58 protein-coding genes (2 of these 58 running past the window's edge) are annotated in these 54,863 nt (G+C 64.5%); 26 read left to right on the forward strand and 32 right to left on the reverse strand.

Going from position 1 to position 54,863, the window contains the following annotated elements:
* The 3 genes from PD284_RS13480 to rplM all read right to left on the reverse strand — a co-directional run.
* A protein-coding gene (locus tag PD284_RS13480) for an ABC-F family ATP-binding cassette domain-containing protein (protein WP_274628701.1) crosses the window boundary here: on the reverse strand, positions 1–1,198 show its 5' portion. 320 nt of this gene lie to the left of the window's left edge; the window shows 1,198 of its 1,518 coding nt (coding positions 1–1,198); the start codon lies at positions 1,196–1,198; its stop codon lies beyond the left edge, outside the window.
* Between the two features lie 367 nt (positions 1,199–1,565).
* Positions 1,566–2,048 (reverse strand): 30S ribosomal protein S9, encoded by a 483-nt coding sequence (gene rpsI, locus PD284_RS13485; protein WP_274628702.1) that lies wholly within the window; start codon positions 2,046–2,048, stop codon positions 1,566–1,568.
* Between the two features lie 4 nt (positions 2,049–2,052).
* Positions 2,053–2,514, reverse strand: coding sequence for a 50S ribosomal protein L13 (gene rplM / locus PD284_RS13490; RefSeq protein ID WP_274628703.1), 462 nt, complete (start codon positions 2,512–2,514; stop codon positions 2,053–2,055).
* A 238-nt stretch (positions 2,515–2,752) separates the two neighbouring features.
* On the opposite strand from rplM, the gene PD284_RS13495 reads away from it, so the two are divergent.
* The gene (locus PD284_RS13495; RefSeq protein ID WP_274628704.1) at positions 2,753–3,196 is read left to right on the forward strand and encodes a peptidoglycan-binding domain-containing protein; all 444 of its coding nucleotides are present in this window, start codon (positions 2,753–2,755) and stop codon (positions 3,194–3,196) included.
* A 26-nt stretch (positions 3,197–3,222) separates the two neighbouring features.
* On the opposite strand, the gene PD284_RS13500 is transcribed toward PD284_RS13495, so the two are convergent.
* Positions 3,223–3,669, reverse strand: a complete 447-nt coding sequence (locus tag PD284_RS13500) for a PaaI family thioesterase (protein ID WP_274628705.1) — start codon at positions 3,667–3,669, stop codon at positions 3,223–3,225.
* A 120-nt stretch (positions 3,670–3,789) separates the two neighbouring features.
* Here PD284_RS13500 and PD284_RS13505 point away from each other — a divergent pair, with 120 nt between their 5' ends.
* From PD284_RS13505 to PD284_RS13530, 6 genes are all read left to right on the forward strand, one after another.
* A complete protein-coding gene (locus tag PD284_RS13505; protein ID WP_274628706.1) occupies positions 3,790–4,614 on the forward strand; it encodes an enoyl-CoA hydratase in 825 nt (274 codons plus the stop codon).
* Entirely contained in the window at positions 4,614–5,033 is a 420-nt protein-coding gene (locus PD284_RS13510) for a VOC family protein (RefSeq protein ID WP_274628707.1), read from the forward strand. Before PD284_RS13505 ends, PD284_RS13510 begins: the two co-directional genes overlap by 1 nt.
* Positions 5,030–5,551 carry a CoA-binding protein gene (locus PD284_RS13515; protein ID WP_274628708.1) on the forward strand — a complete coding sequence of 174 codons (522 nt, stop codon included), beginning with the start codon at positions 5,030–5,032 and terminating at the stop codon, positions 5,549–5,551. The genes PD284_RS13510 and PD284_RS13515 overlap by 4 nt, the downstream gene beginning before the upstream one ends.
* Before the next feature lie 193 nt (positions 5,552–5,744).
* Entirely contained in the window at positions 5,745–7,028 is a 1,284-nt protein-coding gene (locus tag PD284_RS13520; protein ID WP_274628709.1) for an O-acetylhomoserine aminocarboxypropyltransferase, read from the forward strand.
* Between the two features lie 41 nt (positions 7,029–7,069).
* Positions 7,070–7,420 carry a cupin domain-containing protein gene (locus PD284_RS13525; protein ID WP_274628710.1) on the forward strand — a complete coding sequence of 117 codons (351 nt, stop codon included), beginning with the start codon at positions 7,070–7,072 and terminating at the stop codon, positions 7,418–7,420.
* A 170-nt stretch (positions 7,421–7,590) separates the two neighbouring features.
* Complete coding sequence (locus PD284_RS13530) at positions 7,591–8,520, forward strand: metallophosphoesterase (RefSeq protein WP_274628711.1); 930 nt, start codon at positions 7,591–7,593, stop codon at positions 8,518–8,520.
* A 59-nt stretch (positions 8,521–8,579) separates the two neighbouring features.
* Here PD284_RS13530 and PD284_RS13535 read toward each other — a convergent pair whose 3' ends face one another.
* Positions 8,580–9,827 carry a cytochrome P450 gene (locus PD284_RS13535; protein WP_274628712.1) on the reverse strand — a complete coding sequence of 416 codons (1,248 nt, stop codon included), beginning with the start codon at positions 9,825–9,827 and terminating at the stop codon, positions 8,580–8,582.
* Between the two features lie 93 nt (positions 9,828–9,920).
* Here PD284_RS13535 and PD284_RS13540 point away from each other — a divergent pair, with 93 nt between their 5' ends.
* From PD284_RS13540 to hupB, 6 genes are all read left to right on the forward strand, one after another.
* Positions 9,921–11,036, forward strand: a complete 1,116-nt coding sequence (locus PD284_RS13540) for an NAD(P)/FAD-dependent oxidoreductase (protein WP_274628713.1) — start codon at positions 9,921–9,923, stop codon at positions 11,034–11,036.
* 57 nt (positions 11,037–11,093) lie between these two features.
* Entirely contained in the window at positions 11,094–11,219 is a 126-nt protein-coding gene (locus PD284_RS13545; RefSeq protein WP_274628714.1) for a hypothetical protein, read from the forward strand.
* A 135-nt stretch (positions 11,220–11,354) separates the two neighbouring features.
* Positions 11,355–11,987 carry an ATP-dependent Clp protease proteolytic subunit gene (locus PD284_RS13550; protein WP_274628715.1) on the forward strand — a complete coding sequence of 211 codons (633 nt, stop codon included), beginning with the start codon at positions 11,355–11,357 and terminating at the stop codon, positions 11,985–11,987.
* 310 nt (positions 11,988–12,297) lie between these two features.
* Complete coding sequence (gene clpX, locus PD284_RS13555; protein WP_274628716.1) at positions 12,298–13,572, forward strand: ATP-dependent Clp protease ATP-binding subunit ClpX; 1,275 nt, start codon at positions 12,298–12,300, stop codon at positions 13,570–13,572.
* A 299-nt stretch (positions 13,573–13,871) separates the two neighbouring features.
* Positions 13,872–16,286: an endopeptidase La gene (gene lon / locus PD284_RS13560; RefSeq protein WP_274628717.1), complete on the forward strand. Its 2,415-nt coding sequence runs from the start codon at positions 13,872–13,874 to the stop codon at positions 16,284–16,286.
* Between the two features lie 195 nt (positions 16,287–16,481).
* On the forward strand, positions 16,482–16,754 hold the full coding sequence (gene hupB / locus PD284_RS13565) for a DNA-binding protein HupB (RefSeq protein WP_274628718.1): 273 nt from the start codon (positions 16,482–16,484) through the stop codon (positions 16,752–16,754).
* A gap of 53 nt (positions 16,755–16,807) precedes the next feature.
* Here the strand turns inward: hupB and PD284_RS13570 are convergent, their stop codons facing one another.
* Positions 16,808–17,632 carry an AraC family transcriptional regulator gene (locus PD284_RS13570; RefSeq protein ID WP_411956268.1) on the reverse strand — a complete coding sequence of 275 codons (825 nt, stop codon included), beginning with the start codon at positions 17,630–17,632 and terminating at the stop codon, positions 16,808–16,810.
* Positions 17,633–17,705: 73 nt separating this feature from the next.
* Here PD284_RS13570 and PD284_RS13575 point away from each other — a divergent pair, with 73 nt between their 5' ends.
* Positions 17,706–18,947: an MFS transporter gene (locus PD284_RS13575; protein ID WP_411956205.1), complete on the forward strand. Its 1,242-nt coding sequence runs from the start codon at positions 17,706–17,708 to the stop codon at positions 18,945–18,947.
* Positions 18,948–18,983: 36 nt separating this feature from the next.
* Here PD284_RS13575 and PD284_RS13580 read toward each other — a convergent pair whose 3' ends face one another.
* The 4 genes from PD284_RS13580 to PD284_RS13595 all read right to left on the reverse strand — a co-directional run bounded on the left by PD284_RS13580 (position 18,984) and on the right by PD284_RS13595 (position 23,299).
* The gene (locus PD284_RS13580) at positions 18,984–19,250 is read right to left on the reverse strand and encodes a hypothetical protein (protein ID WP_274628720.1); all 267 of its coding nucleotides are present in this window, start codon (positions 19,248–19,250) and stop codon (positions 18,984–18,986) included.
* 62 nt (positions 19,251–19,312) lie between these two features.
* Positions 19,313–20,683 (reverse strand): cell envelope integrity TolA family protein, encoded by a 1,371-nt coding sequence (locus PD284_RS13585; RefSeq protein WP_274628721.1) that lies wholly within the window; start codon positions 20,681–20,683, stop codon positions 19,313–19,315.
* Between the two features lie 12 nt (positions 20,684–20,695).
* On the reverse strand, positions 20,696–21,115 hold the full coding sequence (locus PD284_RS13590; RefSeq protein WP_274628722.1) for a hypothetical protein: 420 nt from the start codon (positions 21,113–21,115) through the stop codon (positions 20,696–20,698).
* A gap of 9 nt (positions 21,116–21,124) precedes the next feature.
* A complete protein-coding gene (locus tag PD284_RS13595) occupies positions 21,125–23,299 on the reverse strand; it encodes a TonB-dependent receptor domain-containing protein (protein WP_274628723.1) in 2,175 nt (724 codons plus the stop codon).
* A gap of 163 nt (positions 23,300–23,462) precedes the next feature.
* Between PD284_RS13595 and hemP the strand changes: the two genes are divergently transcribed.
* Genes hemP through PD284_RS13620 form a run of 5 tightly spaced genes read left to right on the forward strand, consistent with a single transcriptional unit; the run spans position 23,463 to position 27,570 of the window.
* Positions 23,463–23,675 carry a hemin uptake protein HemP gene (hemP, locus tag PD284_RS13600; RefSeq protein WP_274628724.1) on the forward strand — a complete coding sequence of 71 codons (213 nt, stop codon included), beginning with the start codon at positions 23,463–23,465 and terminating at the stop codon, positions 23,673–23,675.
* Between the two features lie 11 nt (positions 23,676–23,686).
* Positions 23,687–24,742, forward strand: a complete 1,056-nt coding sequence (locus PD284_RS13605) for a hemin-degrading factor (RefSeq protein WP_274628725.1) — start codon at positions 23,687–23,689, stop codon at positions 24,740–24,742.
* A gap of 10 nt (positions 24,743–24,752) precedes the next feature.
* A complete protein-coding gene (locus tag PD284_RS13610) occupies positions 24,753–25,649 on the forward strand; it encodes a heme/hemin ABC transporter substrate-binding protein (protein ID WP_274628726.1) in 897 nt (298 codons plus the stop codon).
* Positions 25,650–25,662: 13 nt separating this feature from the next.
* On the forward strand, positions 25,663–26,766 hold the full coding sequence (locus PD284_RS13615) for a FecCD family ABC transporter permease (protein ID WP_274628727.1): 1,104 nt from the start codon (positions 25,663–25,665) through the stop codon (positions 26,764–26,766).
* Positions 26,767–26,778: 12 nt separating this feature from the next.
* Positions 26,779–27,570: a heme ABC transporter ATP-binding protein gene (locus tag PD284_RS13620; protein ID WP_274628728.1), complete on the forward strand. Its 792-nt coding sequence runs from the start codon at positions 26,779–26,781 to the stop codon at positions 27,568–27,570.
* A 34-nt stretch (positions 27,571–27,604) separates the two neighbouring features.
* On the opposite strand, the gene PD284_RS13625 is transcribed toward PD284_RS13620, so the two are convergent.
* From PD284_RS13625 to folE, 12 genes are all read right to left on the reverse strand, one after another.
* The gene (locus PD284_RS13625; protein WP_274628729.1) at positions 27,605–27,943 is read right to left on the reverse strand and encodes a cupin domain-containing protein; all 339 of its coding nucleotides are present in this window, start codon (positions 27,941–27,943) and stop codon (positions 27,605–27,607) included.
* A 10-nt stretch (positions 27,944–27,953) separates the two neighbouring features.
* Entirely contained in the window at positions 27,954–28,718 is a 765-nt protein-coding gene (gene kduD, locus PD284_RS13630) for a 2-dehydro-3-deoxy-D-gluconate 5-dehydrogenase KduD (RefSeq protein ID WP_274628730.1), read from the reverse strand.
* A complete protein-coding gene (kduI, locus tag PD284_RS13635; RefSeq protein ID WP_274628731.1) occupies positions 28,715–29,563 on the reverse strand; it encodes a 5-dehydro-4-deoxy-D-glucuronate isomerase in 849 nt (282 codons plus the stop codon). The genes kduD and kduI overlap by 4 nt, the downstream gene beginning before the upstream one ends.
* A 20-nt stretch (positions 29,564–29,583) precedes the next feature.
* Entirely contained in the window at positions 29,584–30,363 is a 780-nt protein-coding gene (locus PD284_RS13640) for a FadR/GntR family transcriptional regulator (RefSeq protein ID WP_274628732.1), read from the reverse strand.
* Between the two features lie 11 nt (positions 30,364–30,374).
* Positions 30,375–31,655: a TRAP transporter large permease gene (locus PD284_RS13645; protein ID WP_274628733.1), complete on the reverse strand. Its 1,281-nt coding sequence runs from the start codon at positions 31,653–31,655 to the stop codon at positions 30,375–30,377.
* 4 nt (positions 31,656–31,659) lie between these two features.
* The gene (locus PD284_RS13650; RefSeq protein WP_274628734.1) at positions 31,660–32,220 is read right to left on the reverse strand and encodes a TRAP transporter small permease; all 561 of its coding nucleotides are present in this window, start codon (positions 32,218–32,220) and stop codon (positions 31,660–31,662) included.
* 122 nt (positions 32,221–32,342) lie between these two features.
* Positions 32,343–33,320 (reverse strand): TRAP transporter substrate-binding protein, encoded by a 978-nt coding sequence (locus PD284_RS13655; protein WP_274628735.1) that lies wholly within the window; start codon positions 33,318–33,320, stop codon positions 32,343–32,345.
* Between the two features lie 33 nt (positions 33,321–33,353).
* Positions 33,354–34,763 (reverse strand): glucuronate isomerase, encoded by a 1,410-nt coding sequence (uxaC, locus tag PD284_RS13660; RefSeq protein WP_274628736.1) that lies wholly within the window; start codon positions 34,761–34,763, stop codon positions 33,354–33,356.
* Positions 34,764–35,035: 272 nt separating this feature from the next.
* A complete protein-coding gene (locus PD284_RS13665; protein WP_411956206.1) occupies positions 35,036–37,717 on the reverse strand; it encodes a DNA translocase FtsK in 2,682 nt (893 codons plus the stop codon).
* Between the two features lie 179 nt (positions 37,718–37,896).
* The gene (locus PD284_RS13670) at positions 37,897–38,871 is read right to left on the reverse strand and encodes a patatin family protein (protein ID WP_274628737.1); all 975 of its coding nucleotides are present in this window, start codon (positions 38,869–38,871) and stop codon (positions 37,897–37,899) included.
* Positions 38,872–38,963: 92 nt separating this feature from the next.
* Positions 38,964–39,416: a phosphoribosyl-AMP cyclohydrolase gene (gene hisI, locus PD284_RS13675; protein ID WP_274628738.1), complete on the reverse strand. Its 453-nt coding sequence runs from the start codon at positions 39,414–39,416 to the stop codon at positions 38,964–38,966.
* Positions 39,417–39,450: 34 nt separating this feature from the next.
* Entirely contained in the window at positions 39,451–40,092 is a 642-nt protein-coding gene (folE, locus tag PD284_RS13680) for a GTP cyclohydrolase I FolE (protein ID WP_274628739.1), read from the reverse strand.
* 222 nt (positions 40,093–40,314) lie between these two features.
* Between folE and PD284_RS13685 the strand changes: the two genes are divergently transcribed.
* The gene (locus PD284_RS13685) at positions 40,315–40,767 is read left to right on the forward strand and encodes an iron-sulfur cluster assembly scaffold protein (protein ID WP_274628740.1); all 453 of its coding nucleotides are present in this window, start codon (positions 40,315–40,317) and stop codon (positions 40,765–40,767) included.
* On the opposite strand, the gene PD284_RS13690 is transcribed toward PD284_RS13685, so the two are convergent.
* A complete protein-coding gene (locus PD284_RS13690; RefSeq protein ID WP_274628741.1) occupies positions 40,764–41,663 on the reverse strand; it encodes a LysR substrate-binding domain-containing protein in 900 nt (299 codons plus the stop codon). The two genes, PD284_RS13685 and PD284_RS13690, sit on opposite strands and share 4 nt — an antisense overlap.
* Before the next feature lie 94 nt (positions 41,664–41,757).
* Between PD284_RS13690 and PD284_RS13695 the strand changes: the two genes are divergently transcribed.
* The 4 genes from PD284_RS13695 (at position 41,758) to thrS (ending at position 45,485) form a co-directional block, all read left to right on the forward strand.
* Positions 41,758–41,916, forward strand: a complete 159-nt coding sequence (locus PD284_RS13695) for a hypothetical protein (RefSeq protein ID WP_274628742.1) — start codon at positions 41,758–41,760, stop codon at positions 41,914–41,916.
* A gap of 91 nt (positions 41,917–42,007) precedes the next feature.
* Positions 42,008–42,343 (forward strand): membrane protein insertion efficiency factor YidD, encoded by a 336-nt coding sequence (gene yidD / locus PD284_RS13700; protein ID WP_338036654.1) that lies wholly within the window; start codon positions 42,008–42,010, stop codon positions 42,341–42,343.
* Between the two features lie 124 nt (positions 42,344–42,467).
* Positions 42,468–43,298: a class D beta-lactamase gene (gene blaOXA, locus PD284_RS13705; protein ID WP_274628744.1), complete on the forward strand. Its 831-nt coding sequence runs from the start codon at positions 42,468–42,470 to the stop codon at positions 43,296–43,298.
* A 180-nt stretch (positions 43,299–43,478) separates the two neighbouring features.
* On the forward strand, positions 43,479–45,485 hold the full coding sequence (thrS, locus tag PD284_RS13710; RefSeq protein ID WP_274628745.1) for a threonine--tRNA ligase: 2,007 nt from the start codon (positions 43,479–43,481) through the stop codon (positions 45,483–45,485).
* On the opposite strand, the gene aat is transcribed toward thrS, so the two are convergent.
* From aat to aroQ, 4 genes are all read right to left on the reverse strand, one after another.
* Entirely contained in the window at positions 45,482–46,093 is a 612-nt protein-coding gene (aat, locus tag PD284_RS13715; protein ID WP_274628746.1) for a leucyl/phenylalanyl-tRNA--protein transferase, read from the reverse strand. The genes thrS and aat overlap by 4 nt on opposite strands.
* Positions 46,094–46,222: 129 nt before the next feature.
* On the reverse strand, positions 46,223–47,566 hold the full coding sequence (accC, locus tag PD284_RS13720) for an acetyl-CoA carboxylase biotin carboxylase subunit (protein WP_274628747.1): 1,344 nt from the start codon (positions 47,564–47,566) through the stop codon (positions 46,223–46,225).
* Between the two features lie 4 nt (positions 47,567–47,570).
* On the reverse strand, positions 47,571–48,035 hold the full coding sequence (gene accB / locus PD284_RS13725) for an acetyl-CoA carboxylase biotin carboxyl carrier protein (RefSeq protein ID WP_274628748.1): 465 nt from the start codon (positions 48,033–48,035) through the stop codon (positions 47,571–47,573).
* Positions 48,036–48,061: 26 nt separating this feature from the next.
* A complete protein-coding gene (gene aroQ / locus PD284_RS13730; RefSeq protein ID WP_274628749.1) occupies positions 48,062–48,499 on the reverse strand; it encodes a type II 3-dehydroquinate dehydratase in 438 nt (145 codons plus the stop codon).
* A gap of 367 nt (positions 48,500–48,866) precedes the next feature.
* On the opposite strand from aroQ, the gene recA reads away from it, so the two are divergent.
* Positions 48,867–49,949 (forward strand): recombinase RecA, encoded by a 1,083-nt coding sequence (gene recA, locus PD284_RS13735; protein ID WP_274628750.1) that lies wholly within the window; start codon positions 48,867–48,869, stop codon positions 49,947–49,949.
* 253 nt (positions 49,950–50,202) lie between these two features.
* Here recA and PD284_RS13740 read toward each other — a convergent pair whose 3' ends face one another.
* The 4 genes from PD284_RS13740 to PD284_RS13755 all read right to left on the reverse strand — a co-directional run bounded on the left by PD284_RS13740 (position 50,203) and on the right by PD284_RS13755 (position 53,994).
* Positions 50,203–50,751 (reverse strand): hypothetical protein, encoded by a 549-nt coding sequence (locus PD284_RS13740; RefSeq protein ID WP_274628751.1) that lies wholly within the window; start codon positions 50,749–50,751, stop codon positions 50,203–50,205.
* A gap of 140 nt (positions 50,752–50,891) precedes the next feature.
* Positions 50,892–51,965, reverse strand: coding sequence for a YcjF family protein (locus tag PD284_RS13745; RefSeq protein WP_274628752.1), 1,074 nt, complete (start codon positions 51,963–51,965; stop codon positions 50,892–50,894).
* Entirely contained in the window at positions 51,962–53,416 is a 1,455-nt protein-coding gene (locus PD284_RS13750; protein ID WP_274628753.1) for a YcjX family GTP-binding protein, read from the reverse strand. Before PD284_RS13750 ends, PD284_RS13745 begins: the two co-directional genes overlap by 4 nt.
* 74 nt (positions 53,417–53,490) lie before the next feature.
* Positions 53,491–53,994 carry a SixA phosphatase family protein gene (locus PD284_RS13755; RefSeq protein ID WP_274628754.1) on the reverse strand — a complete coding sequence of 168 codons (504 nt, stop codon included), beginning with the start codon at positions 53,992–53,994 and terminating at the stop codon, positions 53,491–53,493.
* Positions 53,995–54,252: 258 nt separating this feature from the next.
* Here PD284_RS13755 and dksA point away from each other — a divergent pair, with 258 nt between their 5' ends.
* The gene (gene dksA / locus PD284_RS13760) at positions 54,253–54,669 is read left to right on the forward strand and encodes an RNA polymerase-binding protein DksA (protein WP_274628755.1); all 417 of its coding nucleotides are present in this window, start codon (positions 54,253–54,255) and stop codon (positions 54,667–54,669) included.
* Positions 54,670–54,756: 87 nt separating this feature from the next.
* Here dksA and PD284_RS13765 read toward each other — a convergent pair whose 3' ends face one another.
* Positions 54,757–54,863, reverse strand: partial view of a flagellar biosynthetic protein FliO gene (locus PD284_RS13765; protein ID WP_274628756.1) — the end only. It continues 619 nt past the right edge of the window; the window shows 107 of its 726 coding nt (coding positions 620–726); its start codon lies beyond the right edge, outside the window; the stop codon is at positions 54,757–54,759.

The following is a 54,863-nucleotide window of genomic DNA, read 5'->3' on the forward strand; positions in this document are numbered from 1 at the left end:
CGAGTAAACTGCGCAGCCGCTGATCGCCGAGCTCGAAACGACGGGACAACAGTTCGAATGGCGTGTCGTCGCCCTCGATGCCGGTCATGCCCTGGTCGGCATGGCCGGGCACGACGGAGGGCGTGACCTTCGCGCCTGCAACGGAACCGGAGGTCGCGATCGCGCGGCTAACCAGCCCGATGAAGCACGACTTGCCCGCGCCATTGGCGCCGAGCAGCACGATCCGATCACCCTGGCAAATGGCTCGCTTGCCCGTCGTGAACAGGAGCGTCCCGTCAGGCGTCGAAACAGGCGCATCGTCAAACGAGATCAGCACTTTCGCATGGGTGCCGCGGTTGGCGAGGCGGATATCGCCGGCCGTGCGCTCGCGGTGCGCGGGCTTTGCGGTCTGCTCCAGGCGCTCGGCGCGGGCTTTCAACTGCTTGGTCTTCACCGTCAAAAGATCGCTGCCGGAGTTGACGCCGATGTTGTTGAGCCTGGCGGCCTGCCGGCGCAAGCCTTCCGCAGTCTTGATGTCGCGCTGGTATTGGCGCTCCGTCGCGGCATCCGTTTCTGCAAGCGCCACACGGGCCCGGGAATAGGGCAGCGCAAAGATCGGCGAGCGCACCGGACGCAGGAAAAGCGTGCGATTGGTGGCGCTGTCCAGAAAAGCGCGATCGTGGCTCGCAACGACGACGGGTGTGTCGCGGGAAAGGGCGGCCAGCCAATCTTCCAGACGCGCGATCTTCTCCAGGTCGAGATGGTTGGTCGGCTCGTCGAGCAGATAGACGTCCGGCTCGGCGACCGTCACGCGTGCCAGCAGCAACAGGCGCTGCCAACCGCCGCTCAGCGCCCGCACCGGCCGGTCGCGCAGGCCGGGAGGCACGTCGAGCAAATCCAGCGCGACATCGACGCGCCAGCTTTCGCCGGCGAGGGTCGCAGGATCGAGCGCGGCCGCGACGGCATCGTGAAACGTGAGGTCGAGCAGTGTTGCCGGAACATGCTGCTCAACGTGGCCGACGGTAAGACCTCGACTGCGGGTGATGTCGCCTGCGGTGGGCTCTGCGGCGCCGGCCAGACAGTGCAGGAGCGTCGACTTGCCGCGACCATTGGCCGCCACGACGCCGATGCGGTCGCCGGCGCCGATGACGAGGTTCAGGTCGGAAAACAGAGGCGTTCCGAGGGTGACGCCAACATTCTTGAGGCTGATCAGAGACATGGAGCTTCTCTTGGAAGTGTCCGGGCGCTGCAAGGCACCGGACCTTTGCACTTCGGCGACACCTCGAGGAGAGGGATCACCACGAAGGGCAGACCAAAAGAAACGAACGGAAGTGAACCGTTGGACCGTCCCTGGTCAGCCCTGCAAGCAAGCCTGCAGGGCGCAAACGGGGCCGCGCTGACGGTGTAGGCGATCGAAGAGCGTCACGCCGGCCTCCTTTCCGGTTCGAGTGATGCTGCGTCCGTACACCCGGGCGCGCGCCGGCGCAAGATTGTCCATCGCTGGCTCCGGGCCGGCACGCCACAAAAAAAAGGCCGCGCGAGACGGCCTTTTCCATAGATGCGGTGGGCGCGAAGCCCTGCCGAAATCAGCGCTTCGAGAACTGGAAGCTGCGGCGGGCCTTGGCCTTGCCGTACTTCTTGCGCTCGACGGTACGGCTGTCGCGGGTCAGGAAGCCGCTTTTCTTGAGGATCGAGCGCAGGCCCGGCTCGTAGTAGGTCAGCGCCTTCGAGATGCCGTGGCGGACGGCGCCCGCCTGGCCGGACAGGCCGCCGCCGGTGACGGTGGCGATGATGTCGAACTGGCCATCACGGTTGGTCGCGACGATCGGCTGGCGCAGCACCATCTGCAGGACAGGACGCGCGAAGTAGGCCGCATATTCCTTGTCGTTGATGATGATCTTGCCGGTGCCCGGCTTCACCCAGACGCGCGCGATGGCGTCCTTGCGCTTGCCGGTGGCGTAGGCGCGACCCTGCTTGTCCAGCTTCTGGACATGCACCGGGGCGGCGGGCTGCGTACCGGTCTGACCGGTGGCGGCGCCCAGTTCTGCGAGCGAGGAAAGCTCAGCCATAGGATCAGGCCCTCTTGTTCTTGGAGTTCAGCGCGCCGACGTCGAGCGTCTCGGGCTGCTGCGCCGTGTGCGGGTGCTCGGCGCCGGCATAGACGCGGAGATTCTTCATCTGGCGACGGCCGAGCGGGCCGCGCGGGATCATGCGTTCAACCGCCTTCTCGACGACGCGCTCCGGGAAACGACCCTCGAGCAGCTGGCGCGCGGTGCGCTCCTTGATGCCGCCGGGATGGCCGGTGTGCCAGTAGTACATCTTGTCGTTGTACTTGTTGCCGGTGAAGGCGACCTTGTCGGCATTGATGACGATGACGTTGTCGCCGTCGTCGACATGCGGGGTGAAGGTCGGCTTGTGCTTGCCGCGCAGACGGTTGGCGATGATGGTGGCGAGACGGCCGACGACGAGACCCTCGGCGTCGATCAGCACCCACTTCTTCACCACCTCCGCAGGCTTCTGCGAAAATGTCTTCATGGTTTTGCTCTCAAAAAGGACCCTCTGACGAGGGCGTTTCTTGTTGCTTGGCTTGCCAGCCGAGGCCGGCAATGACGGAAAGGCGGCCCGAGGGATGCTTTTCCACGGCGGCTTATAGGCGAGGGGGTCGTGCGCGTCAATCTGGGTCAGAAAAAAATTGGACAACAAAAACAACGAGTTGGGAGTGAGGTAATAAAATACCGCAGCGATCGGTCCAAATTGCGGGTGGCGGGTCGGTATGCTATTGTTAGGTATGTACCCGCGCTCCGCCACGCGCCTGCTTACACCGCCGGGTCTGGCGCGCTTTGACGAAGCCTACAATGACACGAGAACGCCGATCGGTTGGTGGGAGCGGAACACCGAAGCTGCCGGCCTGGTGCAAGCCTATCTCTATACGCTCGGCTATGACCTCATGCAGAGCGTCAAGGTAACGGACGGAGGCGCCAGCATAACGCCGGACGGCGCCTTTGGTCCCGAGACGTTCCGTGCCGTCCAGAAGTTCCAGCGGGACAAGGGAATCAAGGACGACGGCATGGTCGGCCAGAACACGTTCGACGAACTGGCCAAGGCCCTCGACAAGCCTCGGCCGGCTCATCAATTCGTCCGAGACGTGACGATCCAGTCCCTCAAGCGGCCGTGCAGGCCCGGGGATCTCATTTGCCCTGATCCGGATGTGAGATAGGCGCGGGGCAGCAGCCGATCGATTTCCTATTTCCGTGGCGGGATCGAGAACGTGCCGGTGGCATGCGCCACAGTCTGGCGGTCCGGGCCGGCCACGATGTCGCAATCGAAGACCAGCAGGCTCTTGCCGAGCTTCAGAATGCGGCAATGGCCGTCAATGGGGCCGATTTCGGCCTTGCGCACGAAGTTGATGTTGAGGTTGGTGGTGACCGACAGTGCGTCCGGTCCGCCATGTGACAGTGCGCAGACATAGCCGCCGATATCGGCAAGCGTGAACAGCGCCGGACCGGAAACGGTGCCGCCGGGTCTCAGATGCCTCTGCGTTGCATTCAGCCGGACCGTGCAGCCGCCGGGAAAGACTTCGATCGCCTGGTAGAACTCCTCCATCTCGTTAAGCTGGGGAAACTCCCGCGCGATCAGTGCATTGACCTCTTCGACCGTCATCACCGGTTCGAGCTTGTGTTGTTGTGGCATGGGCTGGCGGTCCGTTGGAGCAAAGGCGCCAGAAAGCACGGTCAAGTGGTGTTCTTCAAGACCGCCCGTGCTAGGTTCTGGGAGGGTCGCATGACCTGACGGATCACAAGGAGGCAGTCTTTGGCCGAAATCCTCGCCATGAAGCGCGCACCGGAAGCGGAAGGGCCAATCCTGAGTTCGCAGGAAGGCGACATCCTGCGCCTCACGCTCTCCAATCCGCCGGCCAACGTGCTTTCGCTGGAGGCGATGGAGGCGCTGCAGACTGCGCTGGATTCGGCGGCGGCCGACAAATCGGTCCGGGTCATCGTGATCGCGGCCGCCGGAAAGCTGTTCTCGGGCGGACACGACCTCAAGCAGATGACGGCGCACCGCGCCGATGCCGACGGCGGCAAGGGCTATTTCGAGAAGACGTTTGCCGTGTGCTCGGTCCTGATGCAGTCCATCGTGCGTCATCCGAAGCCGGTGATCGCGGAAGTGGACGGCATAGCCACTGCCGCTGGGTGCCAGCTGGTGGCGTCCTGCGACCTCGCCATCGCCTCCGACCAAGCGACGTTCGGCGTCAACGGCATCAATGTCGGGCTGTTCTGCACGACGCCGGGGGTGGCGCTGGTGCGCGGGCTCAAGCCCAAGCACGCCATGGAGATGCTGCTGACCGGCGAGATGGTGGATGCCGCAACGGCCAGGGAGTTCGGCCTGATCAACCGGGTTGTGCCGCGCGAATATCTCGCCCAGGTCGTCAACAAATACGCGCAAACCATTGCGTCCAAATCGCCTTCAGCGCTGAAGCTCGGGAAGGAGGCGTTTTATCGACAGGCGGAAATGGGGTTGGCTGAGGCCTACGACTACGGCGCCCGGGTCATGGTGGAGAACATGCTGGGCAAAGATGCGGTCGAGGGCATCGACGCCTTCATCGGCAAGCGCAAGCCGGAGTGGACCGAAGATTGATGCAACCTCGCGTCTCCATAATCACCATCGCCGTCGAAGACCTCGACCGTATGGCCGCTTTCTACGAAGCTATGGGCCTGACGCGTCATCGGATCAAGGACGGCGTCGCCTTCTTCCAGATGGGCGGGGCGATCCTGGCGCTGTTCCCGCGCACGAGTGCGGAAGAGGATGCCGGCATTCGTTTCGGCGAGGGCGTCTCCAAGGTCTATCTCGCCTACAACACCCGGTCCGAGTCCGAGGTGGACGAGGTGCTGGCGCTCGCCGAAAAGGCGGGCGGCCGCATCGTCAAGGCGTCCGGCCGCGCCTTTTGGGGCGGCTGGTATGGATATTTTGCGGATCCGGAGGGCAATCTCTGGGAGGTCGCCCATAATCTGGACTTTCCGATCGACGCCGAAGGACGGATTGCGCTGCCCGCATGAACCACGACGACTACGAAAATTCCTACATCGCCGGCATCCTCAACTCGGTGAAGACGGTCGCGATCGTCGGCGCGTCCGCCAACGACGTTCGGCCGAGCTTCTTCGTGGCGAAGTACATGATCGCCAAGGGTTTTACCGTATTTCCGATCAACCCGGGTCATGCGGGGAAAGAAATTCTCGGCCGCATGACCTACGCGAAGCTCGCCGACGTGCCCGAGCCCATCGACATGGTCGACATCTTTCGGGCGTCGGCCGCCGTGCCGCCGATCGTCGAGGAAGTGCTGGCGCTGACGCCGCTGCCAAAAGTGATCTGGATGCAACTCACCGTCCGCCACGACGAGGCGGCCGCCAGGGCGGAAGCGGCTGGCATCAAGGTGGTGATGAACCGCTGCCCCAAGATCGAGTACGGCCGGCTGTCGGGCGAGATCGGCTGGAATGGCGTCAACAGTCGGGTCATCTCGTCGAAGAAGCCCACGCTGAGAACCGGGTTCCAGAGTTTCGGAATCCGGCAAGGATAGCTGGACAACCGCAGGCGCAGTCAGCATCGCGGGAAATTTCACCGGTGGTTGAGCATGAAAGGCTCCCGCTGCGCTGATTGTGCGCATCGCATGCTGCCGCAGCGGCAAAGCGCGCAATTTTCCTCTTTGCTTTTGCCCACGCGCTTTGCGATCAATGCGCCCGCATCTCAGGCATCCGAAAAGAGGGAAAGACATGTCGCAGCGCGCACCAGGTTTTAATACGCTTGCCGTCCATGCCGGCGCGAAGCCGGATCCGGCGACCGGCGCCCGGGCGACCCCGATCTACCAGACCACGTCCTACGTCTTCGACGATGCCGATCACGCCGCGTCGCTTTTCGGCCTGAAGGCGTTCGGCAACATCTACACCCGCATCATGAATCCGACCCAGGCAGTGCTGGAGGAGCGCATCGCTGCCCTCGAAGGCGGCACCGCCGCTCTGGCGACCGCGTCCGGCCATGCCGCGCAGATGCTGGTCTTCCACACGATCATGCGGCCGGGCGAGAATTTCGTCGCCGCCAACAAGCTTTACGGCGGCTCGATCAATCAGTTCGGCCACGCCTTCAAGAACTTCGGCTGGGAAGTGCGCTGGGCCGACGCCAACGATCCGGCGACCTTCGAGGCCCAGATCGACGACAAGACCAAGGCGATCTTCATCGAGAGCGTGGCGAACCCCGCCGGCAACTTCGTCGACATTGAGAAGATCAGCGACGTGGCGCGCAAGCACGGCATCCCGCTCATCGTCGACAACACTCTGGCCTCGCCGTACCTGGTGCGGCCGATCGAGCATGGCGCCGACATCGTCGTGCACTCGCTGACCAAGTTCATCGGCGGCCACGGCAATTCGATCGGCGGCGTGCTGGTCGACGGCGGCACCTTCGACTGGTCGAAGTCAGGCAAGTATCCGATGCTGTCGGAGCCGCGGCCCGAATATGCCGGGCTGGTCCTCCACGAGACGTTCGGCAACTTCGCCTTCGCGATCGCGGCGCGTGTGCTCGGCCTGCGCGATTTCGGTCCGGCGATCTCGCCGTTCAACGCCTTCATGATCCTCACCGGCCTGGAGACGCTGGCGCTTCGCATGCAGCGCCACTCGGACAACGCACTGACCGTTGCCGAATGGCTCTCGAACCATCCGAAGGTGGCCTGGGTCGAGCATTCGGGCCTGCCCACCAGCAAGAACCACGCTCAGCAGAAGAAGTATTCGCCGAACGGCGCGGGGGCGGTGTTCACCTTCGGCCTCAAGGGTGGCTACGACGCCGGCGTGAAGTTCGTCGAGGCGCTGGAGCTGTTCTCGCACCTCGCCAATGTCGGCGACACCAAGTCGCTGGTGATCCACCCGGCCTCGACCACCCACCGCCAGCTCTCCGACGAGCAGAAAGTGGCCGCGGGCGCCGGACCGGACACGGTGCGCCTCTCGATCGGCATCGAGGACGCGCAGGACATCATCGCCGACCTCGAGCAGGCGCTGGCGAAGGTCTGATCGCCGTGGCATGAAGGGCTCCGCCTGCAATGGAGCCCTTCATGAGCGATGCAAGATTTCTGAAGGTCGATGTCAGTGGCATCGAACCGGAAATGGGCGCTCCGGCCGCGGACCGGGTCATCTCGGGCGCTCCCGCTTTCTGCACGTGGAACGCGGAGGAGGCCGACGGCGGCCTCTACGCAGGCATCTGGGAATCGACGCCCGGCAAGTGGCGCATCCGCTACGACGAATGGGAATTCTGCCACATCCTCTCCGGCGTGTCGGTGATTACCGAGGACGGCGGCGAGGTGCGCACGGTGAAGGCCGGCGACAGCTTTGTCATCCGGCCCGGCTTCAAGGGAACGTGGGAAGTCGTCGAGACGACGCGCAAGGAATATGTGATCAGGCTCTGAGGGTAGGTCCAGCCCGGTTCGCCAGGCGGCAGTCACCCGCTGTTCACATCCTCGTCGCGGGCAGCCAACTCGAGAAATAAAGTCACATCGCACAGCATTTTCGGCGCTGTCACCCCGGTGTCATCGCGCGCGGCTAGCTCCAGCTTGTTTCAACAAGCATGGAGGCCGACATGGTCAACCGCCGCAACGTTATCAAGATGGGCGCCGCAGCTGCGCTCCTCGCCCCATTCGCAGGATTCACCACCGTGGCCCGCGCCATCGCGCAGGATGCGCCGCTCTTCCGGTTCGGCATCGTTGCGGATCCGCAATACGCGCCGGTCGTGCCCAACCTGAAGTCCAACCGCTATTATGCGAACAGCCTGTGGAAGCTGTCGGAGGCGATCGAGGCGTTCAACCAGGAAGAACTTCAGTTCGTGGCGACGCTTGGCGACATCATCGATCGCCACTGGAAGAGTTTCAACCACATCCTGCCGCTCTACGACAAGCTGAAGCACGAGCACTTCTTCCTGCTCGGCAATCACGACTACGACGTGGCGCCGGAGTATCTGACCTCCGTCGTGCGTACGACCGGCCTCGAGAAGGCCTATTACGACTTCGCCGGTGGCGGCCATCGCTTCATCGTGCTGGACGGCAACGATGTGAGCCTTTTTGCTCCTCCGAAGGATGATCCGCGCCGTGAGGTGGCCGCTAAGCGCCTGGAGGAGCTGAAGGCCAAGGGAGCCGAGAACGCCCAGAGCTGGAACGGATCGGTCAGCGACGAGCAGTTCGCCTGGCTGGAGGACACCATGAAGAAGGCCCAGTCCGTCGGCGAAAAGGCGATCGTCATGTGCCACTATCCGGTGTTTCCGCCCAACATCCACAATCTGTGGGATTCCGAGCGGATCGTCTCGTTGCTGTCAGGCTTCGACAACTTCGTCGCCTTCTTCAACGGCCACAATCATGCCGGCAACTACGGCGAAGCCGAGGGCAAGCACTTCGTCACCTTCAAGGGCATGGTCGATACGCCCGACACGACCGCCTACTCCGTGGTGGACGTCTATGCCGACCGTATCGAGATCCGCGGCGTCGGCCGCGAGGAAAACCGGACGTTGAAGATCTGACCGCGTCTTGAGGTTATCCACTCATGCCCGTTCCGCGAATCCGCGCGGAACGGGATTTGTCACGATCTCGCCAGAAGCCGCTCCAGCCCGTGAAAATGATAGGTGTCGCGGAAGTGCGACTCCTCCGCGAATCGCAACTCCGGCAGTCGATCGAACAGCACCTTTAGCGACACCTGCAGTTCCAGCCGGGCAAGCGGCGCGCCGATGCAGAAATGGATGCCCGCGCCGAACGACACGTTCTTCTGGTCGGTCCGGTCGGGCCGGAAGGCATCAGGGGCTTCGAACGCTGAAGGGTCGTTGTTGGCCATGCCGAGCAGCAGGCCGACCTGCTCTCCGGGCTTCAGCAGCACACCGGGCACGGGCTCGAGTTCGTCATAGGCATAGCGTGTGAACATGTGCAGCGGAGCGTCGATGCGCAGGCATTCCTCGACAGTTGCAGCGGTCGCCTCGGGCGAGGTGAAGAACCTGCGGGGATCGCCGCCCTGGGCGAGGACGGTGCGCACGGCGTTTCCAGTCTGGTGCACGGTCGCCTCATGGCCGGCGTTGAGCAGCAGGATTGTCGAGGAAATCAGTTCGTCCTCGGAGAGTTTTTGGCCGTCTTCCTGCGCCGATATCAGCAGCGACAAGAGATCGTCGCCGGGCTCCTTGCGGCGCTCATCCACGTAGCCCCGCAGGAAATCGGCGAAGTCGCGGGCAGCCTGGTCGGCGCGCTCCTCTGTCTCGCGCGTGCGGCCGTGCATGTACATCGCGACCATCTGGTGCGACCAGTCGAGCAACTGCGGTCCCATTTCGACGGGCACGCCGAGCATCTCGGCGATGATGGTGATCGGCAGGGGTGCGGCATAGGCAGGGAGCAGGTCCACCGGCTCGCGGTCCGGGAACCGGTCGATAAGTTCGTGGGCCAGCGCCTCGACACGCGGGCGCAGCCGCTCGACCTGCCGCGAGACGAAGGCGCGATTGACGAGGGTGCGCAGCCGGGTGTGGACGGGCGGTTCCAGCTCCAGCATCGAGTTCGCCTCGATGCCATCGAAATGGGTGAGGTGGGATCGGTTTCCGTCCCCCGCGATGGAGAGATAGCCGCCGGGCCGTTCGCGTCCGAAGCGGCGGTCGCGGAGCAGGCCGTTCACGTCCTGATAGCGGCCGAGGCACCAGAACCCGAAATCCTCCCAGAAGAAGGTCCCGCCACGGGCGTGGAGCCAGGCGTAGGCCTCGTAGGGATTCTGGACAAAGTCATGTGCGTGCGGGTCGAGGCGCAGGCGGCGGCTTGCGGGGTCGTAGTCGAGATAGGCCGGCTTTGTATCTGTCATGTCGCGACAGTTAGCTTATCTTGCCGATGCTACGCCAGCGTCTGCGACGACGTGGAACGGCGCTTGTGAGGTTGCAGCGACAGGAGTTTGGGCGTGAACGTCATCGTCGTGGGTGCAGGCATTGCCGGACTGTCGACAGCATGGGCGCTGACGAAGCGTGGGCACAACGTCACGCTGCTGGAACAGGGCGGCATTCCCAATGCGCTCGCCGCGTCGGGCGACCACCACCGCATTATCCGCCGCGCCTACGGCGCTGCCGCCGGCTACGGGCGGCTCATCACCGAGGCCTACGACGCCTGGGAAGAGCTGTGGTCCGACCTCGGCGAGCGCCACTACGATCCACGCGGCTTCCTGTGCGTCTCGCGCGAGCAGGGCGACGAGGCCGAGCGGCATCTGGAGGGCATGCGCGCCGGCGGCTACGAACTGGAGTATGTCGAGGCCGACGATGCCGCCGCCCGCTGGGAATTCCTGTTGCCGGGGTCCTTCCGACACGCCTTTTTCTCCCCCGACGGCGGGGCCCTGCATTGCCGCAGAATCGCCGCCGGCATCGCCCGTTGGCTGCGCGCCAGTGGCGCGAATGTCTACGAGAACAGCAAAGTCGTTGCGATCGACCGCGAAGCTGGGAGGCTCGAGCTTGCCAGCGGCGAGACGCTGGTCGCAGACAGGGTCGTGGTGACGGCCGGCGCCTGGGTCCTAAAACTGTTTCCGGAGCTCGATGGCGAACTGAAGACCTACCGCACGGCGGTCGTCTACCTCGATGCGCCGACAGACCTGGCGGCTGCCTGGGAGGCCGCACCGGTGATCCTCGACGTTGGCGGCAAGACCGACGGCTACATCATCCCTCCGTCGGGCCGCGGCGGGCTGAAGTTCGGCTCGGGGCTGCACAAGGTGCGCACCAGCGACGCGGACTGGAACCGTCAACCTGTGGCGGAGGAGGGCGAGGCGATCCGCGATCTCTTCGCGCCGCCCCTGGCGCGCATCGGCGAGTATCTGGTGCGCGAGGTGGTGACGTGCGCCTACACCTTTACCGCCGACGAGCGCTTCACGGCGGCCGGGTTCGGAAAGTGCCTCGTCGTATCGGCGTGCTCGGGCCATGGCTACAAGTTCGGGGCGGCGGTCGGCGTCAATGTCGCGAAGGCCGTCGAGCAGGACGCCGGTGGCGACGGTCTCGTCCGCCTGAAATCGTGGTTGCGGGCGGAGCATGCCTGAGCGACGGCCGGCTTCGCAAACATTGCTGGCCGGCAGCTTCGGTCCTGCTGGGAGCCAATGGCTGATCGCCTCGGCTCCCTGCCGCTGGACGGCGTATGCCACGTCTGCGAAAGGTCTGTCCTCGCGGCGCTGGGCGAGGAGCCGCCGCCACTGCTGCCGGGCAAGGACTTCTGCTTCTCGTGAGGCGGCCGGAAAGGTTAATGAGCCAGCGCCGATTCGCGGCCTTGCGCAACGCGTGGTCGGCATCCTATTTAGCAGACAGCCACCCAATCCCGATTCTGATCTTCACGCCGGAATCGCGTCCAACGAAGGACAGTGATGAGAGATCCCGTCGAAACCTACATGAACCTCGTGCCGATGGTGGTCGAGCAGACCAATCGGGGCGAGCGCGCCTATGACATCTTCTCGCGCCTGCTCAAGGAGCGCATCATCTTCATCACCGGACCCGTCGAAGACGGCATGGCGACGCTGGTGTGCGCGCAGCTGCTCTTCCTTGAGGCCGAGAACCCCAAGAAGGAAATCAGCCTGTACATCAACTCGCCCGGCGGGGTGGTGACGTCCGGCATGGCCATCTACGACACGATGCAGTTCATCAAGCCTGCCGTGTCGACGCTCTGCACCGGTCAGGCCGCTTCGATGGGGTCGCTGTTGCTGTGCGCCGGCCACAAGGACATGCGCTTCGCGACGCCGAACGCCCGCATCATGGTTCACCAGCCTTCGGGCGGCTTCCAGGGCCAGGCTTCCGACATCGAGCGCCACGCGCAGGACATCATCAAGCTGAAGCGTCGCCTGAACGAAGTCTACGTGAAGCACACCGGCAAGGACTACGAGACCATCGAGCGCACGCTCGACCGCGATCATTTCATGACGGCGGAAGAGGCGCAGGCGTTCGGGCTCATCGACAAGGTGATCACGACGCGCGAGGCGATGGAAACCAGCGTCACTGCCTGAGCGCATATGTTCGTCGGCTGACGGAATGCCGCACCGCCGCAATTGGGTCGCGGCTGCGGCAATTCCGTCACAATTTGCTGTTTCCTCGGCTGTGACGAATCCGTACGTTAAGCCTAAATTGAGCTTCGATGGCTTAATTTCGCATTGAAGACTGCCCGAGTCGCAAAGCGTGACAGCCCCGGTCGTGATTGTCGGGATAATGCGATGCACGAGGCAAAACGGTTGGCACGGGCGCGTTCACGCCTTAGGTTGCGTGGAACAGGTGACTGAGGGTTCCGCTCCGCGCGGCCCCAAAGAGGACTGAGAAGGCATGAGCAAGGTCAGCCACGGCGGCGGTGATTCCAAGAACACCCTGTACTGCTCCTTCTGCGGAAAGAGCCAGCATGAGGTGCGCAAGCTGATCGCGGGCCCCACCGTGTTCATTTGCGACGAGTGCGTCGAACTGTGCATGGACATCATCCGCGAGGAAAACAAAACCTCGATGGTGAAGTCCCGCGAGGGCGTCCCGACGCCTCAGGAGATCCTGAAGGTCCTCGACGACTATGTGATCGGCCAGCCCTACGCCAAGCGCGTGTTGTCGGTCGCCGTTCACAATCACTACAAGCGCCTGGCCCATGCCGGGAAGAGCAACGACGTCGAACTGGCGAAGTCGAACATCCTGCTGATCGGCCCGACGGGCTGCGGCAAGACGCTGCTCGCCCAGACACTGGCCCGCATCATCGATGTGCCGTTCACCATGGCGGACGCGACGACGCTGACAGAGGCCGGCTATGTCGGCGAGGACGTCGAGAACATCATCCTGAAGCTGCTGCAGGCAGCCGATTACAATGTCGAGCGTGCGCAGCGCGGCATCGTCTACATCGACGAGATCGACAAGATCAGCCGCAAGTCGGACAACCCCTCCATCACCCGCGACGTGTCGGGCGAGGGCGTCCAGCAGGCGCTGCTCAAGATCATGGAAGGCACCGTGGCCTCCGTGCCGCCGCAGGGCGGCAGGAAGCACCCGCAGCAGGAGTTCCTGCAGGTCGATACGGCCAACATCCTTTTCATCTGCGGCGGCGCCTTCGCAGGCCTCGACAAGATCATCTCGGATCGCGGGCGCAAGACCTCGATCGGCTTCGGCGCGGCCGTCGCGTCGCCGGAGGACCGCCGTACCGGCGACCTCTTCCGCTTGGTCGAGCCCGAAGACCTGCTGAAGTTCGGCCTGATCCCTGAGTTCGTGGGCCGTCTGCCGGTCCTGGCGACGCTCGAGGACCTGGACGAGCCGGCGCTCATCCAGATCCTGACCGAGCCGAAGAATGCGCTGGTCAAGCAGTACCAGCGTCTGTTCGAGATGGAGAACGTCGACCTGACCTTCCACGAGAACGCGCTGTCGGCCATCGCCAAGCGCGCCATCGAGCGCAAGACGGGCGCGCGCGGCCTGCGCTCGATCATGGAGGCGATCCTGCTCGACACTATGTTCGAGCTGCCGGCTCTGGAGGGCGTGCGCGAGGTGGTGATTTCTGACGAGGTCGTCACCGGTAGCGCCCGGCCGCTCTACATCTACTCCGAAGCCAAGGAGAAGAAGGGCCCGGTCAGCGCCTGAGGCGCTCCGTTCCTTTCATTTTGTCTGCGGCGGCGCCTTCGGGCGCCGTCTTCGCGTAGGCGCACGACAATGTCCGCGGCTTCGTCGCGACGCCGACGCCCTGGCCAGCGGAGGTCGCCGGAATCGCGGCCCGCACTTGATCTTTGTGCATTGCAACGCCAACTAACGACAGGTGGGTCGCGCGCTAGCTCTCCGTGCTGAAGGTCATCACCACAATGGATGATAGGCGGAAGCCCTCGCGGCTATTATGATGGGATTCGCGGCAGGCTCTTTGGCGGTCGCGACAGAAAGGTAAGACAATGGCCAAATCACCCCGGTCTTCCGGCAGCGGCGTTTTCGCAGTCCTCCCACTGCGCGACATCGTCGTGTTTCCGCACATGATCGTCCCGCTCTTCGTTGGGCGTGAGAAGTCGATCAAGGCGCTGGAAGAGGTGATGGGCGCGGAGAAGCAGATCCTTCTCGCGACCCAGATGAATGCGGCTGACGACGATCCGGCAGCCGACGCGATTTACGACATCGGCACTCTTGCCAACGTGCTGCAGCTCCTGAAGCTGCCCGACGGCACCGTCAAGGTGCTGGTCGAGGGAACCGCGCGCGCCAAGATCAGCACTTTCACGGACCGTGCCGACTTTCACGAGGCGAGCGCGGGCATCCTGGTGGAGCCGGAAGAGGACGAAGTCGAGGTCGAGGCGCTGGCCCGCTCGGTCGTGGCCGATTTCGAGAACTACGTGAAGCTCAACAAGAAGATCTCTCCGGAGGTCGTGGGCGCGGCCGGCCAGATCGAGGACTATTCCAAGCTGGCGGACACCGTCGCCTCGCATCTTGCGATCAAGATCCCCGAGAAGCAGGAGATGCTCGGCACGCTGTCCGTCAAGGAGCGGCTCGAGAAGGCCATGGGCTTCATGGAAGCCGAGATCTCCGTGCTCCAGGTGGAGAAGCGCATCCGCTCGCGCGTCAAGCGCCAGATGGAGAAGACGCAGCGCGAGTACTACCTCAACGAGCAGATGAAGGCGATCCAGAAGGAACTCGGCGAAGGCGAGGACGGCCGCGACGAGACCGCCGAGATCGAGGAGCGCATCAAGAAGACCAAGCTCTCCAAGGAGGCGCGCGAAAAGGCGCAAGCCGAGCTGAAGAAGCTGAAGACGATGTCGCCCATGTCGGCCGAGGCGACGGTGGTTCGCAACTATCTCGACTGGCTGCTGTCGATCCCTTGGGGCAAGAATTCCAAGGTCAAGCAGGACCTGAACTTTGCCCAGGAAGTGCTCGACACGGACCACTACGGCCTCGAGAAGGTCAAGGAACGCATCGTCGAGTATCTGGCCGTGCAGAGCCGCCAGCGGAAGATCAAGGGGCCGATCCTGTGCCTCGTCGGTCCTCCCGGCGTCGGCAAGACCTCGCTCGGCAAGTCGATCGCCAAGGCGACCGGACGCGAGTTCGTGCGCATGGCGCTGGGCGGCGTTCGTGACGAGGCCGAGATCCGCGGCCACCGCCGGACCTATATCGGCTCGATGCCCGGCAAGGTCATCCAGTCGATGAAGAAGGCGAAGAAGTCCAATCCGCTCTTCCTGCTCGACGAGATCGACAAGATGGGCATGGATTTCCGCGGCGACCCGTCGTCGGCTTTGCTGGAGGTGCTCGATCCGGAGCAGAACTCGTCCTTCATGGACCACTATCTCGAGGTCGAATACGATCTGTCGAGCGTGATGTTCGTGACAACGGCGAATACGCTGAACATCCCTGCGCCCCTCATGGACCGCATGGAGATCATCCGTCTCGCCGGCTACACCGAGGACGAGAAGGTCGAGATCGCCAAGCGGCACCTGATGCCGAAGGTGGTCCGCGATCACGCGCTGCAGCCGAAGGAGTTCTCCGTCGGCGACGACGCGATCCGCTCGATCATCCAGACCTACACGCGGGAGGCGGGCGTCCGTAGCCTCGAGCGCGAGCTGATGAAGCTTGGGCGCAAGGCGGTCACCGAGATCCTCAGGACCAAGAAGAAGTCCGTGAAGATCACGCCGGAGAACCTGTCCGACTATCTCGGCGTGCCGCGCTATCGGTACGGGCAGGTCGAGGGCGAGGATCAGGTGGGCGTCGTCACGGGTCTTGCCTGGACTGAGGTCGGCGGCGAGCTGTTGACCGTCGAGGGCGTCATGATGCCCGGCAAGGGCAAGATGACGGTGACGGGCAACCTCAGGGACGTCATGAAGGAATCGATCTCTGCGGCGGCATCCTACGTCCGCAGCCGGGCCATCGATTTCGGCATCGAGCCGCCGCTGTTCGACAAGCGCGACATCCACGTGCACGTGCCGGAAGGCGCCACGCCGAAGGATGGTCCGTCCGCAGGCACCGCGATGGCCACCGCCATCGTGTCGATCCTGACCGGCATTCCCGTTCGCAAGGACGTGGCGATGACGGGCGAGATCACGCTGCGCGGGCGCGTCCTGCCGATCGGCGGCCTCAAGGAGAAGCTGCTTGCGGCTCTTCGCGGCGGCATCAAGAAGGTGCTGATCCCGGAGGAGAACGCCAAGGACCTGGCGGAGATCCCCGACAACGTGAAGAGCGGCATGGAGATCGTCCCTGTGAGCCGCGTCGGCGAGGTGCTCAAGCACGCCCTTGTGCGCATGCCGGATCCGATCGAGTGGACCGAACCGGCGGAAGCGGTGTCCGCCAAGGTCGACACGGCGGGCGAGGCCGGAAAGACCCTCGCTCACTAGAAACGGTCGCAATGTTGCGCTGCATCACGAAAAGCCGGGCTCCCAGCCCGGCTTTTCTGTGAGAAACCGCGGAATTCTGCGGTTTTTCTGCTGTTCAGGCCAGATTTCCGCTTGGTTGCGGGAGCGCTTCTTTCTAATGTCCCTTTCCTGCCGGGCGACTCGTGTCCCCGGTTCTTTCTCATGGAAGGGAACTTGATGAACAAGAACGAACTCGTATCCGCGGTTGCCGAAGCCGCGAAGCTCTCCAAGGGCGACGCTCAATCGGCCGTCGATGCCGTGTTTTCCGTCATCACCTCCGAACTGAAGAATGGCGGTGACGTCCGCCTCGTCGGCTTTGGCAACTTCAGCGTATCGAAGCGCGCCGCCTCGACCGGCCGCAATCCTCAGACGGGCGCCGAAGTGCAGATTCCTGCCCGCACGGTTCCGAAGTTCTCTGCTGGCAAGGGCCTGAAGGACGCCGTCAACTGAGCGTACTTTCCTGACATCCGTCGGAAAGCCGGGCTGGCCCCGGCTTTTTCCGCTCACGGCTGGGCGGATTTCTGAAGGTAGCTGCGGGGCGAAACGCCCATCATCCGCCGAAACATGGTGGTGAAGGCGGGCGCGCTGTCGTAGCCGAGATCCAGCGCTACGCGAGTCACGGGTTGGCCCTCGGCCAGGCGTGGCAGCGCTGCGAAAAGGCAGGCCTGCTGGCGCCAGGTGGACAGGCTCAGCCCTGTCTCCCGAAGGAAGGCCCGCGTGAAGCTCCGGCGGCTCATGCCAAGCCGGTCCGCCCAATCCTCGATCGTGGCGCGCGACGAGGGATTCTGGACGAAGGTACGGCAGAGCGCCGCCATCCGCGCCTCGGTCGGGAAGGGCAGGGCGAGCGGCAACTCCGGCAGATTGGGGATCTCGAGCAGCAGCAGTTCCGTCAGCAGCGCTTCGCGTTCGCCGCCCTTGCCGCCAGCTCTTGCTGATTTCGAAAGTTCCACGATCAACGCGCGCATGAGATCGGTGATCGCCACCACGCGTAGCGCACTCGAACTGCCGCCGACGGCGTCGGGCACGATGTAGATCGATCGCATGCTAACACTGCCCAGCATGTCGACCGAGTGCTCCACATGCGCCGGGATCCACATGGCGTGGTCGGGCGGGACGATCCAACGCCCGGCATCGGTGGCGACCATGACGACGCCGTGAAGCGCATGGAGCAGCTGCGAACGGCTGTGCCGGTGCGGCGTGACGACGAAGCCGTCCGGATATTCGGTGGGAAGGGCAATGACCGCGCCCTCCGCGTGCTCCAGCCATTCGAGCCGCTGCTCATGCAGGCGCTCCAGATCGTGTGCGCCGGAGGAAGGGATGGGGGGCATCTTCATTCTGGCCCACTTGCAAAGGTAATGGACCAAACCACGAAAGCCGTCCATTCACAACCGGCGTATAGCCATGCAGTTTGCGGGTAATCTCCGCGGAGCCCAAGTGTCCGACACCACAGCATCCCCAAGTCCCAGCGTTGCGACCAATACCGCCATGGCGGTGATCCTGGCGATCAGCTTCAGCCACATGCTGAACGACATCATGCAGTCGCTGCTGTCGGCGATCTATCCGATGCTGAAGGACGGCTACCGGCTCGACTTCTGGCAGATCGGGATGCTGACCCTGACGTTCCAGGTGACAGCCTCGCTCTTCCAGCCTCTCGTGGGCATCTACACCGACAAGCGACCGCTGCCCTATTCGTTGCCTTTCGGCATGGGCTCGACGCTGATCGGCCTGGTGGTGCTGGCCTATGCGGGCAACTATTGGCTGCTGCTGACAGGCGCCGCCTTCATCGGCTTCGGGTCGGCCGTCTTCCATCCGGAGGCCTCACGCGTGGCGCGCATGGCTTCCGGCGGGCGCTACGGCCTCGCCCAGTCCCTGTTCCAGGTCGGCGGCAATTTCGGCCAGTCGATCGGGCCATTGCTGGCGGCGTTCATCGTGGTGCCGCTCGGCCAGGGCAGCGTCGCATGGTTCTCGCTTGCCGCGCTTCTCGGCATGGGCGTTCTGTGGCAGGTGAGCAACTGGTACAGCCGCAATCGCGTCGCCGTCGCGACGAATGTGAGCTCGGCGATCATCGCCATCTCTCGCAGCCGCCTCGTCATAGCCTTGCTGGTCCTGGTGGCCTTGACCTTCTCCAAGAACGTCTACATGGCCAGCATTTCGAGCTACTACACGTTCTACCTCATCGAGAAGTTCGGCGTGTCGGTGCAGGATTCGCAGGTATTCCTGTTCCTGTTCCTGTTTGCCGCAGCACTCGGCACGGTGATCGGCGGGCCGATCGGCGACCGGTACGGCGCAAAGTTCGTGATCTGGCTCTCGATCGTCGGCGCGGTGCCGTTCACGCTGGCGTTGCCCTATGTCGACAGCCTGTTCTGGACGGCTGTTCTCAGCTTCGCCATCGGCGTGATCATGGCCTCGTCCTTCCCGGCCATCGTGGTCTTCGCCCAGGAACTGCTGCCCGGCCGCGTCGGCATGGTTGCCGGCGTCTTCTTCGGCTTCGCCTTCGGGATCGGAGGCATAGCTGCGGCCGTGCTTGGCATTCTTGCCGACACGCATGGCATCGATTTCGTCTACATGGTGTGCTCGTATCTGCCGTTGCTCGGGCTTCTCACGATCTTCCTGCCGAAGGGTGGGCATCGCGCCGTGAGATAGCCTGCGGTTGGCCGCGAAGCGAAAGGCTACCGCGGCTCAGCGCCCGCCGGCGGTGCGCGTCCGGCCGGGCTCACGAGCGAGCGGAAAACGGACCACGTTGCCAGAAGCGGCTTCGTCCACCTTGCCGACCGGGTTTGGGCCGGCCTGAACATGTCCCGCTCCGCGATAGTCGCCGAGTTCCGACACGTTCCCGTTCATCATGCCGGCCCGCGCCTCGCGCGCGGCAAGCAGTTCCAGCAGTTCCGGCCTCAAGCCGTCGCCGCGCCTGGCGGCTATCTCGTGGAATCCTGGCAGTCCAAGCATGGTCACGGACCTCGTTTTCCGATGAACGTCGTTGGGCCGTGCTGGGTTGCGTCGAAGCGAAGCTACCTGGCGATGCCGAGAGGCACGGCAAACGCCCAGGTCGAGCGGCCGGCATCGGCAGGAATGGGAGGAAAGGGGGCGGCGCGCCGCACGACGGCGAGCGCAGCCTCGTCCAGTGCGTCCGAACCGGAAGTGCGGGTGATACGCACCCCGCTGACGCTGCCGTTGGCGGCGACCGTGAACCCCACATGCACGTCGTTTCTGGCCTGCCTGATGGCTGAACGGGGAATGCCGCGCAGCGAACGCCTCAGCTTGGCGACAACCTTGCCGGGATAGTTGGAGACGGCGGCGTTGCCTGCCGCACCCTTGCCGCTGTTGCCCTTGTTCAGGACCTTGCCGTTGTTTTCGCCGTCAGCGACGCCCTTGCGGGTGTTCTGCTTGCCCTGGCCGCCCGCCCCGCTGTCATCAGCCTTTGCGGAACGGGTTTCCTTCGGCTTTGCCGTTTCGGTGGGAGCTTCCCGCTTGGGCTTTCTTGTCTCGGCCTTCTTCGGCTCTTCCTTCGCCGGCTTGCGTGGCTCGGCCTTTTCGGGCGGCTTGATCGGCTCGGGTTCCGGAACGATCGTCTCCGCCGTCCGCAACGGCTCGATTTCCCGTGGCTTCTCGGCTTCGGTTTTCGTCGGAGGCGTGGCTTCGGCTGGCTGCGGCTCGGGAGCGGGCACACGCACGACGGGAGCAGGTTCGACCTGTGGCGGCACGGTATTGTCGTTCGCCGCATCCGGCATCGTTGCCGTGAGGATTTCCGGCAGCACCTCGGTCACAACCGGCGCTGGCTCGGGCTCGATGCGCTCCGGCAACGCTTCAGTCGCGGCTTCCGGGGGCGGCTGCAGCGCGGCCGTTTCCCTAGTCGGCTCGAGGACTTCGGTGGTCGGCGCCTCGACGGCGTCGCTGATTTGCGTGGGGACCGCTTCGGCATCGACCGTCTCGACGGGCGTGGCGTCGAGCATGGTGATCAACGTCACGCTGGTGACGTTGGGCTCCGTCTCCTGCAACTCTCCCGCGGCTGCTTCATCGGCCGGGGCATTGCCGAGCATGACCACGCCCGCATCTTGCGAGCCTTCGATCAGGACAGATTCGACGTTCGTCACCACGAAGAACGCCGCCACGGCTGCATGGAAGACGCAGGAGGCGATCAGCGCGTACTTCCATTTGCGAGCGGTTCGTGAAGACTTCGGAGCCGCCGCGAGCGGAGCATCGGCGGGCTTCTCCAGCCGCCAGCCGCCGTCGGCGAGAAGCATCGGTTCAGCCCGGTCGCGCGTCGTAGGCTCCAGAGCGTCGCGCGGAATCGCGATGCGCGGGTCATCCGGCTCGAGCGGCAGCGCCGCCAGCCCGGAAACGGGCCACGCCTGCCGCAAGAAGGAAGGTTCGACACCCACGGCGCTCGCCCCCTAGACGCCGAACTCGATGACGGCCTTGGAACTGGTCGCGAGCCGGCGCATGCAAGCAGCCGGCTCGACGCCGTCGCCCGTGCAGTCGGTCGCGCTGTTGACCAGCACCCGGGAAACCTTGGCGCAATCGGTCCCGGCGAGTTCGAAGCGCGTCACCTTGGTCTTGCCCTCCGGCAGTTCCTTGAAGTCGAGCACCGTGAGGCGGTCTACGACACCCTGCTCGTTGAAGAGCGCCACCTCGAACGCGGCGCGCGACAATTCCGCGCCGAGCCTGTTGGTGACGACGAAAGTGAGGCGGCAGCCCTTCTCCGAGGACTGCGCGCCGTTGAGTTCCAGAAGCAGGGACGGATTGCCATCCTGCGCCTGCGAAGGCGAGGCGCTGAGCAGCGCTGCGAACAGTAGGGCGATCGTCTGCTTCATCGGTAGCTCCTAGTAGTCGAACTGCTTCGCCAGCGAGATCTTGAACGTCCGCCCGAGCGACCGATCAGTAGACTGGTTGTCGCGATAGTCTTCGTTGAACAGGTTGTCGACGCCGAAGGTGGCCTCGAAGCCCGCCATCGCGCCATCCTGCGGCTTCCAGCTCGCGAACAGGTCGACAGTCTGGTAGGCGCCGGAACCTTCCGTCGTGGGGAACGGCGGCCGCAGAGTGCCGTTCTGGAGATCCGAACTCACCACGCCGGTGTCGATCGACGCGACCAGGTTGAGCTTCGCGCCGAACTCCAGATTGTAGTCCAGCGCCCGGCCGCCGAGGGTCAGCGAGAGCTTGTGCGCCGGTATGGAGTTCAGCGTCTCGCCGGTGTCGTCGTTCTCGCCCTGCAGCGCCGTATAGGCGAGGCGGCTGAACCACTTGTCCGCATCATAGGCGGCCTCGACTTCGACGCCGTAGATCGTCGCGCGATCGACGTTGGAGAAGTAGGTCGGGGGCGGCGTTCCCGCGGGACCGTTCGGGTTCACCACGATCAGGTTCTTGATCTTGTTGTAGAACGCCGTCGTCTTCAGAGCCGCATAGTCGCCTTCCTGGAGAAGGTCGCCGCCCGAAATCGTGAAACCGGCTTCGAAATTGTTGGATTCTTCCTTGTCGAGATTGATGCTTGCCGTCCGTCCGGACGTCGTCGGCGTCGGGGCGCTGTACTGGTAAAGCTCGTCCAGCGTCGGGAAGCGTTCGGTGTGGGCGACCGAGCCGAAGATGCCGAACGTGTCGTTGAACTGGTAGAGCGCCGCGATTTTTGGGGAAAGCGCGAAGTCGTCCACGTCCTCGGCCCCGGCGGCGTCGATCTCAGGCCTTTGCCAGACGAACTCTCCGCGGACGCCCGGGATGATCGTCAGCTTTTCGTTCCAGATGAATTCGTCCTGGACGAAGATGCCCAGGCGCTGGTCGTTGCCCTCGGGATGGGTGCTGATCGGCGCGCCGGTGCCGTTGACGACGCCGGTGCGCTCCTGGTTGCTGTATTGCAGGCCGTAGGTGATGAAATTCTCCCAGTCCTGGCTCGAGAACTCGGACGTGTTCTCGACGCTGGCCTGGAAGGTGCCGTAGCCGTATTTGCCGTTGGCGAAGCCACCGAGCGGCGAGCCTTCCTGATCGACCGTCGTGTCCGAATAGGAAAGCTGGGCCTTGAGATCCAGCCACGGATTGTCGGATGCGGGGTTTTCGTAGCTCAGCACCGCCGTCTTGTCGACGACGTTGCGATCGACCAAGCCGAAGCCGGCGGCCGAGCCGGTCTGATTGTATTCCTGGTCATCTGCGTCGCTTGACCAGTGCTGGTAGGAAGCGCGCAGCACCTGTTCGTTGTTGTCGCCGAAGCGCGCCGTGCCTTTCAGGAGGCCGGACCAGGTGGTGAACTTGGAACCGAGAAGTTCGCGCCCGTCGGCGAGCTCGAAATTGTCCGAACGGCGCCAGTTTCCGGTCGCCAGCACTTCGAGATTGTCATTGAAACGGTGGGCGAGGAGCGGGGAGACCAGGGAGCCGTCACCGTTTGAGTAATAAGCGCTCTTGATGCGGGCCGCACCCGTCATTCCGTCCTTGATGTAGTCGGATGCGTCTTTGGTGGTGAAGTTGATAACGCCGCCCAGCGCGCCCGAGCCGTAGAGCGTCGAGGAGGCAGGGCCGCGCAGCACCTCGACCTGCTTGTAGAGTTCGGGGTCCGAGAAGAACGAACCCATTCGGTATTGCTCGTAGAATTTTTTCACGCCGTCGACGTTGACGATGATCTTCGATTCATCGCCCGAGGTTTCCGCTGTGCCGATGCCGCGAATGTTGAAGGATTCGCCGAGCATCCGGTCGCTGCCGATCGTCGTTACTCCGGGCACGGCGTCGAACATGTCGCCGATCGTTTCGGGCTGGATGCGGTCGATGTCCTCCTGGTCGACCACCGTCACGGCCTGCGGCGTGTCGATCGCCACCTTCTCGACGCCCGCTCCGAGGATAAGGCGCTGAAGCAGCGTCACCCGACCCTTCTTTTCCGTTTCATTCGTCTGCGACGCAGCCTCCTGCGCCTTGGCAGACTGCAACCCCACCATCACGCTCAACGCCGCCCCACCCAGCAGCACCGCTGCGTTTCGCCCAACCAGCCCCATATCCGAACTCCTGATTTCGACTGCATCCACACGCTCGCTCGCACGTGGCTGGCTGGCGTTCCGGCGAGACGTTTAATTCTTGACTCGTTTACTCCGGTATTGCACTCCCTATTAAAGCTGATAATTGGTGTCAAGAATTCACGTGACCATCAACGGCGCGTAGAGGACGGCCCGGGGCAGAAAGGATCGAGGCATGAACACGCACAATCCAAAGAGCTTCCAGTTTCGCTATCACCGGGCGCCTGAGTCGGTTTCGTACCGGCCGGTCGCAAGTCACGTCGCGGTGCGCACGCTTTCCAGCGATTCTCTTTTCCAACAGGGCGAGCATGAGATCGGCATCGCCCACGGCGAGTCGCTCTACCGCCTGAAGATCACCCGTCAGGGCAAGCTCATTCTCAACAAATAGGTAGTTTCCTCATGGACCAGCGTGTGAAGCCGGCGCCGCACGAGATCGTGCGGGCCCGGAGTGAGAACCCGAAGATGCGCGAGCGCGACCTCGCGTTGCAGCTAGGCGTCTCCGAGGCCGAACTTGTCGCGGCGCATTGCGGCGACGGCGTCCTGCGCATCGAGCCGAACGTCAACGTACTGCTCGGCGGGATCGAGGCGGTCGGCGAGGTTATGGCGCTGACGCGCAATGACAGCGCGGTGCACGAGAAGATCGGCGTTTACGACAAGGTCGTCGCCGGCGAGCATAACGCCATGGTGCTGGGCGAGCAGATCGACCTGCGCATCTTCCCCAAGGCATGGGCATGCGGTTTTGCTGTCGAGAAGCGCGACGGTGACGAAGTTCGCCGCAGCCTGCAGTTTTTCGATGAGGCAGGTGACGCCGTGCACAAGGTGCATCTGCGTCCCGCCTCCGATCTCGACGCCTATCGGGAACTGGTGTCGAAGCTCGTCAGCGCCGAACAGGGTCGCACCCTGGACACAGTCGCCATCGAGCCTGAGGTGGAGGCGGACGCCAGCGCGGCGAGCGCGGACGATCTGCGCGAGCGCTGGAGCCGCCTGACCGACGTGCACCAGTTCTTCGGCATGCTGAAGACGCTCAAGCTCGGCCGCCAGCAAGCGGTGCGTATGGTCGGGCCTGACTATGCGTGGCGGCTGACGCCCGATTCCGTGACGGCAATGCTGAACCATGCGGCCCAGGACGCCCTGCCGATCATGTGCTTCGTCGGCAATCGCGGCTGCATCCAGATCCATTCCGGCCCGGTCGCCAACATCAAGCCGATGGGGCCGTGGATCAACGTGCTCGACGAGACCTTCCACATGCATCTGAGGACCGACCACATCGTCGAGGCCTGGGGCGTGCGCAAGCCCACCAAGGAAGGGCACGTCACCTCCATCGAGGCCTATGGGGCGGACGGCAAGATGATCGTCCAGTTCTTCGGCCAGCGGAAGGAAGGCCAGGACGAGCGCGAAGGCTGGCGCTTTCTGGTCGAGAACCTGCCGCGCATCCCGGACGTCGCGGCTGCCTAGGAACACCATGATGTCGATCAGAACCCCCGCGTGCAGCTTGCGTATTCTCGCACTTGCGGCCACCGCGCTGCTTGCTGCCGCGAGCAGCGGCCACGCAAACGAGACCACCGTCCTCCCGGACACCTCCCGCGTCGCTTCCATCGGCGGCGCGATCACCGAGATCGTCTATGCGCTCGGCGAGGAGAAGAAGCTGGCGGCGCGCGATTCCACCAGCGTCTATCCAGAAGCCGCGCTGGGCCTGCCCGATGTCGGCTATATGCGCCGGCTGTCGCCGGAAGGCGTGCTGTCGGTGAACCCGACGGGCATCTTGGCGCTGCAGGGAAGCGGCCCGAAGGAGACGATCGACGTTCTCAAGAAGGCCAGCGTTCCCTATGTCGAAATCGAGGAAAGCTGGGACCACGCCGGCATCGTGGAGCGGATCCGCGCCGTCGGCCAGGCGATCGGCGCGCCGGCGAAGGCCGAGGAACTCGCACTGAAGGTCGACGGCAAGCTCAAGCAGGCCGAAGACCTCACGGCGGGCGTCAAGGAGCGCAAACGTGTCCTGTTCATCCTGTCCATGCAGGGCGGCAAGATTCTCGCGTCGGGCAGCAACACCGCGGCCAACGGCATCATCGAGCTTGCGGGCGCAGTCAATGCCGTCGAGGGATATGAAGGCTATAAGCAGCTCACCGACGAAGCCGCCATCGCCGCCAGGCCGGATGTGATCCTGATGATGGTGCGAGGCGGGGAGCATGACAGCCTCGGAGCCGATCTCTTCGCGCACCCGGCAATCGCCGGCACGCCGGCGGGGCAGGAGAAGAAGCTGATCAAGATGGACGGCGCGTATCTGCTCGGGTTCGGCCCACGCACCGCCGACGCCATCACCGAGCTCGCGCACTCGCTCTATGGCGACCAGGTCAAGGATTGAGCGGGCGGCAGTCATGGTGGATCACTCCGGAGCCGCGACGCTGGGCGCGTTGAAGCGCATCCCCGCGGAGGGCGACCGTTCCGTTCGTGCGCGCGGCGTCATCGCCGGGCTGGCGCTTCTGCTCTGTGTCACGGCGTTGTTCAGCCTGACTGCCGGCGCTTCCGACGCGTCGGCCGTGGCCGTGCTGACTGGCTGGCTGTCGGGGACGGCTCGGGACGCCGCTCTCTCGGCGCGCGATCACATCATCGTCTACGACATAAGGCTCCCGAGAATCGTGCTCGGCATGCTGGTTGGCGCAGGGCTCGCCGTTTCCGGCGCGGTCATGCAGGGGTTGTTCCGCAACCCGCTTGCCGATCCCGGCCTGGTCGGGGTCTCCGCCGGCGCGAGTCTGGGGGCGGTATCCGTCATCGTGCTGGGGGGCACGGTACTGGCGCCGATGGTGCAGGCGCTGGGCAGCTATGCACTGCCCGTATCAGCCTTCCTCGGCGGCCTCGCGGTCACCATCGTCCTCTACCGGGTGTCGACGCGGCAGGGACGCACGTCGATCGCCACGATGCTCCTGGCGGGCATTGCGCTCGCCGCACTGGCCGGGGCGCTGACGGGCATCCTCGTCTTTGTGGCCGACGACCGCCAGCTGCGCGATCTCACCTTCTGGCAGCTCGGCTCGCTCGCCGGCGCGACCTGGACGAAAATCGGGGCCTCTGCGCCGATCATCGTGCTGGGCCTTGCCGCCAGTCCGTTCCTGGCGCGCGGGCTCAACGCGCTGGCGCTGGGCGAGGCGACGGCCGCCCATCTCGGCGTACCGGTGCAGCGCCTGAAGCACGTCGCCATCGTCATGGTGTCGGCGGTCGTCGGCGCCTCGGTGGCGGTGAGCGGCGGCATCGGCTTCGTCGGAATCGTCGTTCCGCACCTGCTGCGGCTCGCGATCGGACCCGACAACCGCTACTTGCTGCCGGCCTCCGCACTGCTTGGCGCGATCCTGCTGCTCATCGCCGACGCCATCAGCCGCACCATCGTCGCACCCGCAGAGCTGCCCATCGGCATCGTCACCGCGGCGGCCGGGGCGCCGTTCTTCCTGTGGATACTGCTGCGCAAGCGCGGCGTGATCGATCTCTGAAAGGCGCCAGCCATGATCTCCGCACGCGGAATCGACGTCTCAATCGGCCGAAGCCGGATCCTCTCCGGCATCGACTTCGATGCGAAGGCGGGCGAGGTCACCGCGATCGTCGGGCCGAACGGTTCCGGCAAGACGACCTTCCTGCGGGCGCTCTCGGGGGATGTCTCCTATCACGGGGAGGTCACCATCAACGGGAGCGAGATCCGCAGCCTGAAACCCTGGCAAGCGGCGGCGATGCGGGGCGTGCTGCCGCAGCAGACGGTGCTCAGCTTTCCGTTCACCGTGCGCGAGGTGGTGCGCCTCGGGCTGGTCGGCGGCCGCTCGGGCGCATTGGCGGGGGAAGAGGAGCGCCTGCCGGAGCGGGCGCTGGCGAGGGTCGATCTCGGCGGCTTTGCCGCGCGCTTCTACCAGGAGCTTTCCGGCGGCGAGCAGCAGCGCGTGCAGCTTGCACGCGTGCTCTGCCAGGTCTGGGCCCCGGTGCTGGAGGGCAAGCCGCGCTACCTGTTCCTCGACGAGCCGGTCTCGAGCCTCGACATCAAGCATCAGCTGATCATCATGGACATCGCGCGCGACTTCGCGAGGCGTGGCGGCGGCGTCATCGCCATCCTGCACGATCTCAACCTGACCGCCATGTATGCCGACCAGGTGTTCGTCATGCACCGGGGCAAGCTTGCGGCGGCAGGCTCGCCTCGCGAGGTGATGACGGACGACCTGTTCGCACGCGTGTTCGACTGCCCGCTGCGGGTCGGCGCGCTGCCGGCGGCAAACGCCCCGTTCGTGCTGCCGCAGTCGGTCGCGATGTGAGATTAGCCTCTTGCGCCCCGCCTATTGGGGGGGCTCACTCCAGGAAATCGGCCCGGTGCGGGGCAAAGCTGTCGACCAGCCGTCCTGCCTCGAGCGCCTTGACGCCGTGGACGAGGTTTGACGGCACGATGAACGCCCCGCCCTTGCCGATGGTCGCCGTCTTGCCATCGATCGTGATCTCGAAGAGCCCCTCTGCGACATAGCTCGCCTGCACGTGCGGATGCGAATGCAGGGCGCCGACGCCACCCTTCTCGAAGGCGAACTCGACCATCATCAACTCGTCCGTATGGAGAACGACCCGGCGGCGATTGCCGTCCGGAGTCGGGGTCCATTCGCCGGAGCCGGGTGGAGAGAAGAGATTCGTGTCAGTCATGTCGCTTCCTTTATCTGGCCAGCCAGCCGCCGTCGACCGCAATGGTCGCGCCGTGCATGTAGGCGGAGGCGGGGGCAAGCAGGAATACTGCGGTATCGCCGATATCGTCGGGCGTGCCCCAGCGACCCGCCGGTATGCGCGCCAGGATCGATGCGCTGCGGTCGGCGTCGGCGCGCAGCGCCTCGGTATTGTTGGTGACCACGTAGCCCGGGGCGATCGCGTTTACGTTGATGCCCTGCGGCGCCCATTCGCAGGCGAGCGCCCGGGTGATGCCGAGCACACCGTGCTTCGAGGCGGTGTAGGACGCGACGCGGATGCCTCCTTGGAAGGACAGGACCGATGCCACGTTGACGATACGGCCCTCGCGTTTCTCCGCAAGAGCAAGTCGTGCGAAGGCCTGGCACAGGAAGAAGGTGCTCTTCAGGTTGACGTCGATCACGTCGTCCCAGTTCTCCTCGGAGAACTCGGCCGCATCCTGCCGGCGAATGATGCCGGCATTGTTGACCAGTCCGTCCAGTGGCCCCGGTCCAGACCACGTGTCGTCGAGCATCGCCTGCGCGGCCTTATGGTCCGAAAGATCGCAGTGGACCGCTTTGAATGGCGCGCCGAGCGCGCTCATTCCGGCCGCGGTCTCATCCATTGCGGAGCGACCGACGCCGATCACGCTGCCGCCCGCGCGGCCGATGGCAAGGCAAATGCCCTGGCCGATGCCGGTGTTCGCGCCGGTGACCAGGACCCGTCGTCCCTCGAGGTTGAATGAGGATGCCATGCTCAACGCAGCTCTCCGATCGCGACGGGGTCCACGTCGGTGTAGTCGACATTGTCGCCGGCCATCGCCCAGATGAAGGCGTAGTTCGAGGTCCCGCAGCCGGAATGGATCGACCAGCCGGGCGACAGCACCGCCTCCTCGTTGGCGACGACGATGTGACGGGTCTCGTCCGGCTCGCCCATGAGATGCAGCACGCGGGCTTCTTCGGGCAAGCTGAAGTAGAGGTAGGCCTCCATCCGCCGGTCATGTACGTGGCACGGCATGGTGTTCCAGACGGAACCCGGCGCAAGTTGCGTCATGCCGACGACGAGCTGGCAGGTTTTCACGCCCTCCGGATGGATGAACTGGAAGATCGAGCGCTCGTTGGACGTCGCCTGGCTGCCGAGGTCGATCCGCTTGGCGTCGCCGATGCGGATGACCTTGATGGGATGCGGCTGATGGGCTGGTGCGCTGAGCAGGTAGAACTTCGCCGGCTCGTGACTGTCCTCGGACTCGAAGGCGACGTCCTTTACGCCCATGCTGATATAGATCATGTCCCGGTTCGCGAGCGCGTGCCGTTCGTCGCCCGCCGTGACGACGCCCGGCCCGCCTATGTTGACCGCGATCAGCTCGCGGCGGTCGAGGAAGCTCTTTGTCCCGGTTGGCTTGATCGCCTCGAGGGGCAGGGCCGAGCCCGAGGGCATCGCGCCGCCGACGATCATGCGGTCGTAGTGCGTGTAGACGAGCGTCACGCGGCCGGCACGAAAAAGCTCCGGTATGTGGAAATGGCTACGCAACTCGTCCGTACCCATGGCGGCGGCGGCCTGCGGATCGATGGCGTAGCGGGACGTGTAGTCTGTCGCGTGATGCATGGCGGTCTTTCTTTGATTCGCTATGGTGATGCCGCGGCGGCGGGCACGGTCGCCGCAAGGTAGTCGGACTGCTGGCTCACCAGCCGCGTCCGGTAGCGGTCCTGGGCTGCGTTGAGATGAGCCCGCATCGCGCTTCGCGCCCCGTCCGGATCGCCTCCTGAAATCGCCTCCAGGATGCGCAGGTGCTCGCGCTGGAGACCAGTGAGATACTCGAGCGACAGCACCTCGACGGTGTACCAGGGCGAACTGCGGTCGCAGGGAATGGTGCGGTCGCCGAGCGCGTCGAGAATCTCGACGTAGAAGGGGTTGTTGGTGGCCGCGGCGATCTCGCGATGAAAGGCGAAGTCGGCCTTTCCGGTCGGCTCGCCGAGCTTCAGCAGCCTCTCGAACTCGAAAAAGGCTTCTTGGATGCGGGCCTCCTGGGCGGCGTTGCGCCGCACGGCCGCAAGCGCCGCGCTCTCGATCTCGATGCCCATGCGCACCTCGAGCACGTTGATGGCCTGGCTGACCTTGCTGATCTGCTGGTTGAGGGAGCCAAAGGCGAGGCTTGGATGCTCGAGCACGAAGACTCCGGCGCCCTGCCGCGGCGCGACGAGACCATCCGCCGAGAGGCTGGCGATCGCCTCGCGGATCACCGTGCGCGAGACACCGAACATCTCGGTGAGGCGGCTTTCGGTGGGAAGCTTCTGGCCGGGCGCGAACTCGCCCGCCAGCACCTTGCTACGTAGCGCCGCCACGACCCGCTCCGAGAGCTTCGGTTTCCTTTCGGTCTTGAGTTCTTCTGCAACGTCGAGAGTCATGATTCGGGGTTCTACCTGAAGACGCCCGGAAGCCACAGCGAGAGGGCCGGTATGTAGGTGACGAGGCCAAGCACGACCAATCCCGCGCCATAGAAGGGCCAGATCGAGCGCATCGCCTCCCATACGGTGATCTTGCCGACAGCGCAGGCGACGAATTGCACGGCGCCGACGGGCGGCGTGTTCAGTCCGATGCCGAAGTTGAGGATCATGATGACCCCGAAATGCACCGGATCGATGCCGTAGGCCTGTGCGACCGGCAGGAAGATCGGCGTGGTGATGATGATGGTCGGCCCCATGTCCATGAAGGTGCCAAGCACCAGCATCAGCACGTTGATGAGCAGGAGGATGACGATCGGGTTCTCGGAGATCGTGTTCATCCAGGCGACGAGCGAGGCGGGCACCTTGAGGAACGCCATCAGCCAGGAAAAGGCCGCGGCCGTGCCGATGATGAGCAGCACCATCGCCGTGGTGCGTACTGCGCCGTGGGTGGCATGGACGAAATCCCCCCAGCTCATCTGCCGGTAGACCACCAGTGTCACCAGCAGCGCGTAGATCACTGCGATGCAGGAGCTTTCCGTGGCCGTGAACACGCCGGAGCGGACGCCGCCGAAGATGATGGCGATGAGCAGCAGTCCCGGCACGGCAACCGCGCCGAGATGGAGCACCGCCATGAGACCTGGAAACGGCTCGGTCGGATAGCCGCGCTGGCGCGCCACGATGTAGGCCGTCATCATCAACGCTGCTGCGAGCAACAGGCCGGGAATGATGCCGGCGGTGAACAGGTCGGCGATCGAGATCTTGCCGCCCGCCGAGATGGAATAGATGATCATGTTGTGCGAGGGCGGCAGCAGCAGCGCGATCAGCGCCGCCATGGACGTCACGTTGACCGCATAGTCGGCGCCATAGCCGCGCGCTTTCATTTGCGGGATCATCAGGCCGCCGACGGCCGCAGCCTCCGCTACCGCCGAGCCGGAAATGCCACCGAACAGTGTTGCGGTGGCGATGTTCACCTGACCCAGCCCGCCGCGCAGATGGCCGACGATCGATCCGGCAAAGGCGACGATCTTGCTGGCGATGCCGCCGCGGACCATCAGGTCTCCGGCATAGATGAAGAAGGGAATGGCGAGCAGCGAGAACACGCTCATGCCCGAGTTGAGCCGCTGGAAGACCACCAGGGGCGGCAGGCCCATGTAGAGTACGGTCGCGAAGCTGGCGACGCCGAGGCAGAAGGCGATCGGCGTGCCGATCAACATGAGCGCGGTGAAGACGCCGAAGAGTATCCAGAGTTCCATGCGCTCAGGCCTTCACGTTTGCTGTGTCGAGTTCTGCGGCGACCTCCGCCGGAGGCGCCTCGTCCAGCACGTCGTCGATCGGCTCGCCGGCGAGCCGCAACACGATCCGTTCGAGGGTGAACAGCACCACCAGCACGCCGCCGGCGACAAGGGGCACGTAGTCCCAGCCTCCCGAAATGCCGAGGGATGGCAGCACCGAGCTCCAGGTCAGCGCGACGAGTTGCGCCCCGTACCAGATCATGCCGATGCCGAAGGCCAGCACGAGGACGTCGGAGATCATCCTCAGCCACTTCTTGCCGCCTTTCGGAAGCACGTAGAGAAGTACGTCGAAGCCGAGATGATAGTTTTCGCGTACACCGACGGCAGCGCCGAGGAAGATGAACCAACTCATGAGCATCACCGAGCCGGGTTCCGTCCAACTCGGCGACCGGTTCAGCACATAGCGGCCGAACACCTGCCAGGCGACGAAGGCCGTCATCAGGACGAGCCCCATGCCCGCGAGCCAGAGGGACAGCGTGCTAACGCGGCCGAGAAGATTTGCGGTGCTTTTCAGGCGGTCCGACATGTTGGAGTCCCTGCTGTGCGTTGGCGAACGGCGGCTCCGCCGACCCTTCTCCCCGACCTTTGCGGGGACAGGTAAGTGGGAGGGGCGGGTGCAAGACTATTTGCACGCCGCCCGCTCTGCCTTCACTGTACCGCGCGGACGGCTTCCACGAGCGACTTGAGCTTGTCGTCCTTGACGTGCTTCTCGTAGACGGGGCCCATGGCGTCGATGAAGGGCTGCTTGTCCGGCGTCGTGATCTGCGAGCCGGCTGCTTCCACCTTGGCGCGCGATTCCTTCACCTTGGCCGTCCACAGCTCGCGCTGCTTGGCGACGCTCTCCTTGGCCGCCGCCTTGAAGATCGCCTGGTCCTCAGGGGTCAGCTTGTCCCAGCTGGACTTTGCCATGACGAAGGCTTCCGGCACCATGGTGTGCTCGTCGAGCGAATAGAACTTGGCGACCTCTGAATGCTTGGCGGTGTCGTAGCTCGGGAAGTTGTTCTCGGCGCCGTCGATGACGCCGGTTTCTATTGCCGAATAGACCTCGCCATAGGGCATCGGCGTGGCGTTCGCGCCGAGTGCGGCCACCATGTCGACGAAGATGTCCGACTGGATGACGCGGAACTTCATGCCGGCGAGGTCGGCGAGCGAATTGATCGGCTTCTTGGAATTGTAGAAGGAACGGGCGCCACCGTCATAGAAGGCGAGCAGCACCAGGCCGTGCGGCTCGAAGGCGGCCGCGATCTGGTCGCCGACCGCGCCGTCCATCACCTTGTGCATGTGCTCTTCCGAACGAAACAGATAAGGCAGGGAGGGAACCGTGGTCTCGGGAATGAGGCCGTTGAACGGGGCCATCGACACGCGGTTGAGGTCGATCACTCCCGAGCGGACCTGCTCGATCGTGTCCTTTTCCTCGCCGAGCTGGGCTGAATGATACACCTCGACGGCGTAGCGGCCCTGGGTACGCTCCTTCACCAGATCGCCGAAGTACTTCACCGCCTCGACTGTCGGGTAGCCGTCCGGATGGGTGTCAGAGGAGCGCAGTACGGTCTGTGCGCTCGCCACGCCGGCCATCAATGCGGCAGCGACCAGCGTGGCCCCCGCCAGTTTCGAAAGATGCATCATGGTTTCCTCCCGTTCGATGCAGACTTCAGATTGTCAGAGCCGATACGCCTTCTTGGCGAGCGTATAGGCCAGTTCCCTTGCGACCTCGTGGGCCTCGTCGATCCTCAGCCGGTGTTCCGAGACCAGGCGCGCGAGGAACGAACAATCGACCCGCCGCGCCACGTCGTGGCGGGCGGGAATGGATGGAAAGGCGCGGGTGTCGTCGTTGAAGCCGACCGTATTGTGGAAGCCCGCGGTCTCGGTGGTCATCTCCCGGAACCGCCGCATACCTTCAGGGCTGTCGTGGAACCACCATGCGGGCCCCAGCTTCAGCGCCGGATAGACGCCGGCAAGCGGAGCGAGTTCACGCGCATAGCTGGACTCGTCCAGCGTGAAGGCTACCACCGTCAGATCCGGCTCGAGGCCCACGCGGTCGAGCAGCGGCTTCAGCGCGGTGATGTAGTCGGTGCGGGTCGGAATATCGAAACCCTTGTCGCGGCCGAAGGCGCGCAGCATCGCGGGCGAGTGATTGCGCCAGGAGCCGGGATGGATCTGCAGCACCAGGCCATCGTCTAAGCTCATCTTGGCCATCTCGGTGAGCATCTGAGCCCGGAACAGCCTACGCTCGCGCTCCTCGCTGGAGCCTCGCCGGATTCGGTTGAACAGCTCGTTGGCCGCCGCGTCGGACAGGTTTGCGGTCTCGGCTGTCGGGTGGCCATGGTCGCTCGAGGTCGCGCCGAAACTCTTGAAGAAGGCGCGGCGCTGGCGGTGCGCATCGAGATAGCCGGCCCATGTTTCGGTATCGCATCCGGTGATCTCGCTGAGACGATCAAGATTGTCGAGAAAACCTTCGAAGTCGGGATCGACGACCGAATCGGGCCGGTAGGCGGTGACGACGCGTCCCTCCCAGCCGCTCTCGCGGATCTCTCTGTGGTATCGCAGGTCGTCGAGCGCGCCGTCGGTGGTGGCAATCACCTCGATATTGAAGCGCTTGTAGAGCGCGCGCGGGCGGTAGCTGTCGTTCTGCAGCAGAGAGGCGATGGTGTCGTAGGCGTCGTCGGCCGTCTCGGCCGACAGCGGACGGTCGATCTCAAACAGGTCGGAGAGCACGAAGTCGAACCAGAGCCGTGTCGGCGTGCCGCGGAACAGATAGTAGTTTTCCGCGAAACGCCGCCAGATCCTGCGGCCGTCGGCCTCCACCGGCGCACCGTCGAGCCGCGGCACGCCAAGATCTTCCAGCGGCACGCCCTGGCTGAAGAGCATGCGGAAGATATAGTGGTCCGGCACGATGAGGAGTTGCGCCGGATCGGCGAACGGCTCGTCCAGCGCATACCAGCGGGGATCGGTGTGGCCATGAGGGCTCACGATCGGAAGGCTCTTCACCTCGGAGTAGAGTTCGCGCGCAATGGCGCGGACGCCGGGTTCGGCCGGAAACAGAACATCATCGGCGATCAATGCGCCCATCGTTCCAGCCTGTCCTCCCAAAACATGGCCAGACAACGGTAGATGCGACAACCAAGGGATGTCAACATACAAAAATCTTCATGTTGTATGATGACTTTGCATGCAGCCTGACGCCCACGGATCGTGCAGCCGAGGACGCGGGCTACGCGGCGTGCAGGGCGCGCCGGTGAACCGCCGCGCTGCTGCGCGCCTCCCGAGGCGCGCTAGCAAATATGAACCTCGTTCCGGGGAGCCCCGGGGGAGGGGACCGCGCCGGTGCGCGGTCGGGAGGTCTACTCGGCCTTGCCCATGATGATCTCGCGCTTGCCGACATGGTTCGGCGGGCCGACGAGGCCTTCCTTCTCCATGCGTTCCACGAGCGAGGCGGCGCGGTTGTAGCCGATGCCGAGCCGCCGCTGGATGTAGGAGGTGGAGCACTTCTTGTCGCGCAACACCACTTTCACCGCCTCGTCGTAGGTCGTGTCGCCGTCCTCCGACGCCACGGCGCCCTTGTCGAAGACGGGGCCGTGATCGGCCTCGGCCTCCTCTTCCTCCTCGTCGGCGGTCACCGTCTCCAGATATTCCGGCCGGCCCTGCGTCTTGAGGTGGGTGACGACTTGCTCGACCTCTTCGTCCGACACGAAGGGGCCGTGGACGCGCACGATGCGGCCGCCGCCTGCCATCTGCAGCATGTCACCCTGGCCGAGCAACTGCTCCGCGCCCTGCTCGCCGAGAATGGTGCGGCTGTCGATCTTCGAGGTGACCTGGAAGGAGATGCGCGTCGGGAAGTTCGCCTTGATCGTGCCGGTGATGACGTCGACCGATGGGCGCTGCGTCGCCATGATGAGATGGATGCCGGCGGCGCGCGCCATCTGCGCGAGGCGCTGGATCGCGCCTTCGATCTCCTTGCCGGCGACCATCATCAGGTCGGCCATCTCGTCGACGATGATGACGATGTAAGGCATCGGCGCGAGGTCGATCTCCTGCTCCTCGAAGAGCGGCTCGCCGGTGCCCTTCTCGAAGCCGGTCTGGACCGACATGGTGACGATCTCGCCCTTGTCGCGGGCGGCGGCTGCGCGCTGGTTGTAGCCGTCGATGTTGCGGACGCCGAGGCGGGCCATCTTGCGATAGCGGTCCTCCATCTCGCGCACGGCCCACTTGAGGGCGGTCACCGCCTTCTTGGAATCGGTGACCACGGGCGTCAGCAGATGCGGAATGCCGTCATAGATCGACAGCTCCAGCATCTTGGGATCGACCATAATGAGCCGGCACTCTTCGGGCTTAAGCCGGTAGAGCAGGGACAGGATCATGGTGTTGATGGCGACCGACTTGCCCGATCCGGTGGTGCCGGCGACGAGCAGGTGGGGCATCTTCGCGAGTTCGGCGATGACCGGTTCGCCGCCGATCGTCTTGCCGAGGCAGAGCGCCAGCTTGCAACTCGTGTTGCGGAAGCCGTCGGCCTCGATCAGCTCGCGGAAATAGACCGTTTCGCGCGTCTCGTTCGGCAATTCGATGCCGATGACGTTGCGGCCGGGCACGACGGCGACGCGCGCCGACACGGCCGACATGGAGCGCGCGATGTCGTCGGCCAGGCCGATCACGCGCGAGGACTTGACGCCCGGCGCGGGCTCGAACTCGTAGAGCGTGACGACCGGACCCGGCCGTACATGGATGATCTCGCCGCGCACGCCAAAGTCCTCAAGCACGCTTTCGAGCAGATCGGCGTTTTGCTCCAGCCGCTCCTGCGACATGTAAAAACCCTGTCCAACCGGCGGGTTCTGCAGGAGTTCTTCCGAGGGAAGCTCGTAATCGTCGCCGTCGCTGAACTGAACGATTCTCGCTGCGGCCGGCTTCGGCGAAGCACTGCGTGCGGCGACGGGCGGCATGGTGATGTCGACCCTCGAGGCCTTGGGCTCCCGGGCCGCGTTGTCATTCTCGGCTGGTGCGGCGGTCGCGCCTTGCGATGAGGCTGTGCTGGCTTCCGGCTCGGGTGCGACAGCAGCTTCGGGGGAAGCGCATGGAGCCGGCTCGTCCACCGGCGCAGGGGAGGGCTGCGCTCCGGAACGGCATTCGATGACCCGGAACATCGATGTGATTTCAGCGACGGCCGGTCGGGCGCGCATCGGTCTGACGGCGACGGCTGGCATTCGGCCCGCCGTGGGAGCCGGCGGGTCCGTGCGAACCGGCGCCGGATCATCCGAAGCGTCGAGCGTCATGCACTCGAAGAATGCGTGGTCTGACAGATATGGCCAGCGTGGGCCGCTCGCATCCGGCGGCGCAGCACCGACTTTCGTGTCGGCAGCTGACTGCGTGGCAATCGACCTTGCTCCGTTCGTAGCGGTCGTCGTTGCGGCGACGCCTTTCGAATCCGGCGCGGGGGTTGATGCGGCTCTCACTGACGGCGCGCGGACTTGCGCTGGCGGGGTTTGCACCGTGGGCCGAGCCACGGCAGCGGTTCGATCCACATACGGCGCCTGCGGCGCGGGAGCTGGCGCAACCACGTTCCTCGGCGCAGCGTCTTTCGTGGCTTCCTGCGTCGGCCGGGCGCTGGCTGAGCTTTGCTCCGCAACGGCGGGGCTGTCGGTCGCCCGCTCAGGCCTCGGGATCTCGCTGTCGGGGGTCCGGGTGAAGCGGACATTCGGTGCGAGGAAGAAGTAATTCTGCCACGTGGGGAAGTCGAATTGGCCTGCGACAGCAGAAACGTCGCGTGAAGCGCTGCCTGCAAGGATGCGGCGTTTGAGGCGGGCGCGCTCCGCTTCGAGCGGGCTGACGGCCGCCTGGGTGAATACCCTTGCCTCCGTCTTCAGCGGCCAGTCAGGCATTGCAGGCTGGGTTGGCTGTGCCTTCGTCTCCGAAGCGGCGGTCGATTCGGGCTGGTCGGCTCCGCGCGGAGCGATGCCCAGGTCGCCGAAGGGATCAGCCTCCTCCTCGTCATACGGAACCAGATTGGAGAAATTGGCGCGCGGAAAATTCATGGATTCTACACTCGAGACTCGGCGGTGAGCACCTGTCGAGAAATAGGAAGCGACTGGTTAACAGTTCCTTCCCGTGGGGCGCTTCGGTGGTCGATTAGCCACTGTCACGATGTCTCGGACATGGAGCGCCGGGTAGGCGGCTGAACACCCGCCGGATACGCTCGGTCGGTGGCTGCGCCCTACGCCAGCACCGTTTGCAGGCGCTTCAGGTCCTGGATGTGGGCCATCGTCGTCTCGTAGCCGACGCGGATCGATTCGTCGGCCCGATGGAATTCCGACAGGCCCACATGGCTGAGTCTCGGATGCAGCGACATGTCGGGCGGGTCGCCCGCAAGCCGTGCGCGCGCAATGCGGTCCTGGATGATGTTGAACGATTCGACCATCACGCCGGTTATGCCCAGCCGGGTCTCGCGATTGGCGGCCTCCTCGTTGTCCGGGCGCGGATGCGCCGGGGCATCGTGTTCCACCACCAGTTCGCCGGCGCTGTGCTTGACCACGGCGGCGCGCCCGAACAGGTCGTAATGGAGGTTCACGGCCACCACCAGCGGCTGCTCGTGTGCCCTGCAAACCGAGACCGGTACCGGGTTGACCAGCGCGCCGTCGACCAGCACGCGCTTGTTGCAGACGACCGGTTCGAACACGCCGGGCAGGGCATAGGAGGCGCGCATCGCGGTGATCAGTGAGCCGCTCTGCACCCAGATCTCGTGGCCCGTGCGGATTTCGGTGGCGACACAGACGAACGGTTTCGGCAGGTCCTCGAAGCGCAGACCGTTGATATGTTCCTGCATGCGCTGGGTCAGCTTCATGCCGCCAAGCAGTCCGCTGCCGCGAAGATTGAAGTCGAGCAGGCCAAACAGCCGCCGTTTGGTCAGGCTACGGGCAAAATCCTCCAGGACGTCAAGCTTGCCTGCCAGATAACAACCGCCGACCAGCGCCCCGATCGAGGTGCCGGCGATCATGTTTATCTCGATCCCCGCCTCGTCCAGCGCGCGCAGGACGCCGATGTGCGCCCAGCCGCGGGCGACGCCGCCGCCCAAAGCCAGCGCAATGCCCGATTTCTTCGGTGGTTCCGCCGCGGCCGATCCTCCGGCGGCCGAACGGCCCTGGGCCTCGCGAAGGCCATCCCTGCCGTACATAGACGCCCATTCGAGCATCTCTGTCTCCCGTGTCCTACTCCTGATCGTAGTGCTGCGACGTATCGAAAAGGTGAACGCGCCGAATCACTCGACCCCGGAAGTCCCCAGGATCATTCGCCGTATGTGGCCGCCGGGTCGAAGAGCGTCGCGCTGCCATCGCTCTTCAGGACTGCGGCGTCGCCTTCCACTGCGACGATCCGATAGAAGCAAGAACGTCGGCCCGTGTGACAGGTTGCGTGGTCACCCTCGACATTTACGCTGATCCAGACGGCGTCCTGGTCGCAATCCGTGCGCATCTCCACCACACGCTGAAAATTCCCGGAGGTTTCGCCCTTCTTCCACAGCGCCCGGCGCGACCGCGACCAATAATGGGCGATGCCGGTCTCGAGCGTGAGCGCCAGCGCTTGCGCGTTCATGTGGGCGACCATCAGCAGATGTCCGTCGCCCGCGTCGGTCACGACCGCGGTGACGAGGCCATGCGCATCGAAGCGTGGCGAGAAGGCCGCGCCTTCCTCGAGTTCACGCTTGTCGGTTGGGGCGTCCGGAAAATTGATCAAAGGCATTGCCGGTCCGTGGTCGAGTACCGGCAGCTGCCGGTCATGAGGTGGGCGCGGCGCAGCGCACCATGGTCACGAAGCGCACCTGCTCCTCGGGGCTGTCGCGGAAGGCGCCCGTAAAGGTGGAGGTCAGCGTCGTCGAGCCCTGCTTGCGGATGCCGCGCATCGCCATGCACATATGCTCGGCTTCGACCATCACGGCAACCCCGCGCGGGTTGAGCACGTCCTGGATGACATTGGCGACCTGTGCCGTCATGGCCTCCTGGGTCTGCAGCCGGTGGGCGAAGATGTCGACAACCCGCGCGATCTTCGATAGGCCGACCACCTTGCCGTCGGGCAGGTAGGCGACATGGGCGCGGCCGATGATAGGCACCATGTGGTGCTCGCAATGCGAGTGGAACTTGATGTCCTTGACCAGCACCAGGTCGTCGTAGCCGGCAACCTCCTCGAAGGTGCGCCCGAGTTCCTCGGCCGGACACATGTCATAGCCGCCATACATCTCGCGAAAAGCCTTGGCGACGCGCTTCGGCGTATCGATGAGTCCTTCCCGATCGGGATTGTCGCCAGTCCAGCGGAGGAGCGTGCGCACTGCCGCCTCCACCTCCGCCTGCGATGGTCTGTCTGTTACCGGCTTGTCCATATAGGACGCGGAGGGCATCAGTTTCTTGGCAACGGCGTCCATAAGGCGTCTCCCGTAGTTCCCCTCTCACAGTTCGGGGGAACGAGTTGAACGGACCGCCTTTTCCCGGATCCTCGGAAAAATCAATGGGAAGCGGCATTTTTGCTCTCGCGCAGCCTGCCTTGCCGCGACGTGAGCCTGAGCATTATATATGGGCGTGCCGCACGAATGAAAGACGCGGAGGCGGCAAGGAGCATTCGCGCAAGGGCGAAGCGGCGAAACAAAATGATCGACGACGTCTACAATTCGAAAATTCTCGGCTTCGCCGGCAACATCCCGCGCATCGGGCGCCTGGAGGATGCCGACGCGACCGCGACTGCGCATTCAAAACTCTGCGGGTCGACGGTCACCATCGATCTCAAGATGGAAGACGATGTGGTGACCGACTTCGCCCATGTCGTGAAGGCGTGCGCGCTGGGCCAGGCCTCGTCGTCCATCATGGCCCAGAACGTCGTGGGCGCATCAGCTGCCGAACTGCGCGCGGTGCGCGACGAGATGCTGGGGATGTTGAAGGAGAACGGCGCACCGCCGAGCGGCGAGCGATTCGCCAACCTGAAATATCTGGAGCCGGTGCGCGACTACAAGGCGCGCCATGCCTCGACCATGCTGACGTTCGACGCCGTGGTCGATGCGATCGGCCAGATCGAGAAGAAGAAGCAGGCCGAGCGGGCGGCCTAGGCGCCATCTTCAGTTTTGATTTCCTGGCATAGCCAGTCGGCGAAGGCGCGTGCCGGTTCGCTCAAGTTTGCAAAGTCTGGCGCTACAAGCCAGTAGGCGCCGTATCGAACCGCGACAGTGAAGGGTTTGACGAGTCTTTTCGATCGCAGGTCCTGACTGTTCACTACCAAGTCGCCAAGCACCACGCCGTGGCCAAGGATCGCCGCTTGGACGCCGAGTGCGCCGTCCGGAAATAGCGGCCCGCGACCTGTGGGGGGATTTGTCACGCCCGCCGCCTTGAACCACAACGGCCAGGCATTTCGGTTGTCGTCGTGGAGCAGCGTATAGTTGAGCAGATCAGCCGGACGCCTTAGTTCCGGACCCGAAGCAAGAAGCGCCCGTGAGAGCAGCGGCGTGTGGGTGCCGTCGATCAGATGCTGGGCCTGCACCCGCGGCCAAGAGGTGTTGGCGGCGCTGAAGCGTATTGCGAGCTCAGCCTCACGACTGCGGAACTCGACCAGTCTCCCGTTCACATCGACCAGGACATCGATATCGGGTCGCTTCGCGCGGAACTGGACCAGGTGGGGCAAGAGCCAGCCTGCCGCGAAAAATGGTTCGACGCTCACCTTGAGCAGATGTTGCGCCGGGGCAGACATGATTTCGGACAGCCGCTGGTCGATGTCGTCGAAGCTGCGGATCAACTGATCAAGCAGCCTGCGGCCCGCGTCCGTGAGTTCGACACGGCGATGCAGCCGTTCGAACAACTGCTGGTCGATAAGGGTTTCCAATGCACGAATCTGGCGGCTGATGGCCGCCTGCGAGACGAAAAGCTCCTCCGCAGCCCGGCTGAAACTCGACAGTCGGCCCGCAGCTTCAAAGCTTCGCAGGGCCGTCAGGGGCAAGCGTCCGCGCTTCATTCCCATAACCTGATGTTATGTGAGGCGGACCTTATACTCGTTTGAACGCGGGTGCCAGCCGCGGTCTAATCCTTGCAAGGAAGGAGACGCGGCCATGAACAGATATATCGACATTTGGAATGACGTGCTTCGCATTGTGACCCTCCAGCCGCATAGGAGCTACCGCGACACACCACGCTCCGGAAACGGGCTGGATGACCTGCCGACCAAATTCCGATACGAGCGTCGCGGCGGCGAGAGGCGCTACGGATAGATCGGCAGTTGCGAAACGTGCCGGTGAACGGCATCTATTGGAGCGAGATGAGTAATCCCGTTCCATCTTTATGACGAGCCATGAACATAGGATGGCGCGGCCGCGCGGCCGCAACTGGCCGGGGCCTTGGCGAAAGACGCCAGGTCGCCTCGTCGGCACCGCCTTGGTACGCCTCTACCAACTCACGCTTTCCGGTTTCGTCGGCAACACCTGCCGACACCTGCCGACCTGCTCGGAATACGCCTATGAGGCGATCGCGCGGCACGGTCTCTGGGCCGGCGGCTGGATGGGGCTGTTTCGCGTTGCCCGCTGCGGTCCGGGCGGGACCCACGGCATCGACCGGGTGCCGGAAGCGCTCGACGCGCGCTACCGCTGGTTCACGCCGTGGCGCTACTGGCGGATCGGCAAACACAAGACAGGAGGATGATCCGACCGCGTGCCGCACGGACATTCATGGTTCGTTAACCCTCTGGGAGGTCGTTCGGATTTTAGCCATATTCGAGACAACGCCGCCGCGCAGGGTGCGATCCAACATACGGGGGCATCATCCAATGAACCACGCCAGACGTCGTCTTCATGCCTTCGCCGCGGCCGGCCTGCTGGCCATCGCCGCCTCGTCGGTGGGAGCGGGCAAGGCTTCCGGCAAGGAGGCGGTGCTCGAATGCACGCTGATCGTAGACGCAGCCACGGGCGTCACAGCACATGAGAGCGGCCGGTGCGATGAGCGCATGAGCCCGGCATCGACCTTCAAGCTGCCGCTGGCGCTGGCCGGCTACGATGCCGGCATCCTCATCGACGAACACAAGCCAAGCTGGGACTACAAGCCCGAGTTCAACGCTGTGAAGCGAGATCACAAGACCGTCAATCCGACGATCTGGGAGCGGGATTCCGTGCTTTGGTACTCGCGCGAGATCACCCGCCAGATGGGTCCTGAGCGATTTGCCGGCTATGTCTCCCGGTTCGGGTACGGCAACGGCGACATTTCGGGAAATCCCGGCAAGAATGACGGCCTTACCCATTCGTGGATCAGCTCGTCGCTGAAGATTTCCCCTCGCGAGCAGATCGCCTTCCTGCGGCGGATCCTCGCGCGCGAGCTGCAGGTGTCGGCCAAGGCCTATGACATGACCAATGCGATACTGCCCGCCTTCGAGGCGGGCGGCTGGGACGTTCAAGGCAAGACCGGCTCAGGCTCGGTGCCCGCCGCAAGCGGCGGCAAGGATGCGCGGCAGCCATTCGGCTGGTTTGTCGGTTGGGCGGACAAGGACGGGCGCAGGCTGGTCTTCGCGCGGCTGGTGGTCGTGAAGGAGCGCGGCAAGTCGCCGCTCGGGCCGAAGACGCGCGACGCGTTCCTGAAGGCATTGCCAACGCTGATGGCCGATTGACAAGCGAACCTTCGGTCCACCAAGAACCGTCGCTGGCGCATCGGAAAAGCGCTCCAGTCCTTGAAATCTCTCGCTGCCGCCGCTTTACGGCGGCGGTTTCCCTGCTAAAAGACCGCTCCGGCCCAACTGGCCGGCATCACCACCCGCGTTCGTTTGCGGGACTGGATAGCAGGAGACCTCATGTCCAAATCCGTTTCCCTCACATTTCCCGATGGTTCCGTCCGCGAATACGACGCGGCGATGACCGGCGCCGCACTGGCCGAGTCGATCTCCAAGTCGCTCGCCAAGAAGGCGGTCGCCTATGCGCTCGACGGCACTGTCCGCGACCTGTCCGATCCGCTGGGCGGCTCCGGCAAGGTCGAGATCGTCACCCGCGACGACCCGCGCGCGCTGGAGCTGATCCGCCATGACACCGCGCACGTGCTCGCCGAGGCCGTGCAGGAACTGTGGCCCGGCACCCAGGTGACCATCGGACCGGTGATCGAGAACGGATTTTATTACGACTTCGCCCGCAACGAGCCGTTCACGCCCGAGGACTTTCCTGTCATCGAGAAGAAGATGCGCGAGATCATCGCGCGCAACAAACCTTTCACCAAGGAGGTGTGGGACCGGGCGCGCGCGATCCAGGTGTTCCGCGACAAGGGCGAGGCCTACAAGGTCGAGCTGGTCGACGCGATCCCTGAGGACCAGGACCTCAAGATCTACTACCAGGGCGACTGGTTCGACCTCTGCCGCGGGCCGCACATGGCGTCCACCGGGCAGATCGGCAGCGCGTTCAAGCTGATGAAGGTGGCCGGCGCCTACTGGCGCGGCGATGCCAACAACCCGATGCTGACGCGCATCTACGGCACCGCCTGGGCCGACCAGACGCAGCTGGACGCTTACCTTCACATGCTGGAGGAGGCCGAGAAGCGCGACCACCGCAGGCTCGGCCGCGAGATGGACCTGTTCCACTTCCAGGAAGAAGGGCCGGGCGTCGTCTTCTGGCACGCCAAGGGCTGGAAGATGTTCCAGAACCTCATCTCCTACATGCGCCGCCGCCTCGGCGAAGACTACCAGGAGGTGAATGCGCCGCAGGTGCTCGACAAGAGCCTGTGGGAGACTTCGGGGCACTGGGGCTGGTACCAGGAGAACATGTTCGCGGTGAAGTCGGCCCACGCCTTCACTCATCCCGAGGACCCGGACGCCGACCAGCGAGTCTTCGCGCTCAAGCCGATGAACTGCCCTGGCCACGTCCAGATCTTCAAGCACGGCCTGAAGTCCTATCGCGACCTGCCCATCCGGCTTGCGGAATTCGGCAACGTGCATCGCTACGAAGCGTCCGGCGCGCTGCACGGTCTGATGCGCGTCCGCGCCTTCACGCAGGACGATGCGCACATCTTCTGCACCGAAGACCAGCTCGAGGCGGAGATCCTCAAGATCAATGACCTGATGATGTCGGTCTACAAGGACTTCGGGTTCGAGGAAGTCGTGGTGAAACTCGCCACGCGCCCGGACAAGCGGGTCGGCACCGATGCCATGTGGGACCACGCCGAGGATATCCTCAAGCGTGCGCTCGCCCGCATGGCGCGGGAGGACAACCGCATCAAGACCGGCATCAACGAGGGCGAGGGCACCTTCTACGGCCCGAAGTTCGAGTACACGCTGAAGGACGCCATCGGCCGCGAATGGCAGTGCGGCACCACGCAGGTGGATTTCAACCTGCCCGAGCGGTTCGGCGCGTTCTACATCGGCTCGGATTCCGAGAAGAAGCAGCCGGTGATGGTGCACCGCGCCATCTGCGGTTCGCTGGAGCGCTTCCTGGGCATCCTTATCGAGAGCCATGCCGGCCAGATGCCGCTCTGGTTCGCGCCGCTACAGGTGGTCGTCGCGACCATCACCTCCGACGCCGACGATTATGCGCGAAAGGTCGTCGCGCGGCTGAAAGCGGTCGGACTGTCGGCCGAAGTCGATCTTCGCAATGAGAAGATCAACTACAAGGTGCGCGAGCACAGCCTTGCCAAGGTGCCCGCCATCCTCGTCTGCGGACGGCGCGAAGCCGAGGAGGACACGGTCAACGTGCGCCGGCTCGGCTCGCGCGACCAGCAGTCGATGTCGCTCGCCGACGCGATTGCCGCGCTCCTCGACGAGGCGACGCCGCCCGACATCAAGCGCGCCCGCGCAAGCACCGAGGGCGATGACAGCTAGAAGGTGGCCGTTCCGGCCAGCGCATCCGCCAGGATCGCCTCATATCTGGCGCGGGGCACATCCACCGCGCCAAAGGTCTTTAGGTGGTCCGTGGTGAATTGGGTGTCGAGCAGTTCGAAGCCGCGCGCCTTCAGCCGCTCGACGAGATGCACCAGGCATATCTTCGACGCGTCGCGCTCGCGTGAAAACATGCTCTCGCCGAAAAAGGCGCGGCCGAGCGAGACGCCGTAGAGGCCGCCCACGAGCCGGTCGTCCTGCCAGGCCTCTACCGTGTGGCAGTTGCCGCGGCGGAACAGCTCCGTATAGGCATCGCGGATCGGCTGATTGATCCAGGTGCTGTCGCGGCCGGCGCGGCTTTCCGCGCAGCCTTCGATCACGCCGCTGAAGTCATGGTCGAAGCGGATCTGGAAGCGCCCATGCCGCACCGCCTTCCCGAGGCTGCGCGGCACATGGAAAGTGTCGAGCGGGATGATGCCGCGCGTTTCCGGGCGCACCCAGAACACCTCCGGATCGACGGCACTTTCCGCCATGGGAAAGACGCCCGAGGCATAGGCTTTCAGCAGAAGGTCGGGCGGGATGCGATAGCCGGGCGCGAAGGGACGGGTCATTGGTGCGTCCTTCGGGGGTGCGTCCTTCGGGGCTGGCCGATCGCGGTCCGCGTTCCCGGGTGCAGGCCCGCACGGCGCAGCAGGGCGAGGCGCGTCCTGCGAGGGCGAGCCTCGAAGGACGCGCGACCCTCATTCCGCCTCGGCGAGGTGCTTTTCCAGCCAGTGGATGTCGTAGTCGCCATTGGCGATGTCCGAATTGCCGACGAGCTCGCGAAACAGCGGCAGCGTCGTCTTGATGCCGTCGACCACGAATTCGTCGAGCGCCCGGCGCAGCCGCATCATGCACTCCACGCGGTTGCGCCCGTGCACGATGAGTTTGCCGATCAGGCTGTCATAATAGGGCGGGATGCGGTAGCCGGAATAGACGCCTGAATCGACGCGGATGCCGAGACCGCCCGGCGTGTGGAAATGCGTGATCGTGCCCGGCGAGGGCATGAAGGTGCGCGGATCCTCGGCGTTGATGCGGCACTCGATGGCGTGGCCGCGGAAGCGCACGTTCTCCTGCGCCGTCGACAGTCCGCCGCCGGAGGCCACGCGGATCTGCTCGTGGACCAGGTCGATGCCGGTGATCGCCTCGGTCACCGGGTGCTCCACCTGCAGGCGGGTGTTCATCTCGATGAAGTAGAACTCGCCATTCTCGTAGAGGAACTCGATGGTGCCCGCGCCTGAATAGCCGAGACCGGCTACCGCGTCCGCGCAGATCTTGCCGATCCTTGCCCGTTCCTCGGCGTTCAGGGCAGGCGAGTTGGCCTCTTCCCAAACCTTCTGGTGACGTCGCTGCAGGGAACAGTCGCGCTCGCCGAGGTGGATGCCCTTGCCGGCGCCGTCGCCGAACACCTGGATCTCGATGTGCCGCGGCTTCTCGAGATACTTTTCGATGTAGACCGCGTCGTCGCCAAAGGCCGCGCCCGCTTCCTTGCGTGCGGTCGCCAGGGCGACTTCCAAGTCGTCCTCGTTGCGGGCCACCTTCATGCCGCGGCCGCCGCCGCCCGCCGCAGCCTTGATGATGACCGGATAGCCGATCTCGGCAGCGATGCGCTTGGCCTCCTTCGGGTCCGACACCGCCCCGTCTGAGCCGGGAACGCAGGGAATGCCGAGGCGCTTGGCGGTGCGCTTCGCCTCGATCTTGTCGCCCATGATCCGGATATGGTCGCCGGACGGGCCGATGAAGGTGATGTTGTGGGCGGCCAGGATGTCGGCGAACTTGGCGTTCTCCGACAGGAAGCCGTAGCCCGGATGCACCGCGTCCGCCCCGGTGATCTCGCAGGCGGCCACGATCTGGTGGATGTTTAGGTAGCTTTCGCGCGAGGGCGGCGGACCGATGCAGACACTCTCGTCGGCCAGGCGCACATGCATGGCGTCGGCATCGGCGGTGGAATGCACCACGACCGTCTGGATGCCGAGTTCCTTGGCGGCGCGCAGGATGCGGAGCGCAATCTCGCCGCGGTTTGCGATGAGGATTTTCTGGAACATGCCCTTACTCGATGACGACCAGCGGCTCGCCGTACTCGACCGGCTGCGCATCCTCGAACAGGATGGCGGTAACCGTGCCGGCGCGCGGCGAGGGGATCTGGTTCATGGTCTTCATCGCCTCGATGATCAGGAGCGTCTGGCCTTCGCGCACCTTCTGTCCGATCTCGATGAAGGGCTGCGCGTCAGGCGAGGGCGCCCGATAGGCGGTGCCGACCATGGGCGAAGGGACCGCGTTCTTGGACTGATCGACGGCGGCAACCGGCGCGACAGGCGCGGCGGCCGCGGCCGGGGCGACATGGACCTGGGGAGCCGGAGCCGCGGCCACCGCGTGCGCTGCGGACGACTGCCGCGATACGCGGATGCGCAGGTCGTCCTGCTCGACCTCGATTTCGGTCAGCTGCGTCTCGTTCAGGATTTCCGCAAGATCGCGGATGAGCTGCTGGTCGATGCCGGTTTTCTTCGTCGACATTCTTTAATGTGTCCCTTCTTGTCCGGTCAGGTGCGCTCGGATAGCGCCCTGAGCGCGAGCGCATAGCCCAGCGGCCCGAAGCCGCAGATGACGCCGATCACGACCGGCGACGTCGTCGTATGATGGCGGAACGGCTCCCGCGCATGGATGTTGGAAAGATGCACTTCGATCACCGGCAGCGGCGCCACCGAGCGGATCGCATCATGCAAGGCGATGGAAGTATGCCCGTAGGCGCCCGGGTTAATGACGATGCCAGCAGCCTTGTCGCCCGCTTCCTGGATCCAGTCGACGAGATCGCCCTCGTGGTTTGACTGTCGGAAATCGACCTCAAACCCCAGCTCCGTGCCGTGCTGCTTGCAGTCGTCGGCGATTGCGGCAAGGTTCTTGCCGCCATAGATGGACGGCTCGCGCTTGCCCAGCATATTGAGATTTGGCCCGTTGAGGACGAAGACCGTTTTCGGCATGAAACCCTTTCCGCGCCATATCCGGCGGCGCGCGGACCCTCTATAGTCGGCATATGCGGCGGCGCAAAGAGCGCAAGTGCGTTCTTTTGATGTCCACAGGCAGGCAGGCGAATCCGCGGCGCCTCGCTGCCGTGGAGCGCAGGGCCAGGTCCGTCGAATCGTTCCGGCAGCCGATGGATGTCCGCGAAACCTGCGCCCTGCCGGTGCTTCCGTTGCGTCATACTCAGTACGGAAGCAGAACGAAAATTCTATTTTTGAGAAAAATCAATATGTTGACCTCTCTTGCCAATAGAGAACAAAAGAGGTACGAATTGTGCCTTGGCGACGGCGATATCAGGCTTCATTGACGATCAAGGGGTGATGTATCATGGCTCAGAACTCGTTGCGGCTCGTAGAGGATAAACCGGTGGACAACAAAACAAAGGCTCTGGATGCCGCGCTCTCGCAGATCGAGCGCGCCTTCGGCAAGGGCTCGATCATGCGGCTCGGGCAGAACGAGCAGGTGGTCGAGATCGGCACCGTCTCTACCGGCTCGCTCGGCCTTGACATCGCGCTCGGCGTCGGCGGCCTGCCGCGCGGCCGCATTATCGAGATCTACGGGCCAGAAAGCTCGGGCAAGACGACGATGGCGCTGCACACCGTGGCCGAGGCGCAAAAGAAGGGCGGCATCTGCGCCTTCGTCGACGCGGAGCATGCTCTCGATCCCGTCTATGCCCGCAAGCTCGGCGTCGATCTCGAGAACCTGCTGATCTCGCAGCCCGACACCGGCGAGCAGGCGCTGGAGATTTGCGACACGCTGGTGCGTTCCGGCGCCATCGACGTGCTGGTGGTGGACTCGGTGGCTGCACTCACGCCGCGCGCCGAAATCGAGGGTGAGATGGGCGATTCGCTGCCGGGCCTGCAGGCGCGGCTGATGAGCCAGGCGCTGCGCAAGCTGACGGCGTCGATCTCACGCTCCAACACCATGGTCATCTTCATCAACCAGATCCGCATGAAGATCGGCGTGATGTTCGGCTCTCCGGAGACGACGACCGGCGGTAATGCGCTGAAATTCTATGCTTCGGTCCGGCTCGACATCCGCCGCATCGGCTCGGTCAAGGACCGCGAGGAGGTCGTCGGCAACCAGACCCGCGTAAAAGTGGTCAAGAACAAGCTGGCGCCGCCCTTCAAGGTGGTCGAGTTCGACATCATGTACGGCGAGGGCGTGTCGAAGATGGGCGAACTGGTAGATCTCGGCGTCAAGGCCGGCGTCGTCGAGAAGTCGGGCGCCTGGTTCTCCTACAACTCCCAGCGTCTGGGACAGGGCCGCGAGAACGCCAAGAATTTCTTGCGCGACAATCCTGAGTTGGCGAACGAGATCGAGACCGCGCTGCGCCAGAACGCCGGCCTGATCGCCGAAAAGTTCCTGGAGAACGGCGGCGAGAGTTTTGACGACGCAGCCGATGCGTGAGGCGGCGCGCTTGCGCGGCTGCATGCAGGCCTCCGCGCCTGGCGCATAGCCCGCATGGGCAGCGTCGCCCGAGAGGCGCATGGCTCCGCGATGGGCGCATAGAACGCGAAAGGTGGTGGCGCGTCGGCTTGATCGGACGCGTCATGTCGGGGAGGCCGCTGCTTTGTTGTGAAGGAGCAGACAGTGGCGACCGGCCCGATGAGGTGCCCGTCTCGCCGGGCTACGGTGATTGGCCGGCTCAGTGAGCTTCGGATCAGTCGGACGCGATCGCGCCGATCGCCGTATTGTCGATGCGCTTGAGGTTGACGCCGATCACCGGCACCAGCTTCTTGTCGACCTTGACCGATACCGTGACGTTCATCGTGTCGCTGTCGGGAATGCGCGCCTGCATGACGCCGTCCAGCTGCGCGCGGTTGAGCGCCAGGATGACCTTCTTGCCGTCGACGACGTTGCCGGAGATGATGTCGAGGCCTTTGCCGGCCGCGCCATCCATGAATTTGCCCTTGTAGTCGCGGCCGTTATGCTCGAACGACGCGGACATCTTCTGGGTGAAGACGCCCACGCGGCAATCTCCCTCCAGCGACATGCCGGTCTTGCCTGACTTGGGTGCACCGCTGAAATTGCAGACGAATTTCGTGCCCTTGTATTTGCCGGCGACGATCTCGCCCGGTCCGACCCAGTTGCCGGCGACGTTGCGGAAAAAGGCATTGTCCCGCTCGCCGGCCGCGGCCGGCTGGCTGAGAGGAAGCGCGGCCACGGCGGCGGCAAGCGACAGACACACAGACGACAGGACGCGCTTCATCGGGCTTTCCGGCAGGTTGGATAGGCAGGATTCGATGCCGGAAACCATGACCAATAATGGTTAACGGTTTCTGACCTCGCCTGCCTATGGGCGTCTAAATCGGAGTGTGGGGCGGGTCGCTGGTCGGGCTGGAACCCGCGCTATCGCACTCCGCTTTTCTTGGCGGTGAAGGAGGTGAGGGCTGTGAGGAAGTCGCCGAGTCCGGGTCGTCGCACCGCCGTGAAGGGCAGCGGGCGCGCGGTTTCCATCGCCGCAAGGCCGATCCTTGCCGTCATCATGCCGTTGACGACGCCTTCGCCGAGTTTTGCAGATAGCCGCGCGGCCAAGCCGTGGCCCACCAACTGCTGGACGACGCTGTCGCCGGCAGCAATGGTTCCGGTGACGGCGAGGTGGGCGAGGACGTCGCGGGCGAGCCGGATGAAGCCGAGCGTGCCGGGCCGGCCGCCGTAGAGTTCGGACAGACGGCGGATGAGCCGGCCTGATTCGAAGACGACATAGGCGATGTCGACCAGCGCGCGGGGGCTGACGGCCGTCACCAGCGACACCCGCTTGGCAGCGTCGAGGACCAGCGTCCGCGCTTCGGCGTCGAGCGGCACGAGCAGTCCGGTCTCCGCCAGCCGCACGAGATCGGCCCCGTCGATTATGTCGCCACGCAATTCGGTCAGCGCGCGACGCCCGGCCGCCGTTTCGGGTCGGCCCGCGAGCAGCCCGACCAGATCGTCGACCACCTTGCGGGCGGCCTTGGGGTCGTCGCGCTGGATCGCCTGGGCCCCGAGCTGACGCAGTTTCTCCACCGAGGCGAGTCGCGCGAGCGCCACGAGTTCACGAGCGAGGATCACCAGCAGCGAAACGGCCGCAACGGCGGCGAGCCCGGCTCCCAGCCAGCCCAGCCACTGGGCGCGACCGAACAGTTCGCGGACCAGTTGATCCGTCCACAACGCGATGGCCAGCGCGAGCAGAGAGCCCAGTGCGCTCCAGAAGATCGCGGCTAGCCTTGAGCGACGGCGGGGTGCGACCGGCAGCGGCGGCTCCTCGGCGCCCGTCGCCTCCAGGTCGAACACATCGATTTCATCCGGCGTGACGATGGCGGCTTCCGGCCTCGCGGCCCGCGGCTTGCGCGCCGGCTCGATGGCTGCTGCGGGACGCGTCGGCGCTTTCTCGCCGGGATCGGCGGTCTCGATACGGAAAGCTGCGGGTTTGCGCGGCGGCGTCATGCCAGGCGGTCTCCGATCAGGAACTGCAGTGCGCGGTCGAGGCGGATATGGGGCAATGACAGCGTGACGCCCTCCGCGGTGCGTTCGAGCCTGGGCGGGCGGAAGCGTACGAAGCGGATCGCCAGTTCGCCGGCCTTCGCGTTGAAGGCGAGGTCCGGCGTGGCTGGCAGGTCTCCCGGGAAGACGGCGGTTTCGGTCTTTCCGTCGAATTTTTCGTCCCCGATCCTCTCGCCCTCGAGTGGCGTTCCGATGATGACCGGCAGCATCTCGCGACCCTGCTTCACCGTTCCTTCCCGGGTTGCGCGCACGGCGGCCATGGCCAGCACGTCGACCTCCGCCCCGGAAAAATCTGCTCGCTTGATGGCGCGGTCGGCCAGGCGGCGCACGATCGCCTGAAGGCGGTCGTGGCTTTCGTGGTGGAGGTGATCGGCCTTGGTCGCGGCGATCAGGATGCGGTCGATGCGGCGCGAAAACCAGTCGGTGAGAAAGCTCCCGCGCCCGGGTCGGAAGCAGGCGAGGATCTCGGTCAGCGCGCGCTCGAGGTCGGCGACGGCGTCCGGGCCCGCGTTCAGCGCCTGCATGGCGTCGACCAGCACGATCTGCCGGTCGAGCCGGGCGATGTGCTCGCGGAAGAACGGTTTTATGACGTGCGACTTGTAGGCCTCGTAGCGCCGCTCCATCATGGCTTGGAGCGAACCCGGTCGGGCGCGGCCCTCGCCGAGCCCGGGCAGCGGCGCGAAGGTGAGGGCGGGCGAGCCGTCCAGGTCGCCGGGCATCAGGAAGCGGCCCGGCGGCAGTGTGGAAAGAGCGCGCTCGTCATCCTTGCACGCCTTCAGGTAGGCGGCAAAGCTCTCGGCGAGCTTGCGGGCGGTCATCTCGTCGGCGTCAGCATCGCCATCAACTGTTGCGGCAAGGCTGCGCCATGGCGCGGACAGGTCGTGGCGGTTCGGCAGATCGGCGAGTTCGAACGCCTCCTGCGAAAACTGGCGGTAGGTCTTGCCGAGCAGCGGCAGGTCGAGCAGCCATTCACCCGGATAGTCGACGAGGTCGACCGAGAGACGTCCGGCCGAGAACATCCGGTTCCAGCCCGAGGCTGATTCGTATTCGATGGTCAGCCTGAGCTCGGAGATGGCGCGCGTGGAATCCGGCCAGATGCGGCTGTCGACGAGCGCGGACACGTGGTCCTCATACTGAAAGCGCGGCACGGCGTCATCCGGCTGCTCCTCCAGGAAGGCGCGCGCGACGCGACCGGACTTGTGCGCCTCGAACAGCGGCAGACGCCCGCCATGGATCAAATTGTGCACGAAGGCGGTGATGAACACGGTCTTGCCGGCGCGCGAAAGGCCGGTGACGCCGAGCCTGAGCGAAGGCGAGAACATGCCGCCCGCCCGCTCCGCCAATGTGTCGAGGGCAATCAGCGCCTCATCGGCAATGGTAGTAAGTGACGCCAATCGCTGCTCCATCCGTCGCTGCGATATAGGCAGGGATGATGCGTTTTGAAATGTCGACCGGCGGCCGGAGCCGCTCAATCCGCCTCGGGCGTCAAGAACGCTTCGAGGAATCCCTGTCCGGGGGCGGCGGCGGCCAGCGATCCCTGAAAGCGCACTGCAGCCAGTCCCGAGGTCGGAAAGCCGCCGTGAAGGGCATGCCGGGCCGTCTCATCCCCGTCTCCGGAGAGCGCCATGCCAAGGTCTTCCATCATCGGGTTGTGTCCGACGACCAGTACTGCCGGGGCGTCATCGGCGGTGCGAATGGTTTCGAGATAGCCGCCCGCGTCGGTGCTGTAGAGCGTGGGCGTGTAGATCGCGTCGCGGATATCGATGTAGGGCGCGGCGCATTCCAGCGTCTCCCTCGCCCGGGCGGCGCTGGAGCAGAAGATCACGTTCGGCCGGTAGCCGTTGCGCTTCATGGCGGCCCCGATCGCGGCGGCGTCCCTGCGGCCCGTTTCGTCGAGCGGCCGGTCGAAATCGCGCATGCCGGGCAGCGCCCAACCCGATTTGGCGTGTCTCAGAAGCAACAACAAGCTCATTCGGCGGAACCTTCGGTGCCCGGGGCGGCGCAGCGTGCATGATGTATCCGTCCGACGGGTGTCGCGCAACTGGCGGGAGTTAGCTTGATTGTTCTAGTTGGCCGATAGTCTTTTCAATAGTTTAAGTGTTTATGTGTCAGAACAATCACGAAATGCGGCGTTCGTTGACAATCCGCTGATCGCCCATCGATAAATCTTGTCTGGGAAACGGCCGACGAATATATAGGCGCAAAAACCAGCGGTCGTGGGGTGAGTCGAATGAGTGCGCTCGTTGAAACCGATTATGTTCCCTCGGAGGATGAGCCGTTCATGAACGAGCGGCAGAAGTCCTACTTCAGGACCAAGCTGGTCGCTTGGAAGAACGACATTCTGCGCGAAGCCCGCGAAACCCTCGAAATCCTCCAGCAAGAAAACGCCAACCACCCCGACCTCGCCGACAGGGCATCATCAGAGACAGACCGCGCCATCGAGCTCCGGGCGCGCGACCGCCAGCGCAAGCTCATCGCCAAGATCGACGCCGCGCTGCATCGGATCGATGAAGGCACTTACGGATACTGTGAGGAGACCGGTGAGCCGATTTCGCTGAAGCGCCTCGATGCGCGGCCGATCGCGACGCTGTCGATCGAAGCGCAGGAACGCCATGAGCGCCGCGAGAAGGTGTATCGCGAGGACTGAGGCGTGGTCGCCGCGTGGCCTCGGATCATCCGGGGCTGCGGTTTTCTGCATATTTGCATCGACAGGCCGCCATGCCTTGAGGCGTGGCTATTTCCTGCCGCCTGACAGTTCGCCGAGGAGCCGCGTCATCTCATCCTCCAGTGACGCGTCTGGCCGTCCGCCCGACTTGGCCCTTTCATTGTCGAGAGACACCT

The organism is Mesorhizobium shangrilense, assembly GCF_028826155.1.
Classification (GTDB): Bacteria; Pseudomonadota; Alphaproteobacteria; order Rhizobiales; family Rhizobiaceae; genus Arvimicrobium; species Arvimicrobium flavum.

What these genes read in the sequence shown, in the direction of transcription:
- aat (WP_274628746.1), bottom strand. Translation starts at nt 46,093, where the DNA reads ATGACCCGTCCCTTCGCGCCCGGCTATCGCATCCCGCCCGACCTTCTG.
- PD284_RS13665 (WP_411956206.1), bottom strand. Translation starts at nt 37,717, where the DNA reads ATGAATTTTCCGCGCGCCAATTTCTCCAATCTGGTTCCGTATGACGAG.
- rpsI (WP_274628702.1), bottom strand. Translation starts at nt 2,048, where the DNA reads ATGGCTGAGCTTTCCTCGCTCGCAGAACTGGGCGCCGCCACCGGTCAG.
- PD284_RS13640 (WP_274628732.1), bottom strand. Translation starts at nt 30,363, where the DNA reads ATGACTCTCGACGTTGCAGAAGAACTCAAGACCGAAAGGAAACCGAAG.
- aroQ (WP_274628749.1), bottom strand. Translation starts at nt 48,499, where the DNA reads ATGCCGAAAACGGTCTTCGTCCTCAACGGGCCAAATCTCAATATGCTG.
- PD284_RS13510 (WP_274628707.1), top strand. Translation starts at nt 4,614, where the DNA reads ATGCAACCTCGCGTCTCCATAATCACCATCGCCGTCGAAGACCTCGAC.
- PD284_RS13580 (WP_274628720.1), bottom strand. Translation starts at nt 19,250, where the DNA reads ATGCTTGGACTGCCAGGATTCCACGAGATAGCCGCCAGGCGCGGCGAC.
- PD284_RS13695 (WP_274628742.1), top strand. Translation starts at nt 41,758, where the DNA reads ATGAACAGATATATCGACATTTGGAATGACGTGCTTCGCATTGTGACC.
- recA (WP_274628750.1), top strand. Translation starts at nt 48,867, where the DNA reads ATGGCTCAGAACTCGTTGCGGCTCGTAGAGGATAAACCGGTGGACAAC.
- PD284_RS13545 (WP_274628714.1), top strand. Translation starts at nt 11,094, where the DNA reads ATGGCTGATCGCCTCGGCTCCCTGCCGCTGGACGGCGTATGCCACGTC.
- PD284_RS13525 (WP_274628710.1), top strand. Translation starts at nt 7,070, where the DNA reads ATGAGCGATGCAAGATTTCTGAAGGTCGATGTCAGTGGCATCGAACCG.
- PD284_RS13570 (WP_411956268.1), bottom strand. Translation starts at nt 17,632, where the DNA reads ATGCCCCCCATCCCTTCCTCCGGCGCACACGATCTGGAGCGCCTGCAT.
- PD284_RS13745 (WP_274628752.1), bottom strand. Translation starts at nt 51,965, where the DNA reads ATGACGCCGCCGCGCAAACCCGCAGCTTTCCGTATCGAGACCGCCGAT.
- PD284_RS13515 (WP_274628708.1), top strand. Translation starts at nt 5,030, where the DNA reads ATGAACCACGACGACTACGAAAATTCCTACATCGCCGGCATCCTCAAC.
- yidD (WP_338036654.1), top strand. Translation starts at nt 42,008, where the DNA reads ATGGCGCGGCCGCGCGGCCGCAACTGGCCGGGGCCTTGGCGAAAGACG.
- PD284_RS13740 (WP_274628751.1), bottom strand. Translation starts at nt 50,751, where the DNA reads ATGAAGCGCGTCCTGTCGTCTGTGTGTCTGTCGCTTGCCGCCGCCGTG.
- clpX (WP_274628716.1), top strand. Translation starts at nt 12,298, where the DNA reads ATGAGCAAGGTCAGCCACGGCGGCGGTGATTCCAAGAACACCCTGTAC.
- PD284_RS13685 (WP_274628740.1), top strand. Translation starts at nt 40,315, where the DNA reads ATGATCGACGACGTCTACAATTCGAAAATTCTCGGCTTCGCCGGCAAC.
- uxaC (WP_274628736.1), bottom strand. Translation starts at nt 34,763, where the DNA reads ATGGGCGCATTGATCGCCGATGATGTTCTGTTTCCGGCCGAACCCGGC.
- PD284_RS13575 (WP_411956205.1), top strand. Translation starts at nt 17,706, where the DNA reads ATGCAGTTTGCGGGTAATCTCCGCGGAGCCCAAGTGTCCGACACCACA.
- accB (WP_274628748.1), bottom strand. Translation starts at nt 48,035, where the DNA reads ATGTCGACGAAGAAAACCGGCATCGACCAGCAGCTCATCCGCGATCTT.
- PD284_RS13650 (WP_274628734.1), bottom strand. Translation starts at nt 32,220, where the DNA reads ATGTCGGACCGCCTGAAAAGCACCGCAAATCTTCTCGGCCGCGTTAGC.
- hemP (WP_274628724.1), top strand. Translation starts at nt 23,463, where the DNA reads ATGAACACGCACAATCCAAAGAGCTTCCAGTTTCGCTATCACCGGGCG.
- PD284_RS13690 (WP_274628741.1), bottom strand. Translation starts at nt 41,663, where the DNA reads ATGAAGCGCGGACGCTTGCCCCTGACGGCCCTGCGAAGCTTTGAAGCT.
- PD284_RS13670 (WP_274628737.1), bottom strand. Translation starts at nt 38,871, where the DNA reads ATGCTCGAATGGGCGTCTATGTACGGCAGGGATGGCCTTCGCGAGGCC.
- hupB (WP_274628718.1), top strand. Translation starts at nt 16,482, where the DNA reads ATGAACAAGAACGAACTCGTATCCGCGGTTGCCGAAGCCGCGAAGCTC.
- folE (WP_274628739.1), bottom strand. Translation starts at nt 40,092, where the DNA reads ATGGACGCCGTTGCCAAGAAACTGATGCCCTCCGCGTCCTATATGGAC.
- PD284_RS13625 (WP_274628729.1), bottom strand. Translation starts at nt 27,943, where the DNA reads ATGACTGACACGAATCTCTTCTCTCCACCCGGCTCCGGCGAATGGACC.
- blaOXA (WP_274628744.1), top strand. Translation starts at nt 42,468, where the DNA reads ATGAACCACGCCAGACGTCGTCTTCATGCCTTCGCCGCGGCCGGCCTG.
- kduI (WP_274628731.1), bottom strand. Translation starts at nt 29,563, where the DNA reads ATGCATCACGCGACAGACTACACGTCCCGCTACGCCATCGATCCGCAG.
- PD284_RS13550 (WP_274628715.1), top strand. Translation starts at nt 11,355, where the DNA reads ATGAGAGATCCCGTCGAAACCTACATGAACCTCGTGCCGATGGTGGTC.
- PD284_RS13530 (WP_274628711.1), top strand. Translation starts at nt 7,591, where the DNA reads ATGGTCAACCGCCGCAACGTTATCAAGATGGGCGCCGCAGCTGCGCTC.
- PD284_RS13520 (WP_274628709.1), top strand. Translation starts at nt 5,745, where the DNA reads ATGTCGCAGCGCGCACCAGGTTTTAATACGCTTGCCGTCCATGCCGGC.
- PD284_RS13590 (WP_274628722.1), bottom strand. Translation starts at nt 21,115, where the DNA reads ATGAAGCAGACGATCGCCCTACTGTTCGCAGCGCTGCTCAGCGCCTCG.
- PD284_RS13755 (WP_274628754.1), bottom strand. Translation starts at nt 53,994, where the DNA reads ATGAGCTTGTTGTTGCTTCTGAGACACGCCAAATCGGGTTGGGCGCTG.
- PD284_RS13500 (WP_274628705.1), bottom strand. Translation starts at nt 3,669, where the DNA reads ATGCCACAACAACACAAGCTCGAACCGGTGATGACGGTCGAAGAGGTC.
- thrS (WP_274628745.1), top strand. Translation starts at nt 43,479, where the DNA reads ATGTCCAAATCCGTTTCCCTCACATTTCCCGATGGTTCCGTCCGCGAA.
- accC (WP_274628747.1), bottom strand. Translation starts at nt 47,566, where the DNA reads ATGTTCCAGAAAATCCTCATCGCAAACCGCGGCGAGATTGCGCTCCGC.
- PD284_RS13655 (WP_274628735.1), bottom strand. Translation starts at nt 33,320, where the DNA reads ATGATGCATCTTTCGAAACTGGCGGGGGCCACGCTGGTCGCTGCCGCA.
- hisI (WP_274628738.1), bottom strand. Translation starts at nt 39,416, where the DNA reads ATGCCTTTGATCAATTTTCCGGACGCCCCAACCGACAAGCGTGAACTC.
- PD284_RS13495 (WP_274628704.1), top strand. Translation starts at nt 2,753, where the DNA reads ATGCTATTGTTAGGTATGTACCCGCGCTCCGCCACGCGCCTGCTTACA.
- PD284_RS13610 (WP_274628726.1), top strand. Translation starts at nt 24,753, where the DNA reads ATGTCGATCAGAACCCCCGCGTGCAGCTTGCGTATTCTCGCACTTGCG.
- dksA (WP_274628755.1), top strand. Translation starts at nt 54,253, where the DNA reads ATGAGTGCGCTCGTTGAAACCGATTATGTTCCCTCGGAGGATGAGCCG.
- PD284_RS13620 (WP_274628728.1), top strand. Translation starts at nt 26,779, where the DNA reads ATGATCTCCGCACGCGGAATCGACGTCTCAATCGGCCGAAGCCGGATC.
- lon (WP_274628717.1), top strand. Translation starts at nt 13,872, where the DNA reads ATGGCCAAATCACCCCGGTCTTCCGGCAGCGGCGTTTTCGCAGTCCTC.
- PD284_RS13615 (WP_274628727.1), top strand. Translation starts at nt 25,663, where the DNA reads ATGGTGGATCACTCCGGAGCCGCGACGCTGGGCGCGTTGAAGCGCATC.
- PD284_RS13605 (WP_274628725.1), top strand. Translation starts at nt 23,687, where the DNA reads ATGGACCAGCGTGTGAAGCCGGCGCCGCACGAGATCGTGCGGGCCCGG.
- PD284_RS13645 (WP_274628733.1), bottom strand. Translation starts at nt 31,655, where the DNA reads ATGGAACTCTGGATACTCTTCGGCGTCTTCACCGCGCTCATGTTGATC.
- PD284_RS13535 (WP_274628712.1), bottom strand. Translation starts at nt 9,827, where the DNA reads ATGACAGATACAAAGCCGGCCTATCTCGACTACGACCCCGCAAGCCGC.
- rplM (WP_274628703.1), bottom strand. Translation starts at nt 2,514, where the DNA reads ATGAAGACATTTTCGCAGAAGCCTGCGGAGGTGGTGAAGAAGTGGGTG.